Genomic DNA, 57671 nt, shown 5'->3' with positions numbered 1-57671 from the left:
AATAATAGCGTGGCTGTTAGATTGCATTTAGAACAGGATGCCAGAGTTCCAATGCTCAGCTTCAATAGAATATGCAAAGAGCTGAGTTTGAGCTAATTGCAAAATGCGGCGTTATATTTTCGGAGGAACCGTGAGTAAATTTAGCCTATTTCTTTTCATTCTTACCGCTGCATTCTCTCTTCCCGTCTATTCATGCTCTTGTTTGGAGAATACCGTCGAAGAATATATAAAAAATTGTCCAAGTATTTATACCGCTAGGCTTAAAAGTGCTTTCTACAAAGAAGAAACTGACTTAGAATTTGAACAGGTTGTTGGGAAATTAGGAAAGCCGATGACTTTTTATCAGGGAGAAACACAAAAATTAAACACTTTAGTTGCTCCGATCACTGGCGCATCTTTTGATATGAGCTTGGTTGTCGGGAAAGTTTACTTGGTCTGTGATCAAGGTGCGCCAAAACAGAGACTTTCTTGTTGTAGTTTTACCAGTCAAGCAAGATGGGGTGATGCGCGAAAATTTATACAATCTCAAGAAAATATAACAAACTAATTATTAAGGACACAAAATAGCAGGCTTATGCTCCTTCGTCGCCAACTTTAGCGTGTTATATCTCAGGAAACATCATGAGTTATTTTAAAGGAATATTTTGTTTCTATTGCGGGTTGTTTGTGTGGGGAGTTATCTCTGCTTTTTACTATCGTCTTCCTGTACCTCTTGTTGGCTATATTGGCCCGTTTGGTGAGTACCCATCATCTCTTACAAGCAGTATCGAATCTGTAGCAATGGTACTTGCTTTCTATTCAATTATGGGTGGTTTTATACCTTGTGTTGGTTTGTCGGCTCTTTGTGTTTACTGGCTTAAAAAGTTAAATTGGCTCACTAATGCACGGCTATTTTTTGTAAGTTTTACGACAAGCATTTTGCCTGTTTTGTTACTTGCTAATCTAGATCGTTTTATTGGGCCGTGGTAAAAAGATATAATAATGCGCTATTGTCGTTCCCTTTGGTCGCTGGGACTCTTACACCGTTCCGCTTAGCGTTATCAGCGTCTTCTTCTGGCACAAAGCACGCATTCGTCCTCACTCATTTTTATCCAAAAACGCGCTAAAATGCCGTCTCCTTCTCGCTAGCAACTGCTTGTATGATAATGGTCTAAACCTATTCGTTTCTGCTTTAAGATACGTTTTGACCCAGCACGCAACTAAACTGTGAACATCACTACATAGCCACACAATTGCCAAGCGTGTTGTTATTGCTCAAGATTCTTACCCGGTTAAAAAGCATACAATAAAAATAACAATGCCATGATTTGCTCTCAACCTGTTACTGACACTGCCTTTTGCCTATGGGCTTATCAAGCTGGCCGGTTACAACATTATCAAACCCGTGCTCTTCGCGGCTATCGTTGTGGCATTTTTGGTCCATCGTAGCGACATGAGCGCGCTCGCTACACTTGATAGACCCAACCAGTTGCATATGATTTTGGGGATGATTGGCTCGTTATTCATATTGCCACTTGCCTTCGTGCTTATGCGCCGCGTACGAAGCTCAGCAGCGTAAAGCGAGCAGCCCTAATAGGTGCGGTTATTTAGCGCAGCAAGCTCGCGACTAAGGCTCCCCTACAAACAACTCAGGGTTTGTGGAAACCTGCTCAAACCAAGCACGCAGACTATCAATCGCGGCGCGCGTTTTAGCCGCAACAGTGTCACGATGCGGGGTCACCGCATAGACACTGTAATGAGGCAGCTGCCATTGGGGGCATATGCGCTGTAATCGACCACAAGCGAGCAGATGTCGCACCTCAGGCTCCGGTAATAACCCGTAACCAATGCCATCTAAAGTGAGCTGAATGGCGGCCTGCATATTGTTCACTAATAATCGAGGTTGGCCCAGTGTAAAGGTGTCACCACTGTGCTGATGGGTCAGCTTTTGACCTATGCGCTGTGCCCCGGTGTGGCCAATAAAGGTTTGCGCCGCGAGCGCATCCGGGTCTTGAGGGTTAAGTTCAGCCAATGGGTGAGTACGGCTAACGCAAGGGATCAACTGCCAATCGGCCAAGTGCCTGGCTATTAACCCCGAGTCCGTTAAAGGGCCAATACAAATGGCTAAATCAACCCCGCCAGCAATAATATCAAAGGGCTCATCGGTCAAGGTAAGCTGAATTTCAATTTTCGGAAACTGCTCGGTCAACTGCTTTATAGGCTGACTTAACAAGCCACCACCAAAGCCAATTGGGGCGACAATTTTCAACTGCCCCGAAGGGGTATGCTGAAGCTGTTCGAGTTGCCTCTGCGCCTGCTCTGCCGTAGCGAGTAGCTTTACCGACGAGGCGTAGTAAATCTCACCGGCCTCAGTCAGAGTGAGCTTGCGCGTATTACGGTTAAATAAACTCAGGCCAATGTCTTGTTCAAGTTTAGTGATTTGTTGACTGACCGCTGAAGCGGTCATATGTAATTGCTGAGCCGCCTGGCTCATACTGCCGGTTTCCACCGTTTTCGCAAACACCTTGAGGGCGCGCGTTAGCTTGGTGTTCATACTTTTAAGAATTCCTTAAACAACCTTTAAGAAAAAGCGCGTTGCTCGCAGAGGTGCAACAGCATACCATCAAATAAGAATTAATATCATTTACCTTAATTATACCACGGAGGTTCCCCAATGTTCACGGTGCAACGTCGTATCGCCCCGTTATCCCTCGCTATCACCGCTGCGCTCGCTACCTTAAGCACCAGCATTCATGCTAACCAAGCACCTGATAACGACATGGAAAAAATCGTGGTAACCGCCTCGGGTTACGAGCAGCTTATTAAAAATGCCCCCGCCTCTATAAGCGTAATCGATCGCGAGGAGCTCTCGCAACGCTTTTACCGCGACTTAACCGATGCGATGACCGACGTCCCTGGGGTGGTTGTCACCGGTGGCGGCGACCGTGAAGACATCAGCCTCCGGGGTATGGGCAGCCAATACACCCTGATTCTTGTTGATGGCAAACGCCAAAGCTCAAGGGAAACTCGCCCGAATAGCGATGGCCCAGGGGTTGAAGGCGCCTGGACACCACCACTGGCCGCCATAGAGCGTATCGAAGTGGTGCGCGGGCCCATGTCATCTCTGTATGGCTCCGATGCCATCGGTGGGGTGATCAACATTATTACTCGCAAAACCCCCAAGCAATGGTACGGTGAACTGCGCTTGGATACCACCATGCAAGAAAGCAGTGAATCGGGTGATATTCACCAAGCCAACTTCTTTGCCGCTGGCGCACTGATCCCTGAAAAGCTCGGGCTGCAAGTGTATGGCCAATTCAGCAACCGCGATGAAGACGATATTTACAGCGGCTTTCGCGGTAAAGAAGCGGAGAATTACCAAGCTAAGTTATCGTTCACACCCAGTGATGCCCACAGTTTTTTACTCGACATTGCCAGTGCATCGCAAACTCTGGATGCCACCTTGGGCAAAACCGTAGAACCACTAGCACCAGGGGAAAATTGCGGCCGTCGTGGCTGCCCAGAGTCCACCGTAACCGAGTACGATAATCAAACCATTTCACTCTCACACACCGGTTATTGGGATTTTGGCCAGTCATTTAGCTATGCGCAATACGATAAGTACGACAACAAGTCACGGGATATGATTGTTGAAAACATTGATGTGCAAAGTTTGTGGACCTTGCCTATTAATGAGCGCAACAAAATGAGTGCCGGCGTGGCCTACCAACGTGAAGATTTAGAAGATAACACCAGCAACCGTATTAGTGAGCTCACGCAAATTGATAACGATATGTACTCGGTATTTGCAGAAGATGAGTTCCAAGCCACCGAGAAGCTGGCCTTGACTGCTGGGCTGCGCTACGACAAAGACCAACAATTCGGTGGCCATACCAGCCCAAGGTTGTATGCGGTGTATAACGCCAATGACACCCTGACCGTTAAAGGCGGTATTTCCAGTGGTTTCAGAGCACCGAACCTACGACAAACAACCGCTGCTTGGGGCCAGGTTAGCCGGGGCGGCAACATCTATGGTAACCCTGATTTAAGCCCTGAAACTTCGCTCAACTATGAAATGGGGATTTACCTCGATACCGAGCAAGGCTTAAGTGCATCGACCACGGTTTTTTATAACGAGTTTGACGATAAAATCTCTCGCGTAGCTTGCCCGTTAACAAAGTGCACCGACGGGCCCAATGAGTTTGGCTCACTGCCAACAACCTATACCAATGTTGATGAGGCGACCACTCAAGGGGTAGAAGTCTCACTAGACTATCAGCTCGCCAGCGCGGTAAAGATGGCGCTTAACTACACCTACACCGACTCGGAACAAAAAACCGGTGAATACGCCGGCAGTCCGTTGAATCAATTACCGGAGCACCTGGCACAAGCGTCGCTCAACTGGCAAGCCAGTGATGCCTTAGGCACTTGGTTGCGCGTGCATTATCGCGGTGAGGAAAGCCAACCGACAACCGGCCCTTCACAGTCGAGCCTCATTGCGCCGTCTTACACTACTGCTGATTTAGGCGCCAACTACCAAGTCATGGATTCTGTACGTTTAGGTTTTGGGGTGTACAACCTCTTTGATAAGGAAATTCGTGAAGATGAATATGGCTACATCGAAGACGGACGTCGCTACTGGGCGTCGCTAGCCTGGAGTTTCTAAATGGCCAAACGTAGTAAGCTTTGGGATCTCAAAGCTTGGCATTGGATCAGTTCAGCAGTGTGCCTTATTGGCATGCTGCTTTTTGCTGTCACAGGGATCACCCTAAACCATGCCGCAAGCATTGAGTCCCGCGCACAAGTGCAGCAGATTGAAGCGCAAGTGCCCGATGCCATCCTCAATCAATTGAAAGCCGCCGCCAACAACGAGCAGCTACCAAAGAGTTTTCAGCGTTGGTATCAAGGTCAAACCGAACAGTCTATTGCCAGTTATAAACAGCTTGAGTGGAGTGACTTTGAGCTTTATGTGGCCATGCCCAAAGCCGGGGGTGACCGCTGGTTTACCGTGACCTTAGATACCGGCGAATTTTATCAAGAAGCTACCGACCGTGGTTGGATAGCCTATCTAAATGACTTACATAAGGGCCGGAATACCGGTATGTGGTGGAGTATGTTTATTGATCTTTTCTCTGTGGCCTGCATCGTTTTTTCGATCACCGGGCTGTTATTACTAAAACGTTATGCCAAAGGCCGCAAATCAACGTGGCCACTGGTACTGGCGGGATTAGGTATACCCGCTTTGGTGCTCGTGCTACCTGCCCACGCGGCGTCAGCGAACAAGCTGCAAGTCGAAATTCCCCGCTTAAGCGTGGCCGAATATCACCCCCCTTATGTGGCCGTGTGGTTAGCCAATAGCAAGCGCAAAGCGGTGCTTGATTTAGCCATCTGGTATGACACCAAGCTCGCTGACCGTGAGGGTGAGAAGTGGTTAAAAGATTTGCGTTTATGGTGGCGTCGCAGTGGTCGCAGCTTGTCGCTCCCTGTCGATGGCGTCACCGGCGCGACGCGCCGCCCTGGCGTGGCCACCCTTGATTTAAGCCCTTTCGCAGCGCAATTGGCCGCTCTCCCTGATGGTGAGTACACCCTCAATGTTGAAGCGGCGAGGGAATTAGGCGGGCGCGAGCTGATCCGCATTCCCCTGACATTACCGATAACCCAATCACAACACCATACCGAGCAAGGCCAGCATGAGCTCGGCACAATTACACTAACTATGGAGCCTAACACATGAAGCTAGCAACAATTATCAGCGCGGCGCTATGCACCGCCCTTGCAACCACAGCCGTTATTAGCCAATCAGCACACGCCCACCGAGTGTGGCTTAAACCAAGTACCACAGTGGTCTCAGGTGATGATGAATGGATCACCTTTGACGCCGCAATCGCCAACGGCATTTTTAATCCCGACCATTATGCCTATCCGCTTGAGCGACTGACTGCAATTGGCCCCGATGGCCAAGCTGTGGATTTAGAAAATAGCGCCAAGCTTCGCTATCGCAGTGTGTTTGATCTGCACCTACAGCAGCAAGGAACCTACCGCGTATTTAACGCCAGCCGCTCCATTGTCGCCCGCTGGGTGGATGCAGAGGGCGAACGTCAATATTGGCCTGGCCGTGGAAAGACCGGCACTTTAGCGCAGTTCAAACAGCAAGTACCCAGCGATGCCAAAGAGTTGCAAGTGAGCGATGTTGCTCGTCGCATGGAAACCTTCGTCACCCTTGGAGCTCCTAATGACACGGCAATTACCCCAAGCGGCCAAGGGCTCGAGCTTAATGCCCTAACCCACCCGAACGATTTATACGTTGATGAAAGTGCTCCTATGCAGCTACTGATCGATGGCCAGCCTGCAGTTGGGGCAAAGGTAACCTTAGTTCGTCAAGGCGAGCGGTATCGTGATAGCAACATCGCCACACAGTTAACCGCCGATGATAATGGTCAAATTGAGCTGCAATTTACGCAGCCAGGAATGTACTGGTTTGAAGCCGAGTATGAAGACCAGCAAGCCAAAGCTCCGGCGCAAACTCGCCGTGGCAGTTATGTGGCCGTGTTCGAGGTATTGCCGCTGTAACTGGCACATCAACAAAGTGTCAAAGGGGTTTACAGTAAAGCTGTAGCCCCTTTTTTTAAATTGAAATATAAGCCCAACGGGGGGCACTCGGAGCGCTTTGATAATCTCTTCTTACTCGCACTATCGCAACATTGATGACAGCAGCGCAACCTCCATCAAACTCCCATAAATGCGCGCTGCTTAACAGTCATCAAATTGCCTTTTTATTGCTAACTACATCACCCTTCTAAGGGTTCACACCCAGGTTGAGTCCTCCGACATAGCCTTGGCAAATAACCTCGAATATTTACTTAGCGTGCTAACTATTGTAATATACTTAGCCTGCTAACTAAATGAGAGCGCTGCACCATGGCTGATATTCCTTTTCATGAAACCCTCGATTTAAGCTTATGTGGCAAGCTTGGCCGCGTTCACCGTATCTGCCGACAAGCGGTGTCAGTCGCCGTTGAGCCACTAGGGTTCACACAACCGGGTTGGACGGCAATGATGCATATGCACCATCTTGGCGAAGGCTGTACGCAGCACCAACTGGCCACTAGCTTAGATATAGAAATGCCAAGCCTCACCCGCACCCTGAAACAACTGGAGCACGCACAGGTGATTGAGCGCCGTGTCGATGAGCACGATAAGCGCTGTCGGCGCCTATATTTCACAGCGCAAGGTGAACAGCAATTATCGGCGCTCAAAGCGCGGATCAGCGAGGTCAAAACTCACTTATACCGAGGGTTGAGCGATGAGCAGCTTAATATGATGGCGCTTGGCCTAGTGGCCTTAGAAGACAATGCCAATCAATTTATGGAGGACCAAGAGTGAGCCAGCAACCGACTCCCGATCAGCAGTTCGCACGCTACGTTAAAATCGCCATCATGCTGTTTATCCTGTGCTTTGGCTATTTTATTGTTGCTGATTTATACATGCCAATGACACCACAGGCGCGCGTTTACCACCCAGTGACGCAAATCACCCCGCAGGTTAATGGCAAAATTGTTACTGTGGCGGTTCGCAATAATCAACATGTGCGCCAAGGCGAGGTACTCATGCGTATCGACCCTCGCCCATACCAACTTGCTGTAAAACGAGCCGAACTGGCCTTGGCACAAGTGCAACAGCAAAACCAACAGCTCGATGCTGACATCAAGGCTTTGCGCGCCGACTTATCGGCGGCTCAAGCCAAGTTACATGAGCAGCAAAGCCTACATCAACGCAGCCGTACCCTACTTGATAAACAGGCTATTTCGCAGCAGCGCAGTGATGAGATCAGTGCCGCACTGGCCAGTGCCCAGGCACAGGTCAGTACCGTAAAAGCCAAGCTGCAAGCACTGATAATAAAGCGCGGCGCGCACGGTGAGGACAATATCGCTTGGCAACAGGCCCGTAATCAGCTGCAGCAGGCACAGCTGAATCTCAGTTATACCGAAGTGGTGGCGCCTCATGATGGCATTATTAGCAATCTACAAGTGACCACAGGTACCTATGCCAAAGCAGGAATGGCGATGACGGGGCTGGTGACTGAGCAACTAGACTTGGCCGCTGATTTTCGTGAAAAATCGCTGTATCACGTGCGTATCGGCAACCGCGCCTTAGTCAGCTTCGATGCTCTACCCGGGCAAGTGTTTGCAGCCCATGTCAGCGAGCTTGCCGCAGGCTCAAGCGCCGGGCAGCTCAGCGCCAATGGGACCCTGGCTGAGGTCGAAACCTCTAACCGCTGGGTCCGTGATGCCCAACGTCAACGCGTGCATTTGCAACTCGATGATGAGTTTACCTCAACCCACCTTGCCAGTGGCGCGAGAGCCACCGTGCAAATCGTGCCCGATGACCCAGTGGAGCAACTGCTAGCCAACGCACAAATTCAGGCCGTGAGCCTAATGCACTATATCTATTAACCAAGGAGCTGTGCCATGAGCCTAACCGCCAACGACATTCGCCAAATGCTCCGCATCGCCACCGGCGCAACGCTCGGGTTTAGCTTGAGTAAGCTGTTTGATTGGCCCAATGGTATTTTCTTTACTGTCTACCCTATGCTGTTGCTGGGTTTAGTACCGATCATAAATGCGCATATTGTCCGCCAGTTTATCGCCAGTGCATTGTTTTGTGGCTTCGCGGTATTGGTGCTGCAAGGCTTATTTGGTTTTCATCCAATCCTGATGTCGATACTGGCTTTTGCCATGTTTGCATTGTTATTTTATCAAATGAGTCGCGGTGCCCACTTCCTATTCGGCGCCATGAGTGTGGTTGGGCTATCTATTCAATTACATTTCGCCAGTTACAGCGCCACCGGCTTGGGCTTATACCCATTGATCTTTAGTAACTTTTTGGCAGTAACTGTGAGCCTAGTCAGTGCCTATATTATGCATTGGCTATTTCCTGATGTGAGCACGCGCACGCCCATCTCGCGCGCCGCTAAAGATGCAGCCAGTGTCCGCCATGAGGTGCTGTTATGTGCCACCGTCGCCACCCTCTCTTTTATGGTCTTTCAGATACTGGATTTACAAGATTCGGTATCGGCCCAAGCCGCCTCTATTTTGATTCTCTTTCCACTGTGTTGGAAAGCGGCATCAATGGCGGGTTGGCAACGCGCTATCGGCACGTTAATCGGTTGCAACTTGGCGTTGGCAGCGCAATTACTCTTGTTTACCTACAGCCAGATTCTGGTGTTTCCAATATTGGTGTTGTGGATCCTCACCTTTGTCTTTAGTCGCTACCATGTATTAGGAGGCGGTATGCCGGGGGTTGGATTTGGCGTTATCACCACCTTTGGCATTTTATTCGGACAATCACTCGCGCCAAACCAAGACTTAGTATATAGCGCATTGTACCGCTTCAGCTCTGTGTGTGTGGCGATCACCGCCAGTTTATGTCTAGTGTATGTTATCCACCATATTTTGAATCGCTTTGCGGCCACGCGCCATCATACCTTTACCTAACAATTCTGAGGCTTTACCCGAGTTGGGGTTGAAAACCAAGTTGTTATAACATAACATCAATATTGTTCCCTTGAACAGTGAACTTCCCCCTGTGCTGCACAAACAGGCGAAGCTGACCCGGGCCATGTATCTTTCTGGGATATCTATCAGTGGGTCTTGGTTTGTGGTTGCTGCCGCTCCCGCAAATTAAGTGATACATCGGCTTATTCTTCGTAGCAGCACAGGGCTTTTCCTTACTCGCCAATCCCGTTACCATGAATACCTCTAGTAAGCAGAAGGATGGGCCATGCATAGCGCATTTAGCAAATTAGGAAAAACAGGATGGTGGATGTGGGTGCTCGCCTTGTTAGCCATCACCCTATTGGTCGCTGGCTTTGTTCGCGATGATTACCGCCTATGGGGAGCTGCGGGTTTAATTAATGTTCCCCTGCTGTGGCATCGCTATCGTTATGGTATGAGCGAACAGCTCGTTAATCCTTTCGAGCACATCAAGGTCGAAGAAGAGCTACTCAGTGTTGGCGAAGCCTTGTTCCCGGTGCATGAGATCCGTAAAGTCGTTATCGACACGTGTGATGACAAAGGCCTATTCCAATTGCCCTACAACGGCGGGGGTCAAGTCAGCCTTGTATTTGATAGCCACTACGTGGACGACTTAAAAACCTACATCAAGCGCACCATCCCTGATGCGCAGATTATTACCTAATGATAATTAGCCGCTCATTGACGCGGCTATTTGAGTTGTGCGGCTAAATCCCGAGTCAGTTCGGCTGCGCTTATGGCGTGGCAGCCACTGCGATCGGTGCCACTCCATAGCGGCGTAAAATCATCTTTGCCCAAGGTTTGCGCCTTAGCACGTAGTGGTGCTAGCTTGGCACTGGCGTAGGGGAAAGCAGGGACTTGGTCGCTTATAAAGCCTTGCTCTTGCATAAAAGAGGTGGTGATCCCCCGCGCCGGGCGGCCAGAGTATAAGTTGGTTATTGCCGTTTGCCGGTGCTCTGCGCGCAGCGCTTGACGATGCACAGCACTGGTAGTGGCCTCATCACACAACAGGTAACTGGTGCCTACCTGTACAGCAATGACTCCCATGCTCAAATAATGTGCCACGTGCTCAGCCTGAGTAATGCCGCCCGCAGCTATCACTGGCACGTTAATGTCTTTGGCAGCCAGGATTTGCTGACACAATTGCGCCGTTGTCCCCTGCTCAGCAAGCGTTGATGAGAACATCGCACGATGGCCTCCCGCTTCAATACCTTGAGCAATAATCACATCACACCCATGCTGGGCGAGCCAGCGCGCCTCGGCTAATGTGTTCGCTGAGGATAACACCACAGCACCGGTTGCTTTTACACGTTGTAATTGTTTTTCTTCAGGCAAGCCAAAATGAAAGCTTACGACTTCCGGGCGCAGCTGCTCCAGCACAGCAACATGCTGCGCAGAAAACGGTTGCCTGAGCACCCCTAGGTCATCGTTTGGGTGACATTCAAGTGCCTGATAATAAGGTGCTAACAATTGCTGCCAGCGGCTTTGCTCAGCCTGATTTAAGCTCGGCATAGAATGGCAGAAAAAGTTAAGATTAATTGGGGCACGCTGGGTGTGTTGGCGAAATTCACTGACTTGCGCCATGATTTGCTCTGCACTGAGCATGGCACAAGGAAGGGAGCCTAAACCACCGCCATGAGCAACGGCTATGGCGAGCTTTTCATCTTGTACTCCCGCCATAGGCGCCTGAATAATTGGGTATGCTAGGTTAAGTGTGCTGAGCAAATCCATTGTGCCTCCGTGGCTCATTGTAAGGTGGCTGCAATTACTTTCACCACATTACTTGGTGCGATGCCAATTAGCCACCCTAATCAAGGCATTTTCTCGCCTTTAAAGTTTGGGTATTTTGCGCAATTGCTTAGTACGCCCGCGCTGCACTTTTTTGTCCACACGTTTACGCTGAGCGCTGCGTGTAGGTTTGGTGGGGCGGCGCTTTTTCTCAACCTTGGTGGCGGCCAAAATAAGCTCTTTTAAACGTTTCAGTGCTTCTTCCCGATTGAGCTCTTGAGTGCGATGACTTTGTGCCTTGATCACCACAACCCCATCTTTAGTGATACGGCTATCGCGATAGGCCAGTAGCCGCTGTTTATAAAAGTCGGGTAATTTCGAGCGGTTAATATCAAAGCGCAAATGGATCGCCGTTGCCACCTTGTTGACGTTCTGACCACCGGCCCCTTGCGAGCGGATGGCAGACAGCTCCACTTCCCATTCGTCTATGGTCACCGTATTAGATATCTGCAACATCTATTCATCTTGCCTTAACGACTTTGAACTATCATTGATGACATTGAGTTTATCACTGAGCGCGCCAAGGCCCAACTCAGTGAATTTAGACAATAACGACACCACCTACACAATACCTGCATGGAGAGAACAATGAAGAATTTATTGATGGCGCTTACACTGGCCGCGACCACGGCCTTTACCAGCGCTCAGGCTCTGGCGCTAGAGCTCACGGAAAAAGACGTCGAAAACTTTATTAAGGCAGCACCCGCTGTGACCAATTGGGCAGATAAGCAAGGGCAGCAGTTTGATAGTGCCGCCCTACTCGGCGCCCAAGGTAGCGAGCAAAACAACAAGTCAATGAGTGATAGCGCCATTGCGATGTTGAAAAATACCGATAGCTACCAACAGTTTGCAGATGTGATCAGCCGCTATGGCTTTACCCCTGAGCAACTGATCAGTGTCGGCAGTGAAGTGACTGCCGCGTATTTAGCCAATGTTAAAGGCGATTTATCTGCCGAAGATAAGGCCCGTGTTGATGAGGTTATGGGCGGCCTACAAAGCCTCTCTGGTAGTAGCAACAAGACCAACTCTTTGCTCGGTGCCATGGGCAGTGCAAATCAAGCGAGTGAGGATGTCAGCGACACTAATATTGCTTTGGTAGAAGAATACATGCCGCAGCTGAAAAAGCTATTCTCGGTCCTAGGGCAATAATACCAGTCATAGGCCACTATTAAGGCATAAAAAGCCCACTCTACGGTGGGCTTTGCTCTAGCGTTGCTTATGTCTCAGCAGACTTACCAACAGCGCTGGCAACACGGTTAAGCTGACCAATGTTGATACCGCAATCCCGCACAGCACGATCATCCCCACACCACGATACAACTCCGACCCCTCGCCGGGAATAAACACCAGCGGAGCTAAGCCACACAAAGTCGTCATGGTCGACATAACAATAGGTTTTAAGCGCGTTTGCAGCGCGTTAGTAACCGCTTCAAGCACCGACTGTGCGCCAGACTCTATGTTGCGTCGGCTTTGGTCAACAATAAGAATAGGGTTATTCACCACCGTGCCAAGGAGAATTAAAAAGCCCAGCATAGTGATCATATCGAAAGGCTGATGAAAGCCCGCCAATAGCCCTCCGAGACCGTTGATCATCACCAAGCCCAACAGCCCACCGGCCATACCTAAAGGGACGGTGGCCATAATAAACAGTGGATAACCCCAGTGTTTGAAAATAGCGACCAACAACAAATAACACAGCGCCAGCGCGACGATAAAGTTACTGCTTAGTGCAGCTCGGGTCTTGTCGAGCTGATCGGCTGCGCCACCGATACTCACATTTACTCCCGGTAATAAGTCGCCTTGCTGCTTTAACTGCACCAACAGTTGTTCACGCACCCGTTGCTGCGCTGTTTCCAAGGCCACATCGCGAGGCGGTATAATATACACGGTGACCGTGCGCCGCCCATCAACACGGCGTAAACTGTCACTGTCCGCTTTTTCCTCTAAATCCGCCAAGGCATTCAATGGCAGTATCCCTTGTGGCGTCACTACCGGTGATTGGGCTAATTGTGCCAAACTTTGGCGATTGCCAGCCTCGGAGAAAAGAAACACATCGACCTTATCATCATCAAGGATCAATTCATCAACATAGGCACCGTCACTCAGTGCAGCCACGGTATAACCGAGTTCCTCGGCGCTTACACCCACCTCAGCGAGGCGCTGCCAGCGTGGTTTGATTTCAATAAGCGGTTGGTCCAGGGTCAGCGATGACGGCTCGGAGTCAACTTGGGGGTTGTCAAACACCTCACTGGCAAGGCGATACACGGCATCGGCAGCGCGATACAACGCCGTTTGCTCGGGGCCGCTAATATCAATAGCCACAGCGCGGGTGCCACCGTCATTGCTGGATATGATTGAGCCCCGGGAGGAAAAAGCGCGCATTCCTGGGTAGCTTTTGAATTTATCAGTGATGGCCGCCATCATGGCCTCAATATGTTGCGGATCTTTAGGTTCACTTAAAAACCAAATACTGCCTACCCCCACCGACATGGAGTAATACTTTAGCGGCGGCATAGCCGTTTCCCCGGCGTTGTAAGCAGTACCATCGTCATTAAGATGGCGATTAAAGTAGGGCAGCAGCTCATCGCTAATTTTCTGCATATGACTGAGGTTGTAACCCGGCGGTGCAATCATCATGGAAAAAGCCTTGGGCTCTTCCCCTTCGGGTAAATACTCCGCTTTGGGCATTAGCAGCCAAGCTCCGCCAAGCAGCGCGAATACGCCTATGACGATACACAGTCGGCGCTGAGTAGGATGCGCGAGCATAGTCACTATGGCCCGTGGCAGTGCCATGGGTTTGGCCAGATTCTCACCGCGTTGCGCACTGTGCTGCGTAAACCTTGCACATGCAGCGGGAACAACCATCAGCGCCACAAGCATTGACGCTATAATCGCTGCAGAAATTGCGATGGCCACGTCAGAATATAACTGTCCTGCTTCTTGGCGGATAAATAAAATCGGCGCAAACACTAACACCGTAGTCAAGGTTGAAGCCACCACCGCCGGCCACACTTCTTGCACTCCGGCTATTGCCGCGTTGATCTTATCGAGGCCACGCCGACGAGCTTGTTCAATATTCTCCAGCACAACAATGGTATTATCCACGGTCATACCTATGGCAAATGCTACCCCGGCAAGAGAAATAACGTTGATGGTGCGCTCAAACAGCAACAACCCTAAGAATGCGGCGATGGTACATATCGGGATGCCTAGCACACCAATTAAGGTCGAGCGTGGGCTTTTCAAGAACCAAAACATCACCAATGTTGCCAGCAATGCTCCGAGCGCCAAGTTCGTCCATACATTCTCTACTGAGCCTTTAACATAGCGCACATCGTCACTGAGCAAGGTTAATTGCAAACCATTGTTGGCCAACATATCTTGGTTGATGCGCTCAACGACCTGCATCATTTGCTCTTTAATAGCCATGACATTAGAGCCACTTTCACGACGTACCGAAAGCATCAGAGCGCGCTCGCCATCGTTATAATCAATATCACGTAGCTCATAATGATCGAGCTTAATAGTGGCCACATCCTTAAGGCGAATCGTGGTGTTATCACGCTGAGCTATCACCAGCTCCGCTAACGCCTGGGCCGATTCAAAGCGCCCAACCATGCGTAGCAAATAACGTCGCTTACCACCGTCGATATCGCCCGCCGAGGCGTCGCGATTGCGGCTGCGAATAGCATCACGCACCGCCACCAGGCTGATGTTACGACTCGCAAGCTGCTGTTGGTCGATGAGTATTTGTACTTGATACAAGGCCCCACCACGTACATTTACCTGGGAAACACCACTGACTCGCTCCATTTCTGGGCGCACAAAGTCTTCGGCATAATCACGCAACATATCAACATCTATATTGAGCGGGTTGCCAGGCTGTGGTTTGAGGGTAAAAAACATAAACGCATTAGCTGAAAACGAACTACTGTACAATACCGGTTGGTCGACGTTTTCTGGATAATTAGGCACCTGAGATAGCGCGTTACTGACGTTGATCAGCGCCTCGTTGACGTCCACACCAAAGGGGAATTCCAGTTCAATTTCTGCCTCACCGGTATTGGCATAACTGGACATTCTTTTTAAGTTTGCCAACGATCGTAAATAGCGTTCTTGCTCAATAAGAATTTCTTTTTCTACATCTTGTGGCGTTGCTCCAGGCCAGTTGGTAACCACAGTAATGGTGCGCACTTCAAGATCAGGGATCATCTGCACGGGTATTTTAAAAGCCGCGACCACGCCCAAAATCACGCAGATGAGCACGGCAACGGCGACCAAAGTCGCATGCTTTACTGACGCCGCTAACATTATTGCTCCCTCGCTTGAACAACAGTGACCGCTTGCCCTTGGCGTAATAATTCATTGCCTTGGGTAACTACTTTCATGCCTGGTTCAAGGCCACTAAGCACTTCAATATGGCCGTTAATCCGCTCGCCAATGCGCACAAAACGCCGCTGTGCTTTATCGGCGCTGATAACAAACACACTGTAGCCGCCATCTGGATGGCGCAGTAAGGCATCAGTAGGCACCACAACACTTTGCTCATCGGTTTTGTTTAGCACAATCTCTGCGCTTGCCGATAACCCCACTTGCAGCCCTGCTTGGGGTGGTACGGCTAAGCGCAATAAAAAGCTGCGACTGGCGCTGTCTATCACTGGTACTTTGGCAATAACCTTAGCTGTAAACCCCCTTGACGCTTTCCCTGGCACTTCAAAACGAACTTGCTTAGCAAGATCGATAGCGCCAAAATGCTCCTGAGGCATATGCAAATCCAGCCATAGTTGTTCGCTACTAACGAGCTCAAACACCGCTTGACCACGGGTCACCCACTCCCCAACATCAACAAAACGCTCAGCTACCACACCGGAAAAGGGGGCGTGCAGTTGCTGACGCGCCAGCAATTCTTTGTGGTAGCGTTCGTTGGCCTGTGCTTCTGTCAACGAAGCCTTGGCGCTTTGCAATGCGGCTTGCCTATCGGCCAGCTCCGTAGCTGCCATCAAAGCTTGTTGCGATAACGATTGGGCCTCGTTAAAGCGGCGCTGGGCGTCATCAACAGCAATACGAGCGCGTTGCTTGGCGCCCGTTAATGCCTGTAACTGCGCCTGCACCAATGCCGCATCCAAAGATAGCAGGCGTGCGCCTTTTGCAACCTCATCACCAGCCTGGGCATGGATTTGCGTAACCACCCCGTCACTTAGGCTCGACAGTTGCGCATGACGCGCCGCACGCAAGGTCCCTGTCAACGCCAGGGTACGCTCGATAGATTGCGTATTGACCTCTTTAACAACCACGTTCACTGCCGTTTGCGCAGATAGGCAGCCGCTTATTAGTAGCAAACAGATGCACCATGCTCTGATCATCTTCATTCCTTTTACTCACACTTTTACTGGCTTTACGTAACGCTCAGCTAAAAGCTTTGCTAATAATGACGAAAAGGCAAATATAGCGACCTTTTCTTGAGCGCTAGAGGTTATCACAAATAAAAATCATTTCTATTTATTGCGGTAGGCGCTTACACGAACAACTCAATAGCGGCGAAGGTATTGATAGTTGGCTCATACCTGTGCAGGCGTCATAATGGGGGAATTCGTTTCTAAGTTGTATTGATGTGTATGAGTTATTTGCTCGCAACCACCCTGCTTTGGGCATTTTCATTTAGCCTCATTGGCGTCTATTTAGCCGGGCAAGTAGACCCCTGGTTCTCGGTGTTAACCCGTATCGCGCTGGCGACCCTGGTGCTACTACCGTTTTTGAAGATTAGCCAGTTAAGCCTGTCGTTAACCTGGCGCCTGATGGCCATTGGTGGCGTTCAACTGGGGCTGATGTATGGCTTTTACTATCACTCTTTTTTATACCTCAGCGTCCCCGAGGTGCTGCTATTTACGGTGATGACTCCCCTGTATGTTACCCTGCTCAATGACGCACTAAATCGCCACTTTAATCTTGGCTTTTTCTGCGCTGCGTTATTGGCCATTATTGGTGCGGTAGCTATTCGTTACGACGGTATCAACCAAGGCTTTATGACTGGCTTTGCTATCGTCCAAGCCGCAAACCTGTGCTTTGCCAGTGGTCAAGTGTTGTATAAACGACTGATGCTCAAGCATCAGCACCTTTCTCAACATCATGTATTCGCTTGCTTTTTTATGGGTGCATTGGTGGTCGCGTTAAGCTGTTTCGCTCTTTTTGCCAATACCGCCAATCTCCCAAGTACACCCACGCAATGGGGCGTATTGATTTATTTAGGGCTTATTGCCTCCGGACTGGGCTACTTCGCGTGGAATAAGGGTGCAACCCAGGTCAATGTTGGCACTTTGGCGGTGATGAATAACCTCCTTATTCCTGCGGGGATCCTCGTTAACGTGCTCATTTGGAACCGCGATGCCGATGTGCTGCGCTTGAGTATTGGCGGCGCTATCATCATGGCCGCACTGGTGGTTAACGAGAAGTACCTGAGCCGAGGTAAATAACAATAACAGCAAGAGGGGTTACGCCCTCTTCATCGCCCGGCGATAACTGTACATTTTGACCGCCCAGCCCTGTAATTGCGCTAATAGTACGATGATCACAACGCCAATGAGCACTGGCGAAATTAAGTATTCCCACCCCTGTGGCGTGAGCATAATTAACACCGGGTTGGCCCCCGCCGGCGGGTGAGTGGTCTTTGTGAAAAGCATCGCACTCACCGCAAACCCCGTCGCTAAGGCTAAAGTGATAGGTGACACACCCACATACTGGCTAAACGCTATACCTATCGCCGCAGTGATCAGGTGCCCAAAAATAACATTTTTCGGTTGTGCCAGCGCACTTGCAGGGACACCAAAAACCAGCACTGTGGTGGCTCCAAAAGGGGCCATCAACCACATCCACTCACCTCCCATACTATCTAAATAGGCGAGCAAGCCAATGGCCAGCGCAGCACCAATGCCAGCAAGAACCTGGGCTATCGGATTATTCATCATTACTTCCTTCTTGTTAAAGTAGACCAATCTGTCTCCTTTAACAAAATAGACAAGTCGGTCTACTTATGTCAAGCTGTTTCTGAGGTGACTTATGCAAGATAAAAAACAACATTTAATCGACACCGCACTGAGGCTGTTTTACCACCACGGTATTCATGCCGTGGGGATCAATCACATACTCAGCGAGTCCGGGGTGGCAAAGAAAACCTTGTACCATCACTTTGCCAGTAAAGAGGCGCTCATTTTAGCGACCTTAGCGCAGCGTCATCGCTGCTTTATGGCTTGGTTACGTCATCAGGTGCAAGACAAACGAGGGCAGCAGGGAGTGAGTGCGCTATTTACCGCTTTGGGGTGTTGGTTTTCGGGTAAAGAAGAGGCCCTGGGCCCGTTTCGCGGGTGTTTTTTTATCAACACTCACGGCGAGTTTGACGCCAGCCATAGCGATATTCTCAGTGCTTGCCGAGCACACAAAAAGGAAGTTGAAACAGCGATTGCTGCGATGTTGAGCTCAGCCGAGCAACCTCTCGCACCAGCCATTGCTATGCTGATGGAGGGGGCGATTGTAAAAGCGACGCTCGGACAGCCACAAGCAGCCGCTGAGCACGCACTGCAGAGTGCCCTGATCCTGCTCGATAGAGGCCAATAGCATAATTAACACTATCACTTTTAATATCAAGTGATATACTTTGTAGTAATCATTTGGTGGAGAAAATCATGAATGCAATTGCATCCTTTAAGCCACAAAAGCACCCGGATGGGTTTTGGCAGCAGCTTGGCATGCCAGCGCGTGGCGAGCGTTTATATCAAGCGTTAGAACAAGGATTGTCATTTGATATCTATGACCGCTTAGCCAAACTATCGGGGGTAGATAAAAGTACCATTGCCCAATCAGCCGTTATTGCCCCCGCAACCCTAAGGCGCAGAGCAAAATCGGGGCTTTTTAATAAGCAAGAAAGCGACCGCTTATACCGTTTTGCCGAAGTGTATAAGGCGGCGCTCGATCTGTTCGAAGGCGATGGTGATGCCACCCGCACATGGTTAACCACAGCGAATCGCGGCCTAGGGCAAAAGCGGCCGTTGGATATGCTGGCAACTATGGCTGAGTCAGAAGCGGTGATTAACCTTATCGGGCGCATGGAACACGGTGTATTTGCGTGATAAGTGGCTACCGTATTGTTAAGAAAAAGTGGGCGGACAAGGCCTTTGATGGCGAAGGGGCGCGGTTATTTGGCGGGCGCTGGAATAGTCCCGGACAACGCTGTGTTTACCTCGCCGCCAGCGAGTCACTGGCGATTCTAGAGATTCTGGTACACCTTAATCACAGTGCCATTCTCAGCGACTACAGACTATTTAAAATTAACTTTGCACGCCGTGATGTGCTCACCCTTGACGAGCAAGATTGGCCTGAAAACTGGCAAGAGAGTCCGGCCCCGGAAGAAACGGCTTTGATTGGCGATCAGTGGTTGCAAACGCAAGCCAGCTTGGCATTGAGCGTGCCCTCGACCATAGTCCCTCGAGAGTATAATTATTTACTTAACCCAAGCCACCCTGCTTTTGTTAAAGCAGAGCCCAATATTGAAGCCCTGCCCTTTCGCTTTGACCCGAGACTGCTCGCTCGGGGCTAGTAATACTCACTTCCACATACTACGCAGCACGTCATCTTGGCGGTAGTAATGATGGTATAGCGCCGCTGCGATATGCATTATCACCAGTCCTATAAACACCCCTGCGGCCCAGCCATGCAACTCTCGAAACAAGGAAAACAGTTCTATATCCACCGTTAACGCCGCCGGCAAGCGCACTACATCGAATACACTCACAGGGCGCGCTGCAAAATACTGCATCAATAGCCCAGATAGCGGCATTAACACCATTAGCGTATACAACAGCCAATGAGACGCCTTAGCCGCGCGGCGTTGCCAATAAGGTAAATCACTGGGTAAAGCCGGTATTGTACTGCGCCAGCGGACTAACAAGCGCACCAACACCAGTAGCGCAGCCGCTATGCCAAAACTTTTATGCAGCCACAGCAGCTCATACTGCCATGGCTCAAGCGAGCGCACCATGACTAAACCCGCTGCTAACATGGCAATGATTAATAACGCCATCGCCCAATGTAATAAACGCATAGAAAGAGTAAATCGTGCCCCGTTAGTCATTGCTTAGCTCCTTTGCTTGACCGCGCAATTGCTCCGCAGCCCGGCGGCGGTACGACTCCGCATAAGCGGCCGAGCGCGCCCGAAGAATGGCATCTGCGGTGGGCGAGATACCCGATGGCAACACCAAAGGGTCAAAGTTGATGCTGTGACACGCCCCGTCCTGCTGCGCTTGCCACTGAGTGATCACTATTTTCCCAGCGTTAATACGCGGACGCTCTGCTGGCCACCGAATAGCCGGATTACGCTCGTCGTCTTGGGCGCTAGCCAAGGTAAATAACCAGTCAAATACCACAGGTTGTTTTGCTAACCGCGCCTTAAGCTCTTGATGTAACGCGTTAGGCCCACTCAGCCCATCATCGGTGACTGACACCGTCGGCTTCATATGCCAACGCACAGGCTGGCGCTGCTCGTTGTCATCGACTAAATAAAACGCATTGATGCTGTGATAGGTCTCAGCTGCGAAGCTGCCACTGGGTTGGTAGCTATCTTTCCACGCCAAGAAATCAGCACTTTCGGGGTGCTCGGCGAAAAAGGTTTGAATAGCCTTGGGGCCCGATTTAATGGCCACAAGCTGCTGATAAAAATCTTGGGGATTGCTCACCGCCATCACCGGCGGAGTATTCATGGCAATGCGCCACTGCTCGCTAGCGCTGGTCGCGAAGCTCAACGCCAAACTGCGCACTGGCGCCTTTAAATCCGGTGCGGTCGGGTTATTGCCGGCAAGCGAAAAGCGACCCACAAACGGTGTCACCGAAGTGGCAAATATCTGGGCCGAAGAATATTGCGCAAGCGCGCCATTATTACGGAACTCGCCTTGCACACAGATCCCTTTAGCATGGGCTCGGCGAAAGCCCGGATGAACTGAATCCCCTTGTTGCAAATCCACAAACTGCTGTGCCGATACTTTATCACCGGCATGCAACAATGGCGCGAACAGCAACGCCGCCCATAAATAACCTAACCTCATAATTTGCTTTCCCCTTGTTACCGACATATCTTGAATTAAAGATAATATGTATGAAATGCCGTTTTGGTTCACTAAAGATGCAAAATTTAGATAATATACAAGCGCTGTGGGCTCGGGAGATGCCACAATTAGATACTTCTACCATGGCATTAATTGGTCGTTTGCAAATCGCCCACAAGCATATGACCTTAGCAATGAGCAAAACATTTCGCCGCTACGGGCTTTCCGAAGCAGGCTTTGATGTGCTTGCGACGTTAAGGCGCTCGGGCCCGCCTTATCGGCTCACGCCCAATCAACTGTTAACACAAATGCTAGTGACCTCAGGCAGTATGACCAGCCGCCTAAACCAGCTGAAAAAACAGCAGCTGATCACTAGATCGCAAGATCAACAGGATAAGCGGATATGTTGGGTTCAGCTTACAGAGCAAGGTTTAGCACTTAGTAAAGAAGTGATCCAGGCTCATGTAGAAACCCAGCAAGCACTGTTAGCTGGGCTCAGCCGTGAACAGCATCAGCAGCTGCTATCGGGTTTACAAGCCTATTTACAGCAAGCGGGCTTAGAGTAAATCGGCCACTCGCTGTTGCAGATGCGGCAGTACTTCTTGTTCGAACCACGGATTACGCTTGAACCAGCGGTTATTACGAGGGCTTGGATGAGGTAAAACTAAGGTGTGTGGCCAATAACTATGCCAGTCTTGCACCGCAGCGGTGAGCGTTTTATAACGTTTGGGTAGATGATAAGCCATTGCATACTGACCAAGGACGAGGGTCAACTGCCGCTTAGGTAAGGCAGCTAACACCTGCTCTCGCCATGTTACAGCGCACTCCTCTCGCGGGGCTAAATCTCCGTGCTGAGCGGTGCCAGGATAGCAAAACCCCATCGGCGCGATAGCGAATAAGCGCGGGTTATAAAATTGCTGCTCATTGACTCCTAACCATTGCCTGAGGCGATCGCCACTGGCGTCGGCAAACGGTTTGCCAGCCTGGTGAGCTCGCACTCCGGGTGCTTGACCAGCAATTAGAATAGGTGCCTCACTATCAAGTTGAATAATAGGCTTAGGCGCCAAAGGCAAATGCTCGGCACATAAAGTGCAAGCACGAATCTTATCTGCTAGTTGCATCTTCACTTAGGTATATTGTTTTTGCTTAGCCTAAGGGCTAGCCACATATTGTGGCAACCCCCTTTACACTTTACCGAGTCATTCACTAGCAAAGTAGTTAGGTAGCATGTAGCGCAGTGAAAAAAACCAGCTTGGTCGGCACTCATCGCTTAGCCTGTGCTCCACAGACTCATTGAATATTTCTGCAATAACGTGAATATGACTCCCCTTTTGGCAAACATATTTTTGCACTGCCTGACGCTGATCGCTTGATAGAACTTGAGTACCCACTCCATCTTGCCACAGTAATTCCAGGTCGGTGTGCTGCGCTAACCGCTCAAGTAAATAAGCATATTGTCGCGGTGAACTATGCCCCGCATAGAAGCTTGAGATATACACTGGCTTAGCAGGAGCAAGAGTGGCTAATTGATCATTCAAAGCGCTGAGGTAATCGATTAACAATTGCTGTTTTGCATGGCTTTGCCAGTTAAGGTCATCGATTTCATCACTGATATACCAACCAGCAAATGCTGGCAGTTTAGTAAACGCTTGCCAGCGTCGGGCAACGTCGAGATGACGGTTATACAAGCCGCGCAGATAAAAGTGTAGTGCTCGAGGTTGCTGTTGAATGCGTTGGTAGTAGCTATTTTCATGATACAGCCCAACGACTATTTTTAATCCTTGAGCATTGGCTTGATGAAAAAGTTGCTGTAGTCGAGAGCGGCCTTCTGCATCAATGAACTGGCTATGCTCATGCTGGCTCCATTGCAGGGCAATGGTATCAATTTGACGCTCTCGTAACTGCAGCATTATTTCTTGCCATTGGCCCTTTGTTAGCTCGCTGTCGCTATTTAATGGCTGATAAATAACCACATTCGCTTGCACAGCTATGCTGCATAGCAGCAACGCTATCATTGCTGTATATCGCCCTACCATGACCACTCCAGATTCAAACTTGCCACATTATCGCCCTCTCGTTCACCGTTGAGAACATGCTGTATTAATAGTTTTAGCGAGGCCTGGCGGCGATATGCGGTTATATCATCACCTCCTGACCACCAATGCACCCCAACACCTGCACCTACGCGGGTATCTTGACGCTCACTCGAGCGCGTCCATTGACCGCTCACATGAGGTTGCCAAGTCAGCGCTTGCTGATTTTGAGTATGCAATTTAAAGTGATAACCACCTTGGTATTGTGCGAACTGCGCATCACGTCCAGACTTAAGCCAATGTGCGGCTTCCAAATACAAACTTTGTTGCAGCCACCCTTGTGCGTCAGTTTGCCAATCCCGCGTATTGCCACCTAGACTGAATAAGTCCGTAGCGGCTTTAAGCAAGATATCGACATCGTTGTTGCGCAGCTGCCACTGCGGCTCGATAGCAAACTGGAGGTCGAGCGAAGCCAATGGCTGCCAGCTGTATCCTAAAGCGAGTGTGCTGTCATGTTGTTGGCTATCTTTTTGTACAAAAGCCCGTGCGTACCACTGATGAGTATCCTGCGCACGCCAGTGGTGCTGTAAATATTTGCTGTAACGCAGTTCTATAAACCCGCCGTATCTCAAGCTTTGTGAGGTAGCGCCTATATCAATAGGCCTCAACTGCTCACCAAATTGTGCTTGCAGTAACCAACGTGATTGCGCCAATAAATCTCGCCGTAAGCGCTTGAGTTGTTGTTTAGGTTCCTGTGCAAGCTCCATGGTGTCCATGTTAGTCGCCGCGATAGTGGCATGATGCAGGGCATTATCTAACTCATTAGTAACAACATAACTATAGGCAAGCTGCTGGTGCATAGGATAAAGGTCGGGTTGATTGGCCAGGTAATGCTGCATTAGCGGAGCCGCTTTTGCAGCGCGACCTACGTCAATATACAAGTACGCAAGCTCTGCTTGGGTGTGTAGCGCCAACGTCTCGGTAGGTTGGCGTTCGATATCGCTGAGCAGTGTGAACGTTTGCTGCGTTTTACCTTGGCGCCAGTATAGGCGAGCCAGAGCTATTTGCTCAGAAACATCGGGGTGGTTTTCAAGCAGCCACACTAAGCTCTTCTCTTGCGTATGTAGATCGTTAACATACCGGGCAAGCTGCAGTTGTAATTGATAAAAGCTGATTGTTTTAGGCTCATGCAAACGCACTAAGCGATGCAACCATGTCATCGCTTGCGTGTATTCGTTGACTTTCAACGCACTAGCAATAGCATTAAAAAAGTGCGGCTGTTCTGTCAGCTGCGAGTCAAGCTCTAGCCAGTACTCATACGCCCGCACATGCAAGCCAAGCACTTCACTCAAGTGAGCAAGTTGAACCCGGCTTTCAGTGCTGCTTGGGTTTGTTGCTAAGGCCGCTTGGAACAACGCATACGCTCGCTCTTTATCGCGCTCAATAAAGCAATATCCTAATTGCTGTAAAGCTTGCTCTTTCGCAGGCTCAACCAACCATTGTGCAGCTAACTGACACTCACCAATAGCTGAGGCGAAGCTCATTAACGTCTGTCGCTGAGCTGGTGATGCTTGTCTTGATTGCACTAAAGCAAGCGCATCACTGAGCGTATCCGGCTGAGTTTTCTTGAGGCTTTGTAAGTAACGATAGGTCAGCTCAGCATCTTGATCTTGTTGTTGTGAAAAAGGCCAAAAGGGCGCCAATATATGTGTAACTAGCTCATACTGCTGACGCTGTATCGCCATATGCGATGCCTGCTTAGCATAGCTCAAGCGCTGAGGATAAAGGTGCGCTAATAACAGCCACTGCTGGTAGGCTTTTTCTTCATTACCGACCTTTTCATAACCTATGGCAAGTTGCCGCTGCTGCGCCTCACTCAGACTCTGCTGCGCCTCAAATATTGCCAGCCACTGACTGTGGTCTTCCATTGCTTGCGCCACTTGTACCGCTCTTGAGCGCCAAAACTCATCATTTTCGGCGTGTTGCAATGAGTAATCATACAGGCGTTGACGCCATTGCTGAGAGTAAGTCGAGGCATAAGCCATGAGCACAAGTAACTGCTGCTCTTGTTCTATATTTAACTCGGCTTCACTTAACGCCGCCATGGTTCGCGATAAAACCTCTGGTTGCTGAGCTTGCATGGCAATATCAGCTCTTTGCAATAGACGCGAGATAGCCCTTGGTAGCGCGTCATTAAGCGTCAAAGCAAGTGACCAATCTTTGTTGTATATCGCCGCTTGCAACCATTGGCGACGCTCCTGCTCACTCAATGCAACGTGTTGCTGATAGAGGCTAAACTGCTCACTAGCCACCTTGAAATGTTGCGCTCCTAAAAGCGCTTGTATCAAGTGTTTACGCACACTGGCTTGCTGCTCTGGGTGAGTTATATCATTAATACAACTGGCAACTGCGTCATACTTTTTTTCGTTTAGCAGTGCAAAACAATAGGCTGGGCGAACTTCTTCGAGCCCGTAACGAGTGATCACTCGATGGATGAACTGCGCGCGAGCTCGTTCGCTTATCATTTGTGCACTTAACGCAGCTAGTTCGGTGCGCTGGGTGATACTAAAGCGCTCATCTGCCAAAAGCTGATCAGTGTACACAATAAACAACTCAGCTTGATGCTTAAGCCCAAGTTGTTGAAAGTGTAACAATACTTCACGCCATTTCCGCTGCCGCATAAGCACTTGTAGGTACTGGTTTATAAGCTTAGATAACTGAGGCCAATGTTGCTGCTGAGCCGCAACAAATAACAATCGCTCCACTACATAGGGGTTATTCGGCGTTACAGCTAATGCCTTATTCAACTCTTCATTAGCGAGCTCATAACGACCCTCATCAATATAGCGGTACGCCATATCGATATAAGGATAAAGTAAGAACTGAGTATGCTCAGGGTATCCTTTACCAGCCTCAAAACTAGGTGCTGATAACGCTGTCATTGAGGTCAATAGAAAAAGCCACAGAAGTTTCATAACGACACCTCTGATGAACTCGCTGGCTTGTCACTTACCAAAGGTCTGCGCATAATGCGCTGCGCTAGTTCAAGGGTTTGCTCATCAATGACACCTTTGGCAATAAGATAATCACCTACCCCTGAGTCGCTATTCTCTTGGCCGATCATCACTTGGTTAGCAACGGAAGGGCTGAGCATAGCCACTTCGCTAATTGCTTCAAACTCACTGTAATGGGCATTTACAAAATGCGGCCAATCCGCACGACGAGCACGACGCTGAAGATTCGCATAGCTGTAGGCCGAGTCATCACTAAAATGCATTTTGAGCGCCACAGTGACCTGTCCCGGCTGGGCAATATAATACCTAACTTTATAACCGACTTTCCGGCTTATAGCCCCTAAGGCCACCGGCGACAAGTGCTGTTCACTCGCAATATGTAGTACACCTTTGTCCAAGAACAATCCAATAATGGCGTAGCGCACAGCGACCGCTTTATGAATACCGAGCTCACTTTGCTCTGGCGTAGACAGGGGCGGGCAAGAGCGATATTCAACGCCCGCCTGCTCGGCTATCGCTTGCGCTAATTGCTCACCGCTGAGCACGCCTTGCTGCATTAAATAACGCCCAAGTTTTACTCTGCCCTGCCCTTGCGTGAGCGCATTGTGCAGTTGCTCTTTGTTAATAGCCCCTGCTGAGAGCAGTATTTCACCCAGAGGTCGATAGCTTGCCCGTGCTTCCCCTAATGAGGGAAAGTCATGGCTGGTTTTGTCCCAAGCTACGCGTTTAACATCACCCATTTCGAGAATTTGTCTGACAGCACGAATATTGGCAAAGAAGTTAATAATATTGCCCCACACCATACGTGGGATCGAAAGGACCCCTTGAATACACCCGTAATAGCGCGTAACAAATACAAAGCGTTGTAGCATGCGATTAGCTAGCAGCACGGCATTAGCCCACAACACCGCACTTAGCCAGGGCTCATCACCATAAATTGAGAGAAAGTTATAAGCACTGTCGGAGAGTTGTTGGTAACCCCAAATACAGGCGAGCTGAAATAACACCAGTAGCGCGACAAAGCCAATGAAGTTAGTGAGACCGCCGCGACGGTCCCGCCAAAGAAAGTAATTTAATTTCCAATCTCGCGTCCATGCATGGGATTTCATACCCTGAAATACGATACCAATGATCCATCGCGATTTTTGCCGCACGGCTGTGGTGAACGTATTCGGGAAGTACTCCCGTACACAAACTACGCTGCTATAACTTGCAGATTTCAGGCTCCCCTTATTGATCTGCTGCTTGTGCGTGTCGGTCAGCACAGGAAAATGAATGAAGACTTCTGACATACCGTGTTGCTTGAGGCGAAAGCCAATGTCGTAATCTTCAGTTAAACTTTGCACATCGAAGGCGATACCATCGCCTTGCTCGATAAGCAATTGAATTGCCCGGCGACTAAAACAAGTGCCAACGCCGGCACTTGGGACTTGCCCAACCAAGGCTTCTCGCACGGGCACGTCTTTGCCATGAATTTCTGCAAATTCATCTAGGTAGCTGCCACTGGTAAACTCATACCACTGTCGCTCGAATGGAAATACTGGCAGTTGAATGAGATCTTTACGCTCAACGAGGTAGTTGAATAAACGCATTTCCATGGCACTAAGTACATCCTCTGCGTCATGAAGAATAAACCCTTGGAAGGCAAATTTTGCTTGCGATTCGAAGGTAAATATAGAGGCAATGATATTATTGAGGCAATCCGCCTTACTCGTTGGCCCAGGGCGCGCGCACACCACTTTGTGGACATTAGGAAATCGCGCGCATACGGCGTCAACATCAGCTTGAGTCTTGTCGTCGTTAGGGTAAGTACCGACAAATATATGATAGTTCTCGTAATCTAATGTCGATGCCGCCAGCTCCGCCATCGGTCCTACAACTCCGTGTTCTTGCCATGCAGGTACCATAATTGCGAGCGGTTGCTCAGCTTTCTCTTTCAACTTTGAATAGTGCAGCTTGGGGTGTTTGCGATAGATGACCAATCGCCGGTAGCATTTCCGACCCCAGTACACGAGATCAATAAACAGATCGTCTAAACCAAAAATAAGCAGTAAAACGCTTAACGCATATACCACATATTTGAGTACAAAGAGGTAACTCGCGAACCAATACAACACATCCACAACAACAGCACTTCCTAGAACAACACAAAACTAGTAAAAAAGAGTGAGCGATCTTATAGCAAAAAAGCATAAATAGGAACGCAAAAAAGGCCATTGAAATGACGTGTAATATTATGAATTATAAGGGTTTTAATAAAAAACATCGTGTTAACCGCGAGCCAACAATTAACTAACGGTTCATTTTCAATTCATTTAAGCAAATACGAATCACTATCTTTTAGTTTTATAATCTATATAATGGCTCGTTTTTGGTACAACAGCCCGCAGACTATGGATTTTCAGTTATCACCCTGGCTCATCAAGTTACGTATCGCCAGCTCTCATTATCGCGCCCTTGTGGTTTATCGCTTTATTGCCGCCATTGTTGGAGGCTATTTATTAACTGCCTTAAGCACAGCTGTTTTAGGGGTCGCCCTGCCATTACAACCTAGTGACGCGGTATTACTGGCTGTAAGCTTATCGATATTGATATATGCCTGTATCTTCATCTATGCCTTTAGTGTGCGTTCTGTCGCTAAGGTATGGATCACTATTTTACTAACTAGTGCAGCGCTCACCGCTCTGCTGGCGTTCATGGAGGAATGGCTATGAAGGACACCTTCTTTCGTTCAATGACATGGCTACACACCTGGGTAGGTTTATTGGTCTGTTGGTTACTCTTTCTCATATTTATTGCTGGCACGCTTGCGTTTTTCCGTTGGGAACTCAACTTTTGGGCTAAACCTGAGATACATCATTTTGAACAGCCCCAGCAGCGTGTTGCCGCGCAGCAAGCTCAAATAATCCAAGGATTTGCATACTTACAGCAACAGGCACCTAAGTCCGAACGCTGGAATATTTCCTTGGCTGATGAGCGTAAAGACTGGCTTACCTACTCTTACCAAGAACCACGAGAACCCGGTAAACGTGCGCCTTGGCAAGATTACTATGTCAATCCTAAAACGCTAGAGGGGGTCGATACAGTCAGAGAATCCAAAGGTGGGCATTTCTTTTATCGCCTGCACTTTGATTTGCATTACCTCGACGTCAGAACAGCACGTTGGCTGGTCTGTTTTGCCAGCTTGTTTATGCTTATTGCGCTAATAACTGGGGTGGTCATTCATAAACGGATCTTTAAGGATTTATTTAGCTTGCGCACCAATAAAGGCGTACGCAGCTGGCTTGATAGCCATAACTTATCGTCTGTGCTAGCGCTGCCTTTTCATATCATGATCACCTATACAGGGCTTATTACCCTTATTTTTATGCTCTTCCCCTACCCAACGATGACCGCCTACGACGATGGTTTACGCGGCTTCTATGCCGATGTCTTTAACTTTCAACGCACCGAGCCTGCCAACGAGCCCACAGCCATGGTGGGTGTTAATACACTGCTGGATCAACTTTATACTAAGTGGCCGGATGCAGATATAAGGCAAGTACGTATTGACCACCCTAACGATCGCAGTGCATCGGTACGCTTTACTATTGATAGCGGCAAGGCCATTGTCGACAGGCCGCCAAGCATCACGTTTAACGCCATGACGGGCGAGGTGATAGACATTAATGAAGTAGATAGAAGCGTCAGTGAAGCCATCTACGATGGCATGATAGCCTTGCATGCGGCGCGCATGGCACAGCCCGTGTTGCGCTGGCTTTACGTATTATGCGGTTTAGCAGGGTGTATCATGATAGCGAGCGGCGCAATCATGTGGGCAAAACGCTTACACCAACGCAATAAAAAGCAGCGCCCCGCGATAGGTCTTCGCACGGTAGATAGCCTTAACCTGGGTACCTTTATGGGCTTGCCTTTAGCAACCTTGGCATTTTTTTATGCCAATCGGTTATTGCCAATGCATGTGAGTGAGCGCGCCGACAAAGAGATACTCGCTTTCTTTCTTACCTGGGCAGCGGTGCAAGCATGGGCGGTATTCAAGCCTTATAGTTGGCGATTATTAAATGCCATCATTGCTGGCGCCTGTATCGGTCTTGTTGCCATTAACAGCATGACCACGCAGGGCAGTTTGCTGCACTTTATTGATAGCCAGCAATGGACTTTGTTGGGCTTCGATTTAGTTTGTTTATTTGCAGCAACCTGCTTCGCCTACGCGGCCTATCGTGGTAACCGCAAGCAGCGCACTTGGTTGGGCTCGTTAGAGGAGTTAAGCGTATGATAGAATTGCTTTGCTTTATACTGTGTATCATCGCTTTTAGTTGCTTTGCGCATGCCAAAGCGACCCATTACCGAGATATATATGGTGTGCGCCCCAATGCTCGGTTAGTTAGTAAAATTTTGATCTGTGCTTGGATCAGTATTTTACTAAGCATGACCATAGCGATTGCCGCGCTGGGTAGTTATGGGGTACTACTGTTCTGCGGGTTTATGGCGGTCAGTGTATTGGCCATCACACTGTGTCTTAGCTTCAGCCCGAAATGGCTCAAAGCACTGACCTTTTGCTGCACGGCTTCACTACTAGCAGTGCTTACAACTATTCTGATTGCCAGTCAATAAACCGAATTTTTACTAAGTTTCTAGATCAGTATTTTACTAATAAGTAGGTAAAATACTGATCTGTAAACCCCCTTTACATTTTATACCTGAATTATCAGTTAGCAGCGAACTTATCGCAGGTATATTACTGCTGCACCTCAATCAGCTTCTCTACCGCAAACCCCGCTGTTCTAAGTTGCTCTTTAAAGTCTTCTAAACGCTGCTCATCAACTTCTTTTTCACGCGCGAGTAACCATGCATAGTCAGTGTTATAACCACTTACATAAGCATATTGATAGTTTTCTTGGTCTAATCCAAACACAACATATGAGGAATAAAAGGGGCCGAAGAAAGAGACTTTAAGATGGCCAGTATTCGGATCGCCAACAAACTTGGCTTTACCTTCAGCTTGGGACCATTGTTGCTCTTCTGCGTTAAAGCCGCGATTAATGACCTTGACGCTGCCATCATCATTCTGGCTGTACGTCGCAGTGACGCGACTTAAGCCTTCTTCAAAAGGGTGGGGCATACGGGCTATTTCATACCATGTGCCCATGTAACGCTCTAAATTAAAAGGGCTAACTGGGGACACTTTGTCAGGTACAGAAGTACAAGCAGATAATACAACCGTTAGTAAAATTATGATCTGTGCGCGCATAGCATGAGCTCCAAGTAAATATAGTCTTTAATCGGGTATAACCGAACAATACAGTAATGACCTCTGTACGAGATAAAGCTTATAACCGCTTAAAAATCATAGCAATAATTTACTATCTTGCTTAAGATCAGTTTTTTACTAAGTGCTTCAAGCGATAGGTAGTATTAGGTGACAATAAAAGCGATAGGCCTAGGGCAAAGCGATGCGGCAATCAGAGTGTATGTAAAAAACCGCCCAAACCTGATTCAGTTTCAAACTTTAAGCGATACCTTGCCATTGCAAGCAGGGCAGATAGAACAAATAAACGCAGAGGCAGGGAACGGTTGGCGAAAAGTATTTAATGTCTATGCAAAGTGGCTATATCAACTGGCTCCTAGTTGTTTGGCCTTAAAAAGTGTAGACACATGGCAACAATTTAGAGATCAAACACTACTGCAAAACCACTCACAAACGGCGTTGCTCTTTAGCAAGCCTGACGTAACCGACCCTGACGCAGCGCTACATATTATTGCCGGAAAAACTCATGCTAAAGAGCTCGCAGCAAATGAACAACTTGGTATAAATCTGATCTGGCTTAACGATGAGTTCGCTATATCGCCCACACAACGTATTATCGTGTGCCCCTATTTTGATTACCGACAACTCAATAACGCCAAAATCGATATTCTTTGTGAGCTCATCCACACCCATATCAAGTTATAGGATGGTCCTTAGGCGACACCACGAAAGTATAAAAATTGACTACACTGTAAGAAGTTACCATGTAGGCGAGATACCAAGTGAAGATATTAGTCGTTGATGATATGCCGTTAATGCGCCATGTACTTATTAATATGCTGCGTAAACTGGACTACGACGATATCGTAGAGGCCACCGATGGTGAGCAGGCACTGTCGTTATTGGAAAAAACCCAGTTTGACCTAGTACTGACCGACCTCAACATGCCAAAGGTCAATGGCAAAGACTTATTTCTTACTATTCGCAAACACGATGACTGGGGTTATATTCCAGTCATCGTAGTGACCTGCGAAGATAAGAAAGAGGTAGTGACTGATATGATTAGCGCTAAGGTTGATGGTTTCATCATTAAGCCGTTTTGTTTAAACACGCTGAAAAAACAGCTTGAGCGCCTTAAAAAGTTACATCACACTACGACTGACAACGTATTGCATAACCAGTAAAGCCTAGCGCTTTAAAGTAGCAGCGGGCGATACCATAACCACACTGTTCAAGTAGTTCAGCCAAACGCATACGATCCAGTGGGTAGAACTCATGCTCTAGATTGTGGCGCATACGCTCGACACCCGCATCACTTAACCCTAATTGTTGGCAAACAATGAACTGCGCATCACGTTCAAACTGAGTTTCAGGCTTCATTAAATCAGCGAGCCACAACCATGCTTGGGGGGCTAATTGCTGGCGTATCGACTTTAATAACGCTGCTTTATCACCATTGTCTGCCAAGAAATGTAAAACCAATAGGCATAATGCACCGTCAAATTGTTGCTGTAATTGGCCAACATCACCACAATGGCATGTTACCCGCGCGCTTATTCCCGCTTCATCAAAGCGCTGCTCAGCTATTGCCAGCATATCAGCGGAAATATCCTGAGCCACAAAGTGCATATTGGGGTTTGCTTTGGCAAGCGCCACCACTTCTTTGCCTGTGCCCGCACCCACGACTAAAATGGACGCCGACGAGCTTAACTGAGCTTGGCATTGTGCTTGTGTGAGCTGATGCAACAACTCATAACCTGGCACTAGACGGCTAATACGCTCGTCGTAATTAGTCGCTTCTTCACCTTGAAAACTAGGCATAATACCTCCTTGATTTAATATCGACTACAGCGATGACTGTGTTCATTAGCATAGCGCAAGCACATGAACTAAGAATGATTATTCACATTCCACCACAGAGTAACCGCCGGGACGTTTGCGTACCTTCACCTGCGTTGCGACACGTTCAGTAAGTTGCGGTATGTGCGATATCACCCCGACTTTGCGGCCCTGCGCTTGCAGGTTATCAAGTGCATCCATAGCAATGCTCAATGTTTCACTGTCCAATGTGCCAAACCCCTCATCAATAAACAAGGACTCAATTTTGACCTTATTGGACGATAGCGACGCCAACCCTAAGGCGAGAGCTAATGACACTAAAAAAGATTCACCACCGGAGAGGGTATTCACGCTGCGTTGCTCATCAGCCATATCGTGATCAATGATAGCTATATCGAGCGTGCCCGTAATACGAGTGAGACGGTAGCGCTTCGACAAGGCGTGTAAATGTTGGTTAGCGTAGCCAAGCAATATAGCCAAAGTTTGGCTTTGCACTAAGTTTCGCAATCGCTTCCCTTGGGCATCGCCTAGTGCACTGTTTAAGGTAGTCCAAGTAGCAAGTTGCTGTTGTAGATCTTTCAACTGCTCTCCTTGCTCGGCTAAGCGTTCGACGTTTTGCCGATGATTTTCTAGTCGTGCACCGAGTAAGGTTAAGGCTTGCTGACTATCATCGAACTGCTCATCCAATTGCCGCTTTTGCGCTTCAAGCTCTGTTAAACTTTTGTCTGGACGGCTTTTTACTAACTGTTGTGAGCGACTCTCACTGTGTTCTAGCTGAGCCTGAAAGCGCACTTTCGTTTGCTCTAATGTTGCGTGCTCAGTGAGTACTGCTTGTACTTGTTGCTTGTCTTGAGTTAGTAAATTTTTGATCTGCTCAATTGTTAAGGCCTCATCAAAGGCTCTGTAGTCCTGGTACCAGACATCAAAGGCTTTTTTTAACTCTTCAATGTCTTGTTGTAACTGGGAACAATTTTTTACTAAGTGCTGGTATTCACTTTGCTCCTGCTCATACCGGCGCTGCTGTTGCTGACACGCTGCTTGCTGCGTGTCCAGTGTCTGCTGAGCCTTTTCGATAGACTCTTCCAGCTCCTCTAGTTGCGCTTTGGGATCTTGCCCATGAGCTATAAGAGTAATGCGCTCAGTTAGTAAATGAGTGATCTCTTGCTCTTGCATTTGCAGTTGCTCGCCCAGCTTTTGCTGCTGAGATTGCAGTGACTCTAGCTTAGTAAAAATCTGATCTCGCTGCTGATTAAGCTGCGTAGTCTGTTGTTCGGCCCGGGCGTACTCATTTTGCAGCTGCTCAAATTGCTGTTTTTGCTCAACCAATTGCTGCCAAAGTTTCGCAAGCTGATGCAGACTATCTTGCCACCATGGCGCTTCACTGAAGTGCTCTCGTAGCTCTGCGATGCTCTGTTGGCATTGCTGCTGCTCAGTTTCAAGTTCGTAAGCAAGACGCTGCGTTTGTAGCTGCAGTTGCTGACGTCTCTGTTCACTGCTTTGTAATTGCCCCTGCAATTCGCCGCTGTTGTGTTGCTGAACCTTTAACTCAGATCGTAATTTTACTAACTGTTGCTCTAACTGTTCCAACTGCTGGTATTGCTGTTGGATATCCGCGATAGGCTTAGTAAAGTCATGATCGCTAAGCTCATCAAGGGGTTTACCTTGAATAAAGGGCTCTAGCTGCTGCGCGAATTGTTGTAGCTGCGACTTCAGCTGTTGCTCAGTAGCGCTGACATTATCAATTTGTTGCTGTGCTAACTGTATCTCGGTTTGCAAAGCATGCCGCTTAGTATAATGCTGATCCAGATTCTTTTGAGCCGTTGCGTAAGCCTGTTCAAAGTCCGCTAATAACGCAGCAAAAACATGATTATTGTCATCATTTTCAGCAAAAGGATGATGTTCAGAACCACACACCATACAAGGCTCACCACTTTTAAGCTGAGTACGTAAATGCGTGATCTGCTCGCTTGCACGCAGTTTAACCTGCTCATAAGCCTGGCGTGCATGCGACAATTGCTGCTCTAAAACTGAGTGATGTTGCGAAGCCTCATGCAGCTGTTGTTGCTTTTGTTTAAGCTCTGCATGAAGAGATTGCTGTTGATGACGCACAGTTACAAGCTTATGGTTACTACTATGCCATTGTTGAAAACGCTCTAAGGCCTGTTGCCATGTGCCTAACTGACGCTGAAGTTCACTTGCAGACAACGCTTCAGGCTGCGGCTGTAAACTTACTATTTGCTGCTCGAGTGCTTGTATCGACTGCAGGAATGTGGTGTTTTCTTCATTGAGTGTGGCAAGGCTTTGATCAAGCTTTGAAAGCTCGTTATTAGATGCCTGTAACTGCTCGTTTTTTTCTTTATATGTAGCATCATAACTATTAATACGCTGCCAAAGATGATGGTAATGAGACCAATTTTTTACTAACTCAGCGAGCCAAGGTTGTGATTCTAATTGCGTCGTGTATTTATCAAGGCGTCTATTACTTTCATCCACTTGTGCAGCGAGGTTTTGGCTTTGCTGCGTCAATTGCAGCTGCTGTGCGCTCGTCTGTTCGAACTCAGAGCGTTTTGCCGCGAGCACCTCCTTCTTTTGTGCAATTTTTACATCCAGTGCCACGGCGGCATTGAGTTTTTCTTTGCGCTGCGCATATTGCTGTTGCGCATGGCGCAGCTGTTGTTGTGCTAATTTTTGCTGCTGTTCGCCGTGTTGCCATACACTTTTAGCATCACTGCGTGTTAGCTCTTCTTGGCGAGTTTGCTGTTGCGCCAAACGCTGTTGCAATCGTGCTGTGGAAGTAAGGTTATCTTCAATTTGCCAACATTGCTTAACTCGCTGAGCCTCTCTCACCCTGGGTTCTAATCGCTCTAGGCTGTTACTCGTAGTTTGTATACGCTGTTGAAGGTCAGCGATTTCATGTTGTAATTGTTGCTCGGCTGCGAACCATTGGAGGTGTTTAGCAACCTGTTCTCGTCGTTTTTGGCATTGTTGCTGCTGCTCGATATACTGATGTTGCTGCTCGTTAAGCTCCTGTAATTGTTGCTCATCAAGAATATCAACCGCATCCATAGAAGCCTTAAATGCCTCGACGTCATTAAGCTTGGCTTTGTAACCAGAATACACGCGTTGACCTACAACAGAGTACTTTTGTGTACCACTTAAACGCTCAAGCAATACTGCACGCTCATCGCCTTGCGCACGTAAAAAAGCAGAAAACTCATTTTGTGCTAGCATCACCGCACGCGTGAACTGCTCGAAGTTAAGCCCAACTAACCGCTCAATGGTTTTTTTTGTCTCGAGCTTACCATCACTCACCAACTGCTCTTGCGGCATAAGGTACAGTGCATGAGTGGGTGCTTGTAATTTACCGTTTGGTTTTTTACGTGCTCGGGTCACTTGCCAGAGGGCGCGGTAATGGGCGCCATCGATGGCCACAAAATCAACTTTGACCCATCCTATACCGGTACCACGACGCAATAGATGACGCGGATCATTGAGGCGTACATTGTCACCATTAAAGTCTACTTTTTGTGTGCTTTCATTGCTCAACCGGGCAGTTTTATCATATAAGCCTAAACACAGCGCATCCAATATAGTGCTTTTTCCAGCCCCTGTGTCACCGGTTATGGCAAACAAGCCAGCATCACGCAGGGGAGGGCGGCTGAAATCGATGTCTGCGTCTAATAATGATGCTAAATTATGAATTTGCAGGCGATTAATCTTCATTATTCCCCTCCTGCTCAACATCCTGTACTAACTGCGCAAACAAGTCTTTAACCTCGTTGGTAATATCGTGATCTTCAAGCTCATCATGCTCATTGACGGCTTCACTCAATAAGTGCGCAGCGTCTAGGCGCTCTACTTGCGATAAGTCTTGTAGTTCAAGTTCATCGTTTTTACTCTCCCGTTGCGAGCGCACCCGTTCCACGCCACAAAAAAGTAAATCTTTGCCTTGAAGTGCATGCTCGATTTGCTCGCGAAAGTCGGTGGCAAGCTCTTTACTCGAGAGGCGAACGCGAATGTACCCTTGCTCATCATCAGGGCCGGGTAACTGCCGAACCTGCTCACATACTTGAGCTAGCGGCAGGAGAGTCGCCTCGGGAACAAGGTGTAATTGCCGATACCGAGGAATGTAAAGGGGGTTGACACTTTGCAAGGCATTATCTTGTACCTCTAACAGCAAAACTTGGTGATGATATTGACGTTCCGAAAACGACATCGCGAAGGGCGTGCCACTGTAACGAATGTATTCTTTAGCGTTAACACTTTGCGCTTTATGCAAGTGGCCGAGGGCAACATAACAGGCTTGGGACGGAAAAACATCAGCGCCGATGGCATCTTCACCGCCAATGACTAAAGCGCGCTCCGAGTCTTCGCTGACAGTGGCACCCCGAGCATGTAGATGGCCCATGGCGATAACATTGGAGTCGTCCTCAAGCTGACATTGCTCAAGCATAAGTTGGTAGGCCTCTTTGACCGCCTGAGCATAACTCATTTGTGCATCAGGGATATCACTGGCACGCAGATAGGGCAGGGCAAGAATCGCACAGTGCTGATCACCACAGGTAATGTTAATGACACTCAACTCGGGGCGCTGAAAATCAAAGCGACCGACTACATGAGTGTCAAACTGTGCCAGTAATGGCTGTGCTGTGGTGATGCGTTTCGCACTATCATGATTACCGGCAATAATCACTATATGTAGGGTAGGGCAGGCTGCTTTAGCCGCTTTAACAAACTCATAAAGCTGATTCTCCGCTTGTGTTGGCGGAGTGGCAGTGTGATAGATATCGCCGCTAATCAACAGTACGTCAACAGCTTGGCGATTTAATTCACCAATAAGCCAGGTTAGAAAGGCGTGATGTTCTTGCACTCGAGTATGCTCATAAAAAAGCTGACCCAAGTGCCAATCTGAGGTGTGGAGTAAGCGCATCAGTACATTAAATTATTTGCTATTGCGCCCACTATAGCATGGAACAGCACGCGTTTAAGCGCGCTGGTGTCAGTGTGTTACTTGCCACCAAGTGACAATAATAACCGGTATTACTATCGCTAATGCGGTTAAAGGCAAACGCATATTTCGCTGGTATTTCGCTTTTAAACGACGAATTGCGGTGTTTTCATCACATGCTGCCACTTTATCAATGTAAAAATACCCATTGTCTAAATATTGTTTACAATGCTGCTCATTTGCAGGAATGGCTATTAACTCGTCTTTCTTTTTGAGGACATAAAAATCCATAGCACCACCAATTTTATACCTTGCTATGTGAGCGAATTGAGTGAACTTCCTATCGCTTACTTTATGTTTCAGCCCAGTCAAAGCACGACTTGTTAGGCTGATAATCCTTGTTTTTATTGTTCACGAATTAAAAAAGTGGGGGATTCTAAAATTAATTAAAATGCAATTGCAACCTTTAATGGGAAAATCCCACGAAAAAAACTGGAAACCCCCTTTACAGATAATAACTACAGCATTTTTTATACCACTTTTAGCATTAGATTGGTCGCGCTTGTATGCACTTCATCGCGTCTCAGTTGCAGCATTTGGCTACTTTTGCAACAGTGTCACAAATAGCAAAAAACACTGTGTTTATGATGAATAAAAATAATAAAACCTTAGTTCTGCTTGGGGCGCTCACTTTGATTAGCCAAGGGGTGATGGCCAATGTAATGCAAACCAAGGGGAATTTCGAAGATAAGTTTCGTCAACTAGACGAGTCCCTGCCTACTGCAAATAGCTACCGAAGTGCCGCTGGCGCCCCGGGGGAAAATTATTGGCAGCAGCAAGTGGATTACGATATAGACGTCACCCTAGATGAAAAAGCACGACGTTTGAGTGCCAGTCAGCGTATCGAGTACACCAATAACTCTCCGCACACCCTGCGTTACTTGTGGCTCCAGCTAGATCAAAATATATATAAGGCAGACTCAATTGCTGAGCGCAGTAAAACCTTCAAGTCTGGGCTTGAGGCTCAGCCTGTAGGTAAACCCACTAAGCTGAGCTTATCGGCCCTGCGACGCATGCAATTTCTCGCTGACAATGAGCCGGGATTCGTGCTCAGCAATATCAAAGATGAGGACGGGGATGATCTCAAAGCCACTGTTGTCGACACCCTTATGCGCGTCGATTTAAACCAGCCTCTGAGACCTGGACAAAGTACCGAATTGAGCATGGACTTTGCGTTTAATATTGTTGAAGAAGACGCCGTGGGCGCTCGCAATGGCTATGAACACTTTGAAAAAGACGGCAATGACATCTTTTTGTTAGCGCAGTGGTTTCCGCGTTTGGCGGCTTACACCGATTATGAAGCATGGACCAATAAAGCATTTTTAGGGCGTGGCGAATTCACCTTAGAATTTGGCGATTATGATGTTGAAATCACCGTGCCGGCAGATCATATTGTCTCCGCGACTGGTACCCTGGATAACCCAGGCTCGGTCCTTAACCGCACCCAGCGCCAACGCTTAGAACAGGCAAAAAATGCTGAGCGTCCGGTCTTTATCGTGACCGAAGAAGAGGCCTTAGAGAACGAAAAATCAGCCACACAAGAGACCAAGACTTGGCGTTTTAAGGCCGATAATGTACGCGACTTTGCGTGGGCATCATCACGAAAATTTATGTGGGATGCGAAAGGCTATCATCAAGGTGGCGACGAACAACCGCTGGTGATGGCGATGTCGTTTTATCCAAAAGAGGGCGGCGACCTATGGAAAAAATACTCCACCGAAGCGGTGATCCATACCATGGAGGTATACTCTCGCTATTCATTTGATTATCCCTATCCGGTCGCCCAATCAGTAAATGGTCCTGTGGGCGGCATGGAGTACCCGATGATCACCTTCAACGGGCCACGCACGGAGTTGCGAGATGACGGCTCTCGCACTTACTCCCAAGCAGAGAAACGTTTTCTCATTGGTGTTGTTATACACGAAGTTGGGCACATCTATTTCCCCATGATCGTTAACTCAGATGAGCGTCAATGGACTTGGATGGATGAGGGATTAAACAGTTTCCTTGATGGAGTTGCTGGACGCGAGTGGGATCCAGATATTCCTTGGGGAGTAGAGCCTCGCGATATTGTCGAGTACATGAAATCTGAACATCAAGTGCCGATTATGACACAATCAGACAGTGTGCTGCGCCTTGGGCCCAATGCCTACACTAAGCCAGCAGCGGCGCTAAATATTCTCCGCGAGGTAATTTTAGGGCGCGAGTTATTTGACTTTGCCTTTAAAGAATATGCCAACCGCTGGAAATACAAACGACCCACTCCCGCTGACTTTTTCCGCACCATGGAAGAAGCCTCAGGTGTCGACCTAGACTGGTTTTGGCGAGGCTGGTTCTATAGCACCGATCACGTCGATATCGCTTTAGATAAGGTATACAAGCTGCGTTTGGACACCATGAATCCAGATATCGACTTTAACCGCATGCGTGAGATTGAGAAAAATAAGCCGACGTCATTGTTTGTTGAGCGCAACAAGCGTGAGGGCCGTGATTTGTGGATAGATAAGAACCCCGATGTACGCGACTTTTACGACAGTAACGATCGCTTCACCGTGACCAACAAAGAGCGTAATGACTATCAAAAGATGCTCAGCAAGCTAGATCCCTGGGAACGTCGCACCTTAGACAGAGCAGTAGCCGAGGACAACAACTATTACGTGATGCAATTTAGCAACGTGGGCGGCCTGGTTATGCCCATTTTACTCGAGCTTAGCTACACCGATGGCACCACAGAGCAACGTTACATTCCAGCCGAAATCTGGCGCCGGAATGCCAAACAGGTGGAAAAGCTGATAGTGACCGATAAGGGTAAAGAAATTGCCAGTATAGCCGTCGACCCGGGCTGGGAAACCGCAGATGTAGATGTGTCTAATAACTATTACCCACGACGTATCATGGAATCGCGTATCGAGACCTACAAGCGTAAGAAGAGTAAAGCTAAGGTCAGTCGCGACATCATGCACGATATTAAAACCGAGCTCAAAGAGGCTAACGAAGAGGAACAACAGCCATAATGCGTATTATCGTGCTTTTATCGGTGCTGCTATTTAGCAGCGCCAGCTTGACTCACCAATTAAAAAACTCGGTGACCACCGTGCTGTTCAATCAACGCACTGAACATATTGAGCTGATGCATCGATTTTATCTTCATGACACAGAGCATGCCGTCGAAGACCTATTTGGCAATCAAGCTGATATGTTAAAGCATGCAGATGACCAACAAAAATTTGCCGACTATGTAGCCGAACAAGTGGCGATAACCGACCCCAACGATCAGCCTTTGCAGTTGAGCAATGTTGGCTTTGAAGTGGATGGTAAGTTTTTTTGGGTGTACCAAGAGGCAGCGATGCCAAAGCAGCCTCTAAAGGGCCTGAAAATGACACACGGGGCACTCCATGAACTGTGGCCTGCGCAAATTAATATGGTCAATATAGAGGGCAAAGGCAAAGTGCGAACTTTGTACTTTGAACGCCAGAACCAGTGGCATAGCGTCACCTTCTAAGCGCTTCCCCCAACCAGCGTGCACATCAGGGAAGATGTCGATGTGCGCGTTTTTTCCTGCTATGGTTGCGCTTATAGCGGTGCAAGGTCGTATCATTGCAACCATATAGTTTACAGGAAACACAATGCCAGGCAGCAAGCCTCACTCTCTTAATGGCGTCATTTTTGACATGGATGGCACACTATTCAGTTCTATACTGAATTTTGCTCGCATCCGTGAACAGCTCAACTGCCACGCTGATATCGATATTTTAGACTTTGTTAGTACCTTGGATAGCGAAGGGCGGCAACGAGCAGAGCAAGTGATACTCGACCACGAACTTGCCGATGCGCAGCAATCTCAACTATTACCAGAGGTTAAGGCAGCAGTGCAAAGGCTACACCAGGCCAACATTCCGATGGCCATCGTCACCCGTAACTGTCAGCAAGCAACGGCCATCAAAGTAAAACGCAACCCTTTGCCAATTGAGCTGATTTTGACCCGTGATGATGCTCCCGCAAAACCTGACCCCAGTGCACTGCTTCACATTGCCGAACGATGGCAAATAGCGCCAACTGAGCTGGTGTACGTAGGTGATTATAAATACGATATTGAAGCGGCGCGCAACGCCAATATGCGCGCTTGCTTATACGCGCCCCAAGCGCTTCCTGATTATGCACATCAGGCTGATCATATCATTCGCTGTTTCAGTGAGTTGCCTTCCCTCTTTCCAAGTTATGTTAAATAATCTTATTTAAAAAGTTTGACCAACAAAGCAGCACTTTTATGTAAACATGGCACTAGCCCAATGTGCTGCGAGTTGTTAAAATCCAGTGAGGAAATAAATTCAAACTTGAGAGATTGAAAATGGGCAGAGCGTTTGAAGTTCGTAAAAACGCCATGGCGAAAACAGCCGCGGCAAAAACAAAAGTAAACTCAAAATACGGTAAAGAGATCTACGTCGTTGCAAAAAATGGCGGTGCTGACCCAGATGCAAACCTTTCTCTACGCCGTTTGATTGATAAAGCTAAAAAAGATCAAGTACCCGCTCACGTAATTGATAAGGCGATAGAAAAAGCAGCCGGTGGTGCGGGTGAAGATTACTCTGCGGCACGTTATGAAGGGTACGGTCCAGGTAACTGCATGGTTATTGTAGACTGCCTTACTGATAACCCTAATCGAACCATTAAAGACGTACGCTTACCGTTTACCAAAACCGACTCCAAGATCGGCAACCCAGGTTGCGTTGCGCACATGTTTGATCACCTCGCCATTTTGGGTTTCGAAGGTGATGATGACGAAGAAGTGTTAGAAGCGCTAATGATGGCTGATGTTGACGTCACAGATGTCGAAGTAGAAGACGGCAAAGTATCTGTATTTGCCCCGCATACCGAGTACTTCAAAGCGAAAACAGCACTTACAGAAGCATTTGCAGACATTAACTTTGATGTTGACGAAATTACCTTTGTGCCACAAACACACATTGAAATCACCGATGAAGATGATATCGCCAATTTTGAGAAGTTTATGAACATGTTGGAAGATTGTGATGACGTACAAAATGTCTATCACAACGCCATTGTTAATAACTAATAGCGTTAATAAAAAAGCCGGCTAATATGCCGGCTTTTTTATTGCTGTAAAGGGCCTTTACATCGACGCTTGGCGTTCTTTGAACAGTCGGCGGTAATGATGCAAAAGCGGCTCGGTATAGCCATTGGGCTGTGATCTACCTTTGAAAACCAAATCTGTCGCAGCTTGAAACGCTAAGCTATCAAGTAAACTTTGTTCACTATCAGCCATATTTTTATACTGGCTATCGCCTGCGTTTTGCTCATCAACCACCTTTGCCATACGCTTCATGGTCTTCAGGACTTGCTCTTCGGTGCAAATACCATGGTGTAGCCAATTGGCAATATGTTGACTCGATATCCGTAATGTCGCGCGATCTTCCATTAAGCCGACATTATTGATATCGGGCACTTTTGAACAACCAACGCCTTGCTCTACCCAACGCACAACATACCCCAAAATGCCTTGCACATTATTATCGAGTTCGAGCTGAATATCTTCGGCGCTGAGTTGTTGCTGATTATCAATCGGCGGTGTGAGTAAGTCTCTAAAGGACTGCTGGCTTTGTGCTGATAATGTTTTTTGCTGCGCGAATACATCAACATCATGATAATGAAGGGCATGTAAGGTTGCGGCAGTCGGGGAGGGCACCCAGGCGGTGTTGGCACCCGATTTCACATGGCCGATTTTCTGCTCCATCATTAACGCCAGTTTATCTGGCATTGGCCACATGCCTTTACCTATTTGTGCTTTACCACTTAAGCCACATTCTAGGCCAATACTGACATTGCGTTTCTCGTAGGCATCTATCCAAGGCTGAGCTTTAATTGCCGATTTTGGCAATGCCGCACCGGCCTCCATGGCAGTATGGATCTCATCGCCGGTTCTGTCCAAAAAGCCGGTATTAATAAAGACCACGCGCTGTTTCGCTTGCGCAATACAGGCTTTCAAATTCACCGAAGTACGCCGCTCTTCATCCATAATCCCCATTTTCAAGGTATTGTTAGGAAGACCTAATAAAGCCTCCACTTCACTAAATAACTGCGCGGTGAAGGCCACTTCCTCGGGGCCGTGCATTTTAGGCTTAACGATATAAATACTCTGAGTGCGCGAGTTAGCTAACTCGGAGCGGCTGTGATATTCGGGAAGCGCGCACAAACTAGTAAAGACCGCATCCAATATGCCTTCAAATACCTCGTTACCATCGCTGTCTAGTATGGCGGGTGTTGTCATCAGGTGACCGACATTGCGAACAAACATCAAGCTTCGGCCATGAAGGGTCAGCGACGAGCCATCTAACTTAGTAAAATGTTGATCCCTATTAAGGCGCCGTGTTTGAGTTTGCCCACCTTTGGAAAATTCGCAGCTCAAGTTTCCCATCATCAGCCCAAACCAGTTACGATAAACTTGTGTTTTATCCTCGCCATCAACGGCAGCGACAGAGTCTTCACAGTCCATGATGGTGGTTAGAGCAGACTCGAGTACGATGTCTTTAATGCCAGCTTTGTCGTCGCGGCCGATGCGGTTGTGTGGGTCGATGGCGATAATAAAGTGCAGGCCATGATGACAAAATAGCAACGCAGTCGGGCGCTCAGGTTGACCCTGATAGCCAATCAACTGCGAGGGCTCAGCGAGGGTTACTTGCTGAGAGTCACCCAAAATAACCACAAGCTCGCCATTGTTTATCGCATATTCGGTACTTTCAATGTGTGAGCCGCTTTTAAGCGGTAACGCTTTATCTAGGAACTGTCGCGCATAGGCCATGACCTTAAAACCGCGCACAGGGTTGTATTGGCTACCTTGCTCTGCGCCTTCTTCCTCACTGATCACATCGCTGCCATACAGTGCATCATACAAGGAGCCCCAGCGGGCGTTGGCGGCATTTAGGGCAAAGCGTGCATTACTCACTGGCACCACAAGCTGCGGTCCAGCCATGCGCGCGATTTCATCGTCTACACCCTCGGTTTCTACGCTAACCTGCTGTGGTTGCTCGAGCAAATAACCGATGTCTTTTAGAAACTGGGTATATTCATCATGGTTATCTTTAGTATTTTTCTGATAATAACCGTCAATGTGCTTCTGCAAACTATCCCGCTTCGCCAGTAATGCCTTATTGATGGGAGTAAGGCGCTGAATGATATCGGCCAAACCCGCGAACAGGCGTTCAGTATCGAGTTCAGTGTGCGGCAGGACTTGCTCAGTTATGAATTGATAAAGCTGAGCATCAATAGCCAAGCCGCTGTGAGAGATGCGCTGGGTCATGTGCGTTTCCTTTAAACGAAGAAGTTAGTCATTTCACTGTAACTGAAAAAGCGCTGATGTGAACCCAAACCCCATTCATTAAAAATATAGCCACAATAATAACTATAAATTTAATAAATCAACCCAATTCGTCCTAGGGTAAAAATACAACGCACCGAGCACTCTCACATTGGCTTTGGGGCAATTAAACAGTTACCCGTTCAAAGGATACCTATAATGACAAACTACAACGCACACATCGACACGTTAAGCAGCCTTCGTCAGAGCAACCTACCGCAGTGGCAAGGGATTAATTCGGAATATGCAGCGCGTATGCAGCTTCAAAACCGTTTCAAAACCGGTCTCGATATCGCCAAATACACCGCTAAGGTGATGCGCGAGGACATGGCCGCTTACGACGGGGATTCAAGCCAGTACACGCAATCCTTAGGTTGTTGGCATGGGTTTACCGCGCAACAGATGATGATGGCCATTAAACGTCATCAAAAAACCACTAAGCGCAGCTATGTCTATCTTAGTGGCTGGATGGTGGCAGCATTGCGCTCTGAGTTTGGTCCATTACCGGATCAAAGTATGCACGAAAAAACGGCGGTGCCTATGCTTATTGAAGAGATCTATACCTTCTTAAAACAGGCCGACGCCCGTGAACTTGATCATCTATACAAGGCACTGGACGAGGCCAAGGCCCAAGGTGGCGATGTTGCAGCTATTACCGCACAAATCGACAACTTTGAGACCCATGTGGTGCCCATTATTGCCGATATTGATGCCGGCTTTGGTAACGAGGAAGCCACCTACCTATTAGCGAAGAAAATGATAGAGGCCGGTGCCTGTGCAATTCAAATTGAAAATCAGGTATCCGATGCTAAACAGTGCGGTCACCAGGCCGGTAAGGTAACGGTGCCCCACGAGGACTTCTTGGCCAAAATCAATGCGGTTCGATATGCCTTTTTAGAGCTGGGTGTTGATGATGGCATCATCGTTGCGCGCACCGACTCATTAGGTGCGAGCTTGACCCAGAAAATTCCAGTAAGCAAGGAAGCCGGAGATCTTGCTAGCCAATACTTGAGCTTCTTAGATACCCAACCTATTTCTGGGGGGGATGATCTGTTAGAAGGTGAAACAGCCATTAAGCTCAACGGTCAGCTATGTAAACCGGTGCGCTTAGATAATGGCTTATATCAGTTCCGCGCCGGTACGGAAAAAGACCGCGTAGTACTAGACTGTGTTACAAGCTTACAACATGGTGCCGATTTGCTATGGATTGAAACCGAGAAGCCGAATGTAGAGCAAATTGCGGAGCTGGTAAACCGCGTTCGCGAGCAAGTTCCTAACGCTAAATTGGTGTATAACAATTCGCCTTCATTTAACTGGACGTTGAAGTTCCGTGAGCAGGTGTATAGCCAATGGCAACAAGATGGCCGCGATCTAAGTGCTTATCCAGACCCAAGCCAAGATCCTAAAGTGCTTATGGATGCGAGCCTCGATGGCTCAGAACTAGCCAAAGAAGCGGATCATTATGTGCAAAACTTCCAGCGTGACGGGGCACGTGAGGCGGGTATTTTCCATCATTTGATCACTTTACCCACCTACCACACAGCAGCGCTCAGCACCGATATTCTTGCTGAAGGGTATTTTGGCGACTTAGGTATGCTTGCCTACGTGCGCGATGTGCAACGTCAGGAGATCCGTCGAGAGCAAGCCTCAGTGAAGCACCAAGACCTAGCGGGTTCAAATATTGGTGATACCCACAAGGAATACTTCTGCGGCGAAAACGCACTCAAAGCAGGCGGCGAAGCCAATACCATGAACCAGTTCTAAACCAAAAGGTGTGTTGCCAGTGAAAGGGCCGTTATCGGCCCTTTTTTTGGATCAGCATTTTACTTAGTGCAAACAAGGCGATGTTCATCTCCCCAAGGGGAGCTTTATTAAAGAGGTTACTGGGCCTTTACAGCGGTATAAACCACTTTTTTACCAACTGTATTGAGCTTTATTTTTATCACAGACCACATTTTTACTAACTAAACGACAGGGACAAATCACTTTTTTACTAACTCGAGGTATAAAAAAACCGCCTAAAAGGCGGTGCAAAACTGAGTTAACAGGCCTGTTCTTATGCTTGTTGGCGACGCAGTGGCACGACTTGAGCCCCTTCATCTACGACTTCATCCTTTGGGTCTTTTTGCTCCTCAACCAATGACTTCAAACGATCACGCACGCGCTGAGCATCACTTTGTTGCTGTGACGCTGCTTGATTTAATCGCTCACGGACAGCGTTAATACGCTCTTGTTGAGGGTCTTTAGGCACCATAGCCTCTACCGACACACCTTCTTGCGCCATCATCGCAGCTAAATCTGCAGAGGGCAGATTTAAAGCTTTAGCAGCAATCGTAAATGTCTCTTTGCAAGCAACCTGCTCAGCCAAGCTAAGCTTGGCTAAGGTGGCTTTGAGTTTGTGATAGTCTAAAAAGAGTTGTCCGAGGTGACTCTGAATCACGGATTCACTCGCATCGGTATGCGGTTTTTTAACACCCGCTATCGCGTCTTTGAGTAACCCTTCTTCGCGCATACGGTTAAGAAGCGCATCGGAAGGTAGCTTTAAGTCGGTAAAAACCTGATCTAAATTGCGTTGTACACGCATGGCTTCAACCATACTTAAGCGGGCAAAGGCGCCGGTAAGATTATAGTGATCCGTTAATATGGCAAACATATCCCCTCCTAAATCAGCAACTAAAGTAGCAGCTATCGATGACAGAATAATTACAACACCCACACCTCAACGCGACGATTACGTTCACGACCTTCTTTGCTTTGGTTGTTGGCAACAGGCAAAACCTCACCAAACCCTTGGGTGTCAAAGACCGCCACACCGCGAGCGGTGAGCTCCTGCTCTACAGAACGAGCACGCTGCAAAGATAATGTTTTATTGCGCCCTGCATCCCCGGAGTTATCAGAGAACCCCATTAGTATTACGCGCTTTTGGGCATGACTTTCAAGGTAATCGAGCAAACGCTGGAGATCGCGCTTACCTTTGTTATCCAACTGACCGCTTCCATGCTCAAAACGAAACGTCAGTGATAATCGCTGACCTTGTTTAGCATACTGCTTATATACCGTGGGCGCTTCAGTCATTGGCTGCACTTGCTCAACATGAATATTCTGCGAAATAAGACCCGTATCGGAGACTATCTCTTGCCCGGCATAAGAAATGGCATACTGAGCAAAGTTCTTGATAAACATCGATGCCGTGGTCGGTGTATACACGTAAAGTCGACGTGCTAGCGCATAATCTTCAGTACCGATAGTAAAGCGAGTAGGGTAGATGGGCGCCGTTTGAGCTCCCTCAGAGACCGCTATTGCTTTATTGTGAAGGATGTAGTTCAGCCCTATAAAGCCGATGCCGTACTCATCTTGTGAAACCTTTTGAGATAACACTGAGCTTGACTCAAAGCGCTGGGCAAGCGGGCTTAACTGCGCCTGATGCTTTTTAAGTACTAAGTTTTTAAAGGTGTCCCAGGTGCCAGACTTGGCGTCTCGAGCATATAGATTAATGGCCTCAGAAGGGCCTCCAAGCTCACGCCAGTTGCTTATTTTACCGGAGAAAACCGCAGCTAATTGCTGCGTTGATAGGTGGCTGACAGGGTTATTTTGGTTAACGATAACGGCTAATCCATCAAGGCCAATAATGTGCTCATTGCCTATTTGGCTGAAATCACCAAAACGCGCTTTAAGCTTATCGACTTCTTTGCTTTTAACTTTGCGTGAAGCCATTGCTAAATCTGCTTTGCCGGCTTCAATGTCTGCGAAACCAGTGCTTGAGCCATGCGCATGCAACTCGATGTAATATGGCTTGCTATCGAGCTGATAGTGCAGCTCTCTTTCGACGCTGACTTCGCCTTGACGCCAATTAAACTGCTTTGCCCCGAGCTCCTTAAGGTAGCCCTCGAGTAAGGCTGGAGCAAGCTTTTCACCAATGGTGTTGGAACCGTGAATACGAAATGCTAGTTGCGCTGGCTGTTGCTCTTTCTCTTGAACCCTGCCATTGTTGGTAGGCTGTTGAGCTGTGTTGACTTGTGTTGGTGCCGCTGGCTTCGAGGCCATGGCGATGTCAGGCTCTTGGTTGACGTAAAAGGTATACCCTGTGGCGACGAGCGCAAGGACGACAGCTACCCCAGCAAAAATAAGTGACAGCGGCGTAGAGGTTTTATCTTTGCTGATTTGTTCACCTGTGCCAGTACTGGGTGATGCCCCTTGCTGCTGTTGCATATCTTGCATAGCGGCTATGACGGCACTTAACTCACTATCTCCCAATAGGCTTAATTCATTGAGTACCAGCTTCCGATAACTCTCATCAGCGATAAATTTTTCCGAAGCTATTTCGATCCCATACTTATTTTGCGCTAAGCTTTGTAATTGCTGTAGGCGTTCGATAAAGCCCTGAGAATGATGCGATGTCATAAAAACCCTAAGTCATTATTTTTTGCGCATAGCTTAGGGTTCTAAGATGACAGTTTCATGAATTGTAAAGGGGGTTTACGAACGCTGTGTGTCACCGTTATCACTTACTTCAGCCATATAGGGACGTGTTATGATGAAGATATCTGGATACTTATTTATCGCCAGCGCAATCGCTTTTGCTGGCGCCGCATTCATTGGCAATATTCTCTCTTTGTTTGCAGTATCTGCAGCCTTTATCGCTTTAGGAATTACACAAATCAGAAAAGCGCCACACTGACTCCTGTCTTTATTGAGCTTGTTGTAGCTCAAGCTCTGCCTTTTCACGTAGCTCGGCAGGTAATTCTTTTTGAACAGCAACGCCTAACTCTTTGAATTCATTGGCTTGTTTTATAAGATTCCCCTTTCCGCTATAGAGTTGAGAAAAGGCTTTATCATAAGTTTCTTTGGCTTTGTCGAGCTGTTTACCTACACCGTCCATTGATACTAAAAAGCTGTTGAGTTTCGCGTAAAACCGCTCTGCACGTTTGGCCAGTTCTTGCGTATGCTTGGATTGATCTTCAAAACGCCAAAGCTGTTTAACAATGTTCAAGCTGGTAAGTAGGGTTGTCGGTGTCGCAACCAAGATGTTGCGTTCAATGGCGCGTTGATACAAATCAGGTTGATACTTCAGAGCTTCAACATAGGCACTTTCGATGGGCACAAACATAATCACCACTTCCGGGGAGTTCAGTTGCTCCAAACGATGATAATCTTTACTTGCAAGCTCGTTGATACGCTCGTTCATCGCTTGCACATGCTCAGCCAAGGCTTGGTGAGCTTCAATATCGCTATGAGCGTTAACGTATCGGGTATACGCATTTAGAGACGTTTTGGCATCGACGATAATATGGCGTTGTTGTGGCAAATAGACCACCACATCGGGACGGAAGCGACCTTCTGGAGTATCAAAGCTCGCTTCGCGCCGATAATCCTCATTGAGGCGCAGTCCAGCGCTGTCTAAGACGTTTTCTAGCATTAACTCACCCCAGTTACCCTGGGTTTTCTTTTGCCCTTGCAAGGCCGTAGAGAGACGCTCAGCTTGTTCGGTAATAGATTGATTGAGTTTTTGTAGATGTACTAACTCGGCTTTAAGTGCTGCTCGTTGTTGCAGCTCTTGCGAGTGGATATGCTCCATTTTATCTCTGAAACCTTTTAACTCGCCTTGTACTGGTTTTAATATCTGCTCCATGCTCTGCTGATTAAGGCTTTTAAACTGCTGTGATTTATCCTCAAAGACTTGTTGCGCGAGCGCGCTAAATTCTTGCTTTAGTTGGTCTTTAGAATCCTTGACTAACTGCAGTTGCTGCTCAAAGTGCGTTTCTTTTTGCTCTAGCGTCGCTTTCAATGACTCATAACGGCCATGAACAAGGGTTAACTTTTGCTGCAGTTGCTGGGCCTCCTGACGCTCTCGTTCTAAACGATTATCTCGTTCGCCAAGCTGCTGCTGATGATATTGCTGTTGCGCTAAAAGCTGTTGCTCTGTGTGCTCATTGCGCTTTTTATAGTGTGATACCCTGACCCCTAGGAACAAGCAAAGAGGAATAACAAAGGCGAGGGAACCTAGGCTCAATAATGCTGTAGTGGAAAGTGACGCGAACATACCTTTCTCGCAAAAATAATGCTGTTGGCTTGATAATAGCAAATCCCAGACAAAAAAAAGCCAGCTAAATCAAAGCTGGCCAATTCATAATAATCAGGGAAATCAACATAGGGTGCTTGTCTAACAAGCATAATAATAGAGTCTGGCGACAGCCAAAAGTTCAAAAGAAATTATGCTTTTTCTTCATTTTGTAAGTTAAGCATCTCAAGCAGTTGATTATCATCAATTTTTTTATCTACCAACAAACTCGTATTTAAGAACTCATCAACCAAGTGACGCTTTTTATCTGCCAAAGACATCACTTGTTGTTCCACGGAATCGGCGATAATTAACTTATACACAAAGACGGAGCGATCTTGGCCCATGCGATAAGCGCGGTCCGTTGCTTGATGCTCTACAGCGGGGTTCCACCAAGGGTCGAAATGGATCACTGTATCGGCGCGGGTTAAATTTAAGCCACTGCCGCCTGCTTTAAGGCTGACTAAAAACACGCGTTTATGCCCTTGTTGAAATTCGTCCACCTGGTGCTGGCGGTCACGAGTTTGACCGGTGAGCATCGCGTAATCAACATCTAAGTCGGTCAACTGCTTGGCAATTAAACGCAACATTGAGGTAAATTGACTAAAGATAATGACATGATGATCCTGAGCGAGCATATGTGGTAAATGCGTGGCTAACCACTGTAGCTTCGCACTGCTGGCTTCGTGCGCGTCATCAACTAACTGCGGATGGCAACAAATTTGACGAAGTTTCAAAAGTGCATCAAGGAACTGTAACTTACTTTTCCCCACCCCCTGGTGCGCCACTAAATGGGCGAGTTTATCGTGTAAAGCGCGATGATAATTGTGATAAACCTGAGCTTGTGCGGGTAACATATCGAGCTGTTTTACCAGCTCAGTTTTGCTAGGTAGTTCGCAGAGTACATCTGCTTTCGCTCGGCGCAGCAAATAAGGTCTTATAGCCTCTTGCAGCGCTACTAGCCCATCAGTGGCTTCGAGAAAGTTACTTTTGAACTGAGCGTCGCTGCCTAACAGCCCGGGCAAAGCGAAGTCAAATACCGATTTGAGCTCTTGCAAATTGTTTTCAAAGGGTGTGCCGCTGAGTGCGATTCGTGTTTGGGCCTGTAACTGCTTGGCCTTGATGCTTAACTGTGACTGCGCGTTTTTTATCGCCTGCGCTTCGTCTAACACCGCAGTGTTAAATTGCACACCGTGATAAAACGCAAAGTCACGTTTAAATAGCGTATAGGTTGTGACAATAACATTCTTACAATTTAGCTGCTGTAATTGTGCGGTACGGTTGTGTCCGATAACCACATCGACATCCATATGCGGACAGAAGCGTTGAATTTCGTTGTACCAATTCGCGACTAAGCTCGTTGGGCACAAGACTAAGTGGGGCTTTTGGGTATTTTCTAAGGTGCTCAGGAAGGCGATAACCTGCAATGTTTTACCTAGCCCCATATCATCCGCTAATACCCCACCTAAACCTTGTGCAGCGAGCAATTGTAGCCAATTAACGCCTGAGTGTTGGTACTCTCGCAAAGTAACACTGTGATGTAACTGCGGCTTTTTCAGCGACTTCAAGGTGGCCGGAGCGAGCAACTTTTGCAACTGAGTATCCACTTGCAACTCAAATGATTGTTCTTGTTGTAGTTGCTGATAAAGACTGCGAGGAAGCGTACAGTGCGGCTGATGTTTGCCACGAGCAAAGCGGGCAAGATACTGCCTTATACATTCAGCAGTGGCAGCAGTAATAGTAAAGTAACGTTCCTCTACTGCAATAAAATAATGCTGTGTGGTATAGGCTGGCACCGACTGCATTTGCGCTAAGGTCAATGGATAGTCCTTAGCGCGATGTTTAATAACAAACTGCACTTCTAAGCGATGGCCGTGCAACGCATTTACCTGGGCGATAATGCGCGCTGAGGTGGTGTTCTTCACATCAGCTTTGGGGAGGCCTGTCACTGTACCGCCCAGCGCCTGCACTTGGCTATTCAATTCAAACAGCCACTGCTGTTGATGTAAGCGCGAACGCGGAATGAATATATACTCGTCTTGTAAAGGGGCTTTACATGGTTGCAATCCTAAATTTTGCAGTGCGGTTGCCGCTGGCGTTTTCTCCTTTGCCACTAGGCGGACTTTATAGGGCACCTGGGCAGTTAAAAATTGCAGATTAAAGTAAGGAGTTAACTTTTTTTTTGATTCACCAAAGTTCTCAGGTGAAGCGTTTTCATTAGTCGTTTAGCCAGCTCGTCCACTTCACTGGCTTCGGCCTGAGGAAAGCGTGCTAACGCCTGTATTTGCTCTGCACTAAGATGAGTTTGCAAAGCATGAACCTGGTGTTCCGCAGTATTAACGTAATAAGGTGGGGAGGTCGGTAATACCCGCTCGGCGTTAAAATTAGGATGATTTGCGCGCAGCTGAGCAATATCATTCTTAACCTGCCATTGATAACTAAGCGCTATAGGCTTACCCAATTGTAACGGCTGACGCTCCTTTTCAAAAAACAGCTGAGCGTTACTCAGTAGCTGCAAAAGTGCTCTTTCACCCCACTGGGAGTGAAGGGTTAACTTGCCAGGCTGGTTTTGTGAGCGGATCCAAGAAAACAGCCGAAAGTCTTGCTCACATACCCCTTTAGGTGTCACTTGGGCGTGGCTTTGTTGTTCGGTTAACGCTCGCCCTTGGGTGTATTCATTATCTTCATTTAGTGCCGCGATTTTAGCCGTCAAAGTTAATTGCTGATGATGCGGATGTAGTTCAAAGGCAATTCCGTGATTTTGCACATCAGACGCAGAGCCATCACTTTTTATCTCATTAAACCAGTCTTCGATACGGTATTGATGAGCATAATCACCTTGGCTTTGTAACTTCAACTGCAGTAACGCCGAGGCCACGTGCTTACAACGGACTTTAGCATCACAGCTGCAGTGCGCTTCAACATCAACGACTTGGGCTGTGACATTGAGACGAATCTGCTGATCGTAGGTGGTTCCATCGTCGTCCATCACTTGGGCATCGATTTGCGTGTAGTCATCGTTTGCCTTTACCCACAATACTTGCTCATCTCGCAACATTTGCTGAGCACGACTGTACACACCTTTGGTGAATAATCGTTTTAATGCCAATTCGGAAAGTGGAAATGAAAACTGCTGTTGCTCACTCACTTCAGCAAAAACAGCCAATAAATCCTCTTTGGTTAACGACGACGCCATGGACCTACTCTGGAACTCAAATATGCCAGTATATCGCCTTTAAAGGGAAGGAAAAAGTATGAACTAGTGAGGAACCTGAAAAATAGGTACAAAGGTTTAAAAAGTAAGCCCCGATTGGAGCTTACTTATACAGAATGAGGGCTAATTAAAGCTCTCTAGCATTTTCGCCAACTGTGCAAAGCGTTTATCTGTTAGCACTTTATTATCGATTTTTATGGTTACATCACCACTCTTAGTATGCTTTTGTACACGAACAAAATCATTCCCTAAATCAATATCTTGCGTACGTTTTCCAGCCTGCTCAACATCGCACAAATACTTAGTAACGGCTAATGCCGCCTTATCGTCACTGTCAAAATACTGGTCGCTAAAATGGCTACTGCATTGTTTAACACGCTCATTAAAGCTTTCTGCATCTTTATCTTTGGCTTGAATCAGTTTTTTAGCGACTTCGCGACCGACGTAGTTGGCAGTAGGGTAGAGCGCCAAAACATCGTGAGGAAGACACTCATACGCTTTTATGGCATCAGCGATAGCGGTGTGTGACACTCCCTCGAGGGCCGCGATTTCGCGATAAGAACCTTTTTTACCTTGCTGCTGTAACTCATCACGGGTGTATACATATGCTTGCCCCAACTCCCACAAACTTGGCGCAATATACTGATCTGATGAAACCGCGAGTATTTTGGCGTCCTCATCGTTGAAATCTGCAGAGCTTAATACCAAATAGTCAGCTTTTGCGAGAATACAGGCTTTACGGCGGCGAGAACCCGCCAGCACAAATAAACCGTCATCATGCTCCCAAGCCAAAGCCGGATGCTGGTTGCGTCCATCTTCTGCAATTGCGGGTAAAATGTCAGCCACAGACTTCTCTGTCAGCAGGGCCTGAACTCGGCGGTTTTTACCATAAACTTTGGTACGCTGCTCTATTTCAGCGTGGGGGATCACCTCACACGTTAAGCGAATTGTGCGCTGCGGATCGCTCGGTGCTGGCATGCTAATAACATCGCCAGCTTGTGCTTGTTCTAAAAGTTGATCAAGGCTGCTATTTTCTACCGCTGTTGCGAACGGATCTATTCGAGTATCATTTTTACGTTTTTTTGCCATGACAGTGCCTTACTTAGTCGCCTCTAACTGAGACTGAGTGGACGGCCAATTAGAGCGTATTAACATCTCTAATTCATCGACCACATCTTTAATGTTTTCTTGCGCTTTTACTAGCGATTCTCTACTTGCCAAGCTATCTGATGTTTTCTGATCAAATATGGTATTGAACGATGATGAACTAGCAGTAATGGCGCTGCTGTGGTTAATGGGGTAGCTCATCACCTGACGACCAAAGGCCGAGCGGACATCCTTAACAATATCTCGCTGCGAATGGTTCCCCTTGACGTAATTGGTCACCAAAAACTGCATGAAGTCCCAGCCATCGTGACCGAGCGCCGCGACAGTGTGATAAATCTCACCTAAGCGCTTGAGATACTTATTATTTGCGTCAAAGTCTACAGCCTCAGGATGGACCGGGATAAGCATGGAGGTTGAGGCCATTAACGCGTTGTAAAACATAAAGTTAAGTGATGGAGCGGTATCAATTAGGATGATATCAAACTGATCTTTTACCGGCTCAATAACCTTTTCAAGCAATTTATGGTAATGCCGCGTTTGGTCGTAGTTGGCACTTTCGCGCAAAATAGTGGCTATTTCATGCTCAAAATAGAAGTCGTCCATACCTGATGGCAGGACACGAATATTAGGGATGTGTGTTGGTAGAAACGCATCGCTGACGATTTGTTCCCAGGTTTCATTTTCTTCTAAATCGATACAATCGCGCATAAGATCGCCAACGGTAATGGGATCTGGCTCACTAGGAGGAAAGAAGCTAGAAGAGGAGCCCTGAGGGTCAAGATCGATGATACCTATTCGATATCGTTTAATGTTGGTGGTGGCCAATGCAGCAGCTATATTCACCATGCTTGTGGTTTTGCCACATCCTCCTTTTAAGGAGTTGATAACAATGACTTGCAGTTTGTCGTCTTTATCACGGTGGTCGGCATCAATGCCCATGACTTCGGCCATGGCGTAAATGTTTGACAACGTATAAGCATAGTGACCATTTGCACCTCGACGTATTTCAATATGATCAAAATCGCCCTGATCATGACGTCGCTTTAAGGTTCGGTTATTACAGCCTAACAAATCGGCGGCCGCTTTTTGGGTGTATGTTCGCAGCTCTTTTTCTTCTGACTTAAGGTGAGCGCGATAATGTTGTATTCGCCCTTCTAATGACTTTTCAGCTACATCGGCGGTGGCTTTCAATAACTGATATGTTTTTAGCGCACTTTGTTTGATTGTCATACTAGCTTCCCTAAATTTGAGGCTTTAGTATAATGTCCACTACTTTACCTGTAAACATATATTTTAGACGACATTCTATTTTTTGATTGAAATTAAATCAAAGAAATTTTTTAAGAATAAATACCTTAAGGTAATAAGTAGGGTAAATAGGTTTAAATAT

52 protein-coding genes (1 of these 52 running past the window's edge) are annotated in these 57671 nt (G+C 47.8%); 27 read left to right on the top strand and 25 right to left on the bottom strand.

Translation table 11 applies throughout. The annotated features are described in order from the left end of the window. The 3 genes from PRUTH_RS15635 to PRUTH_RS15625 form a co-directional block, all read left to right on the top strand. Nucleotides 1–96, top strand: the 3' end of a protein-coding gene (locus tag PRUTH_RS15635; protein WP_170268981.1) for a DEAD/DEAH box helicase. The gene continues 2844 nt to the left of window position 1, outside the view; only the last 96 of its 2940 coding nucleotides appear in the window; its start codon lies off the left edge, out of view; it ends in the stop codon at nt 94–96. 34 nt (nt 97–130) lie between these two features. Beyond that, nucleotides 131–547 (top strand): hypothetical protein, encoded by a 417-nt coding sequence (locus PRUTH_RS15630; RefSeq protein ID WP_151173797.1) that lies wholly within the window; start codon nt 131–133, stop codon nt 545–547. 74 nt (nt 548–621) lie between these two features. Next, nucleotides 622–969, top strand: coding sequence for a hypothetical protein (locus PRUTH_RS15625; protein WP_151173796.1), 348 nt, complete (start codon nt 622–624; stop codon nt 967–969). 637 nt (nt 970–1606) lie between these two features. Here the strand turns inward: PRUTH_RS15625 and PRUTH_RS15620 are convergent. Then, nucleotides 1607–2533 (bottom strand): LysR family transcriptional regulator, encoded by a 927-nt coding sequence (locus PRUTH_RS15620; RefSeq protein ID WP_022945249.1) that lies wholly within the window; start codon nt 2531–2533, stop codon nt 1607–1609. A 120-nt stretch (nt 2534–2653) separates the two neighbouring features. Here PRUTH_RS15620 and PRUTH_RS15615 point away from each other — a divergent pair, with 120 nt between their 5' ends. From PRUTH_RS15615 to PRUTH_RS15585, 7 genes are all read left to right on the top strand, one after another. Next, complete coding sequence (locus tag PRUTH_RS15615) at nt 2654–4645, top strand: ligand-gated channel protein (protein WP_151173795.1); 1992 nt, start codon at nt 2654–2656, stop codon at nt 4643–4645. Further along, complete coding sequence (locus PRUTH_RS15610) at nt 4646–5713, top strand: PepSY-associated TM helix domain-containing protein (protein WP_151173794.1); 1068 nt, start codon at nt 4646–4648, stop codon at nt 5711–5713. Beyond that, nucleotides 5710–6549 carry a DUF4198 domain-containing protein gene (locus PRUTH_RS15605; RefSeq protein ID WP_151173793.1) on the top strand — a complete coding sequence of 280 codons (840 nt, stop codon included), beginning with the start codon at nt 5710–5712 and terminating at the stop codon, nt 6547–6549. The genes PRUTH_RS15610 and PRUTH_RS15605 overlap by 4 nt, the downstream gene beginning before the upstream one ends. Nucleotides 6550–6897: 348 nt before the next feature. Beyond that, on the top strand, nt 6898–7362 hold the full coding sequence (locus PRUTH_RS15600; RefSeq protein ID WP_130146287.1) for a MarR family transcriptional regulator: 465 nt from the start codon (nt 6898–6900) through the stop codon (nt 7360–7362). A gap of 53 nt (nt 7363–7415) precedes the next feature. Further along, nucleotides 7416–8432, top strand: a complete 1017-nt coding sequence (locus tag PRUTH_RS15595) for an HlyD family secretion protein (RefSeq protein ID WP_151174259.1) — start codon at nt 7416–7418, stop codon at nt 8430–8432. Nucleotides 8433–8447: 15 nt separating this feature from the next. Beyond that, nucleotides 8448–9473: a DUF2955 domain-containing protein gene (locus PRUTH_RS15590; protein WP_151173792.1), complete on the top strand. Its 1026-nt coding sequence runs from the start codon at nt 8448–8450 to the stop codon at nt 9471–9473. A 286-nt stretch (nt 9474–9759) separates the two neighbouring features. Next, complete coding sequence (locus PRUTH_RS15585) at nt 9760–10176, top strand: hypothetical protein (RefSeq protein WP_151173791.1); 417 nt, start codon at nt 9760–9762, stop codon at nt 10174–10176. 26 nt (nt 10177–10202) lie between these two features. Here the strand turns inward: PRUTH_RS15585 and PRUTH_RS15580 are convergent, their stop codons facing one another. Beyond that, entirely contained in the window at nt 10203–11243 is a 1041-nt protein-coding gene (locus PRUTH_RS15580) for an NAD(P)H-dependent flavin oxidoreductase (RefSeq protein ID WP_151173790.1), read from the bottom strand. Nucleotides 11244–11342: 99 nt separating this feature from the next. Continuing rightward, on the bottom strand, nt 11343–11756 hold the full coding sequence (gene arfB / locus PRUTH_RS15575) for an alternative ribosome rescue aminoacyl-tRNA hydrolase ArfB (RefSeq protein ID WP_022943501.1): 414 nt from the start codon (nt 11754–11756) through the stop codon (nt 11343–11345). A gap of 132 nt (nt 11757–11888) precedes the next feature. Here arfB and PRUTH_RS15570 point away from each other — a divergent pair, with 132 nt between their 5' ends. Continuing rightward, nucleotides 11889–12449 carry a short-chain dehydrogenase gene (locus PRUTH_RS15570; RefSeq protein ID WP_151173789.1) on the top strand — a complete coding sequence of 187 codons (561 nt, stop codon included), beginning with the start codon at nt 11889–11891 and terminating at the stop codon, nt 12447–12449. A 57-nt stretch (nt 12450–12506) separates the two neighbouring features. Here the strand turns inward: PRUTH_RS15570 and PRUTH_RS15565 are convergent, their stop codons facing one another. Beyond that, nucleotides 12507–15611 carry an efflux RND transporter permease subunit gene (locus tag PRUTH_RS15565; protein WP_045980040.1) on the bottom strand — a complete coding sequence of 1035 codons (3105 nt, stop codon included), beginning with the start codon at nt 15609–15611 and terminating at the stop codon, nt 12507–12509. Next, the gene (locus tag PRUTH_RS15560) at nt 15611–16663 is read right to left on the bottom strand and encodes an efflux RND transporter periplasmic adaptor subunit (protein ID WP_238319683.1); all 1053 of its coding nucleotides are present in this window, start codon (nt 16661–16663) and stop codon (nt 15611–15613) included. The genes PRUTH_RS15565 and PRUTH_RS15560 overlap by 1 nt, the downstream gene beginning before the upstream one ends. Nucleotides 16664–16915: 252 nt before the next feature. Here PRUTH_RS15560 and PRUTH_RS15555 point away from each other — a divergent pair, with 252 nt between their 5' ends. Continuing rightward, a complete protein-coding gene (locus tag PRUTH_RS15555) occupies nt 16916–17770 on the top strand; it encodes a carboxylate/amino acid/amine transporter (protein ID WP_022943505.1) in 855 nt (284 codons plus the stop codon). Nucleotides 17771–17788: 18 nt separating this feature from the next. Here the strand turns inward: PRUTH_RS15555 and PRUTH_RS15550 are convergent, their stop codons facing one another. After that, entirely contained in the window at nt 17789–18259 is a 471-nt protein-coding gene (locus tag PRUTH_RS15550; RefSeq protein ID WP_151174257.1) for an HPP family protein, read from the bottom strand. A gap of 94 nt (nt 18260–18353) precedes the next feature. On the opposite strand from PRUTH_RS15550, the gene PRUTH_RS15545 reads away from it, so the two are divergent. The 3 genes from PRUTH_RS15545 (at nt 18354) to PRUTH_RS15535 (ending at nt 19887) form a co-directional block, all read left to right on the top strand. Continuing rightward, a complete protein-coding gene (locus PRUTH_RS15545) occupies nt 18354–18908 on the top strand; it encodes a TetR/AcrR family transcriptional regulator (protein ID WP_151173788.1) in 555 nt (184 codons plus the stop codon). 68 nt (nt 18909–18976) lie between these two features. After that, complete coding sequence (gene parS / locus PRUTH_RS15540) at nt 18977–19420, top strand: type II RES/Xre toxin-antitoxin system antitoxin (protein WP_022943508.1); 444 nt, start codon at nt 18977–18979, stop codon at nt 19418–19420. Continuing rightward, complete coding sequence (locus PRUTH_RS15535) at nt 19417–19887, top strand: RES family NAD+ phosphorylase (protein WP_045980036.1); 471 nt, start codon at nt 19417–19419, stop codon at nt 19885–19887. The genes parS and PRUTH_RS15535 overlap by 4 nt, the downstream gene beginning before the upstream one ends. A gap of 6 nt (nt 19888–19893) precedes the next feature. On the opposite strand, the gene PRUTH_RS15530 is transcribed toward PRUTH_RS15535, so the two are convergent. Further along, entirely contained in the window at nt 19894–20421 is a 528-nt protein-coding gene (locus PRUTH_RS15530) for a cytochrome b (RefSeq protein ID WP_151173787.1), read from the bottom strand. After that, a complete protein-coding gene (locus tag PRUTH_RS15525; RefSeq protein WP_151173786.1) occupies nt 20414–21388 on the bottom strand; it encodes a catalase family peroxidase in 975 nt (324 codons plus the stop codon). Before PRUTH_RS15525 ends, PRUTH_RS15530 begins: the two co-directional genes overlap by 8 nt. A 77-nt stretch (nt 21389–21465) precedes the next feature. Here PRUTH_RS15525 and PRUTH_RS15520 point away from each other — a divergent pair, with 77 nt between their 5' ends. Continuing rightward, the gene (locus PRUTH_RS15520; protein ID WP_151173785.1) at nt 21466–21954 is read left to right on the top strand and encodes a MarR family winged helix-turn-helix transcriptional regulator; all 489 of its coding nucleotides are present in this window, start codon (nt 21466–21468) and stop codon (nt 21952–21954) included. Here the strand turns inward: PRUTH_RS15520 and PRUTH_RS15515 are convergent. The 4 genes from PRUTH_RS15515 to PRUTH_RS15500 all read right to left on the bottom strand — a co-directional run bounded on the left by PRUTH_RS15515 (nt 21946) and on the right by PRUTH_RS15500 (nt 28558). After that, a complete protein-coding gene (locus PRUTH_RS15515) occupies nt 21946–22509 on the bottom strand; it encodes a uracil-DNA glycosylase family protein (RefSeq protein ID WP_151173784.1) in 564 nt (187 codons plus the stop codon). The two genes, PRUTH_RS15520 and PRUTH_RS15515, sit on opposite strands and share 9 nt — an antisense overlap. Nucleotides 22510–22587: 78 nt before the next feature. After that, nucleotides 22588–23424, bottom strand: coding sequence for a DUF4434 domain-containing protein (locus PRUTH_RS15510; RefSeq protein ID WP_151173783.1), 837 nt, complete (start codon nt 23422–23424; stop codon nt 22588–22590). Then, a complete protein-coding gene (locus tag PRUTH_RS15505) occupies nt 23418–26396 on the bottom strand; it encodes an NfrA family protein (protein ID WP_151173782.1) in 2979 nt (992 codons plus the stop codon). The genes PRUTH_RS15510 and PRUTH_RS15505 overlap by 7 nt, the downstream gene beginning before the upstream one ends. After that, complete coding sequence (locus PRUTH_RS15500) at nt 26393–28558, bottom strand: glycosyl transferase family protein (protein ID WP_151173781.1); 2166 nt, start codon at nt 28556–28558, stop codon at nt 26393–26395. The genes PRUTH_RS15505 and PRUTH_RS15500 overlap by 4 nt, the downstream gene beginning before the upstream one ends. A gap of 270 nt (nt 28559–28828) precedes the next feature. On the opposite strand from PRUTH_RS15500, the gene PRUTH_RS15495 reads away from it, so the two are divergent. From PRUTH_RS15495 to PRUTH_RS15485, 3 genes are read left to right on the top strand one after another with little or no spacing between them, the layout of a single operon-like run. Continuing rightward, entirely contained in the window at nt 28829–29149 is a 321-nt protein-coding gene (locus tag PRUTH_RS15495) for a hypothetical protein (protein WP_022943517.1), read from the top strand. Then, a complete protein-coding gene (locus PRUTH_RS15490) occupies nt 29146–30711 on the top strand; it encodes a PepSY-associated TM helix domain-containing protein (protein ID WP_170268979.1) in 1566 nt (521 codons plus the stop codon). Before PRUTH_RS15495 ends, PRUTH_RS15490 begins: the two co-directional genes overlap by 4 nt. Next, nucleotides 30708–31049, top strand: a complete 342-nt coding sequence (locus PRUTH_RS15485) for a DUF3325 family protein (protein ID WP_022943519.1) — start codon at nt 30708–30710, stop codon at nt 31047–31049. Before PRUTH_RS15490 ends, PRUTH_RS15485 begins: the two co-directional genes overlap by 4 nt. A gap of 124 nt (nt 31050–31173) precedes the next feature. Here PRUTH_RS15485 and PRUTH_RS15480 read toward each other — a convergent pair whose 3' ends face one another. Continuing rightward, a complete protein-coding gene (locus PRUTH_RS15480; RefSeq protein ID WP_045980026.1) occupies nt 31174–31686 on the bottom strand; it encodes a lipocalin family protein in 513 nt (170 codons plus the stop codon). 168 nt (nt 31687–31854) lie between these two features. On the opposite strand from PRUTH_RS15480, the gene PRUTH_RS15475 reads away from it, so the two are divergent. Both PRUTH_RS15475 and PRUTH_RS15470 read left to right on the top strand, forming a co-directional pair. After that, on the top strand, nt 31855–32388 hold the full coding sequence (locus PRUTH_RS15475) for a DUF6942 family protein (protein ID WP_151173779.1): 534 nt from the start codon (nt 31855–31857) through the stop codon (nt 32386–32388). 77 nt (nt 32389–32465) lie between these two features. Continuing rightward, nucleotides 32466–32867, top strand: a complete 402-nt coding sequence (locus PRUTH_RS15470; RefSeq protein ID WP_022943522.1) for a response regulator — start codon at nt 32466–32468, stop codon at nt 32865–32867. Here the strand turns inward: PRUTH_RS15470 and PRUTH_RS15465 are convergent. The 4 genes from PRUTH_RS15465 to PRUTH_RS15450 form a co-directional block, all read right to left on the bottom strand. Further along, nucleotides 32836–33504, bottom strand: coding sequence for a class I SAM-dependent methyltransferase (locus PRUTH_RS15465; RefSeq protein WP_045980024.1), 669 nt, complete (start codon nt 33502–33504; stop codon nt 32836–32838). The genes PRUTH_RS15470 and PRUTH_RS15465 overlap by 32 nt on opposite strands. 78 nt (nt 33505–33582) lie before the next feature. Then, nucleotides 33583–37245 (bottom strand): AAA family ATPase, encoded by a 3663-nt coding sequence (locus PRUTH_RS15460; protein WP_170268978.1) that lies wholly within the window; start codon nt 37243–37245, stop codon nt 33583–33585. Continuing rightward, a complete protein-coding gene (locus tag PRUTH_RS15455; protein WP_151173777.1) occupies nt 37235–38452 on the bottom strand; it encodes an exonuclease SbcCD subunit D C-terminal domain-containing protein in 1218 nt (405 codons plus the stop codon). The genes PRUTH_RS15460 and PRUTH_RS15455 overlap by 11 nt, the downstream gene beginning before the upstream one ends. Before the next feature lie 69 nt (nt 38453–38521). Next, nucleotides 38522–38761 carry a hypothetical protein gene (locus PRUTH_RS15450; protein ID WP_022943526.1) on the bottom strand — a complete coding sequence of 80 codons (240 nt, stop codon included), beginning with the start codon at nt 38759–38761 and terminating at the stop codon, nt 38522–38524. A gap of 356 nt (nt 38762–39117) precedes the next feature. Between PRUTH_RS15450 and PRUTH_RS15445 the strand changes: the two genes are divergently transcribed. The 4 genes from PRUTH_RS15445 to PRUTH_RS15430 all read left to right on the top strand — a co-directional run bounded on the left by PRUTH_RS15445 (nt 39118) and on the right by PRUTH_RS15430 (nt 43604). After that, a complete protein-coding gene (locus tag PRUTH_RS15445; protein WP_151174255.1) occupies nt 39118–41544 on the top strand; it encodes a M1 family metallopeptidase in 2427 nt (808 codons plus the stop codon). Beyond that, a complete protein-coding gene (locus PRUTH_RS15440) occupies nt 41544–42032 on the top strand; it encodes a DUF6702 family protein (protein ID WP_151173776.1) in 489 nt (162 codons plus the stop codon). The genes PRUTH_RS15445 and PRUTH_RS15440 overlap by 1 nt, the downstream gene beginning before the upstream one ends. A gap of 124 nt (nt 42033–42156) precedes the next feature. Beyond that, the gene (locus PRUTH_RS15435) at nt 42157–42759 is read left to right on the top strand and encodes an HAD family hydrolase (RefSeq protein WP_151173775.1); all 603 of its coding nucleotides are present in this window, start codon (nt 42157–42159) and stop codon (nt 42757–42759) included. 119 nt (nt 42760–42878) lie between these two features. Next, nucleotides 42879–43604, top strand: a complete 726-nt coding sequence (locus PRUTH_RS15430; RefSeq protein ID WP_045980020.1) for a YebC/PmpR family DNA-binding transcriptional regulator — start codon at nt 42879–42881, stop codon at nt 43602–43604. A gap of 57 nt (nt 43605–43661) precedes the next feature. On the opposite strand, the gene PRUTH_RS15425 is transcribed toward PRUTH_RS15430, so the two are convergent. Then, nucleotides 43662–45845: a malate synthase G gene (locus PRUTH_RS15425; protein WP_151173774.1), complete on the bottom strand. Its 2184-nt coding sequence runs from the start codon at nt 45843–45845 to the stop codon at nt 43662–43664. Nucleotides 45846–46061: 216 nt separating this feature from the next. On the opposite strand from PRUTH_RS15425, the gene PRUTH_RS15420 reads away from it, so the two are divergent. Beyond that, nucleotides 46062–47666, top strand: a complete 1605-nt coding sequence (locus PRUTH_RS15420) for an isocitrate lyase (protein WP_053909453.1) — start codon at nt 46062–46064, stop codon at nt 47664–47666. Nucleotides 47667–47958: 292 nt separating this feature from the next. Here the strand turns inward: PRUTH_RS15420 and PRUTH_RS15415 are convergent, their stop codons facing one another. Beyond that, a complete protein-coding gene (locus tag PRUTH_RS15415; RefSeq protein ID WP_151173773.1) occupies nt 47959–48555 on the bottom strand; it encodes a hypothetical protein in 597 nt (198 codons plus the stop codon). Nucleotides 48556–48605: 50 nt separating this feature from the next. Further along, on the bottom strand, nt 48606–50303 hold the full coding sequence (locus tag PRUTH_RS15410; RefSeq protein ID WP_151173772.1) for a phosphate ABC transporter substrate-binding/OmpA family protein: 1698 nt from the start codon (nt 50301–50303) through the stop codon (nt 48606–48608). Between the two features lie 130 nt (nt 50304–50433). On the opposite strand from PRUTH_RS15410, the gene PRUTH_RS19165 reads away from it, so the two are divergent. Further along, nucleotides 50434–50580 (top strand): hypothetical protein, encoded by a 147-nt coding sequence (locus tag PRUTH_RS19165; protein WP_022943535.1) that lies wholly within the window; start codon nt 50434–50436, stop codon nt 50578–50580. Between the two features lie 9 nt (nt 50581–50589). On the opposite strand, the gene PRUTH_RS15405 is transcribed toward PRUTH_RS19165, so the two are convergent. The 5 genes from PRUTH_RS15405 to PRUTH_RS15385 all read right to left on the bottom strand — a co-directional run bounded on the left by PRUTH_RS15405 (nt 50590) and on the right by PRUTH_RS15385 (nt 57511). After that, nucleotides 50590–51942: a DNA recombination protein RmuC gene (locus PRUTH_RS15405; protein WP_151173771.1), complete on the bottom strand. Its 1353-nt coding sequence runs from the start codon at nt 51940–51942 to the stop codon at nt 50590–50592. Nucleotides 51943–52112: 170 nt separating this feature from the next. Further along, the gene (locus tag PRUTH_RS15400) at nt 52113–54074 is read right to left on the bottom strand and encodes a DEAD/DEAH box helicase (RefSeq protein WP_151173770.1); all 1962 of its coding nucleotides are present in this window, start codon (nt 54072–54074) and stop codon (nt 52113–52115) included. Nucleotides 54075–54130: 56 nt separating this feature from the next. After that, nucleotides 54131–55156 carry an SWIM zinc finger family protein gene (locus tag PRUTH_RS15395; RefSeq protein ID WP_151173769.1) on the bottom strand — a complete coding sequence of 342 codons (1026 nt, stop codon included), beginning with the start codon at nt 55154–55156 and terminating at the stop codon, nt 54131–54133. Between the two features lie 141 nt (nt 55157–55297). Further along, nucleotides 55298–56263, bottom strand: a complete 966-nt coding sequence (locus tag PRUTH_RS15390) for a transcriptional regulator (RefSeq protein WP_151173768.1) — start codon at nt 56261–56263, stop codon at nt 55298–55300. Nucleotides 56264–56272: 9 nt separating this feature from the next. Then, nucleotides 56273–57511 (bottom strand): AAA family ATPase, encoded by a 1239-nt coding sequence (locus PRUTH_RS15385; protein ID WP_022946896.1) that lies wholly within the window; start codon nt 57509–57511, stop codon nt 56273–56275. Between the last annotated feature and the right edge of the window lie 160 nt (nt 57512–57671).

The organism is Pseudoalteromonas ruthenica (assembly GCF_008808095.1).
GTDB lineage: Bacteria > Pseudomonadota > Gammaproteobacteria > Enterobacterales > Alteromonadaceae > Pseudoalteromonas > Pseudoalteromonas ruthenica.
Note: the sequence above shows the minus strand (reverse complement) of the source record. Positions and strands in the feature narration are given on the sequence as shown.

Excerpts from the sequence above, each read along its gene's own strand:
- PRUTH_RS15395 (WP_151173769.1), bottom strand. The coding sequence starts at position 55,156 with ATGGCGTCGTCGTTAACCAAAGAGGATTTATTGGCTGTTTTTGCTGAA.
- PRUTH_RS15570 (WP_151173789.1), top strand. The coding sequence starts at position 11,889 with ATGAAGAATTTATTGATGGCGCTTACACTGGCCGCGACCACGGCCTTT.
- PRUTH_RS15615 (WP_151173795.1), top strand. The coding sequence starts at position 2,654 with ATGTTCACGGTGCAACGTCGTATCGCCCCGTTATCCCTCGCTATCACC.
- PRUTH_RS15450 (WP_022943526.1), bottom strand. The coding sequence starts at position 38,761 with ATGGATTTTTATGTCCTCAAAAAGAAAGACGAGTTAATAGCCATTCCT.
- PRUTH_RS15520 (WP_151173785.1), top strand. The coding sequence starts at position 21,466 with ATGCAAAATTTAGATAATATACAAGCGCTGTGGGCTCGGGAGATGCCA.
- PRUTH_RS15445 (WP_151174255.1), top strand. The coding sequence starts at position 39,118 with ATGAATAAAAATAATAAAACCTTAGTTCTGCTTGGGGCGCTCACTTTG.
- PRUTH_RS15580 (WP_151173790.1), bottom strand. The coding sequence starts at position 11,243 with ATGGATTTGCTCAGCACACTTAACCTAGCATACCCAATTATTCAGGCG.
- PRUTH_RS15560 (WP_238319683.1), bottom strand. The coding sequence starts at position 16,663 with ATGATCAGAGCATGGTGCATCTGTTTGCTACTAATAAGCGGCTGCCTA.
- PRUTH_RS15505 (WP_151173782.1), bottom strand. The coding sequence starts at position 26,396 with ATGAAACTTCTGTGGCTTTTTCTATTGACCTCAATGACAGCGTTATCA.
- PRUTH_RS15390 (WP_151173768.1), bottom strand. The coding sequence starts at position 56,263 with ATGGCAAAAAAACGTAAAAATGATACTCGAATAGATCCGTTCGCAACA.
- PRUTH_RS15585 (WP_151173791.1), top strand. The coding sequence starts at position 9,760 with ATGCATAGCGCATTTAGCAAATTAGGAAAAACAGGATGGTGGATGTGG.
- PRUTH_RS15490 (WP_170268979.1), top strand. The coding sequence starts at position 29,146 with ATGAAGGACACCTTCTTTCGTTCAATGACATGGCTACACACCTGGGTA.
- PRUTH_RS15465 (WP_045980024.1), bottom strand. The coding sequence starts at position 33,504 with ATGCCTAGTTTTCAAGGTGAAGAAGCGACTAATTACGACGAGCGTATT.
- PRUTH_RS15420 (WP_053909453.1), top strand. The coding sequence starts at position 46,062 with ATGACAAACTACAACGCACACATCGACACGTTAAGCAGCCTTCGTCAG.
- PRUTH_RS15460 (WP_170268978.1), bottom strand. The coding sequence starts at position 37,245 with ATGAAGATTAATCGCCTGCAAATTCATAATTTAGCATCATTATTAGAC.
- PRUTH_RS15620 (WP_022945249.1), bottom strand. The coding sequence starts at position 2,533 with ATGAACACCAAGCTAACGCGCGCCCTCAAGGTGTTTGCGAAAACGGTG.
- PRUTH_RS15515 (WP_151173784.1), bottom strand. The coding sequence starts at position 22,509 with ATGCAACTAGCAGATAAGATTCGTGCTTGCACTTTATGTGCCGAGCAT.
- PRUTH_RS15495 (WP_022943517.1), top strand. The coding sequence starts at position 28,829 with ATGGATTTTCAGTTATCACCCTGGCTCATCAAGTTACGTATCGCCAGC.
- PRUTH_RS15600 (WP_130146287.1), top strand. The coding sequence starts at position 6,898 with ATGGCTGATATTCCTTTTCATGAAACCCTCGATTTAAGCTTATGTGGC.
- PRUTH_RS15605 (WP_151173793.1), top strand. The coding sequence starts at position 5,710 with ATGAAGCTAGCAACAATTATCAGCGCGGCGCTATGCACCGCCCTTGCA.
- PRUTH_RS15625 (WP_151173796.1), top strand. The coding sequence starts at position 622 with ATGAGTTATTTTAAAGGAATATTTTGTTTCTATTGCGGGTTGTTTGTG.
- PRUTH_RS15595 (WP_151174259.1), top strand. The coding sequence starts at position 7,416 with ATGCTGTTTATCCTGTGCTTTGGCTATTTTATTGTTGCTGATTTATAC.
- parS (WP_022943508.1), top strand. The coding sequence starts at position 18,977 with ATGAATGCAATTGCATCCTTTAAGCCACAAAAGCACCCGGATGGGTTT.
- PRUTH_RS15545 (WP_151173788.1), top strand. The coding sequence starts at position 18,354 with ATGCAAGATAAAAAACAACATTTAATCGACACCGCACTGAGGCTGTTT.
- PRUTH_RS15555 (WP_022943505.1), top strand. The coding sequence starts at position 16,916 with ATGAGTTATTTGCTCGCAACCACCCTGCTTTGGGCATTTTCATTTAGC.
- PRUTH_RS19165 (WP_022943535.1), top strand. The coding sequence starts at position 50,434 with ATGATGAAGATATCTGGATACTTATTTATCGCCAGCGCAATCGCTTTT.
- PRUTH_RS15415 (WP_151173773.1), bottom strand. The coding sequence starts at position 48,555 with ATGTTTGCCATATTAACGGATCACTATAATCTTACCGGCGCCTTTGCC.
- PRUTH_RS15565 (WP_045980040.1), bottom strand. The coding sequence starts at position 15,611 with ATGTTAGCGGCGTCAGTAAAGCATGCGACTTTGGTCGCCGTTGCCGTG.
- PRUTH_RS15530 (WP_151173787.1), bottom strand. The coding sequence starts at position 20,421 with ATGACTAACGGGGCACGATTTACTCTTTCTATGCGTTTATTACATTGG.
- PRUTH_RS15385 (WP_022946896.1), bottom strand. The coding sequence starts at position 57,511 with ATGACAATCAAACAAAGTGCGCTAAAAACATATCAGTTATTGAAAGCC.
- PRUTH_RS15440 (WP_151173776.1), top strand. The coding sequence starts at position 41,544 with ATGCGTATTATCGTGCTTTTATCGGTGCTGCTATTTAGCAGCGCCAGC.
- PRUTH_RS15480 (WP_045980026.1), bottom strand. The coding sequence starts at position 31,686 with ATGCGCGCACAGATCATAATTTTACTAACGGTTGTATTATCTGCTTGT.
- PRUTH_RS15550 (WP_151174257.1), bottom strand. The coding sequence starts at position 18,259 with ATGAATAATCCGATAGCCCAGGTTCTTGCTGGCATTGGTGCTGCGCTG.
- PRUTH_RS15455 (WP_151173777.1), bottom strand. The coding sequence starts at position 38,452 with ATGCGCTTACTCCACACCTCAGATTGGCACTTGGGTCAGCTTTTTTAT.
- PRUTH_RS15610 (WP_151173794.1), top strand. The coding sequence starts at position 4,646 with ATGGCCAAACGTAGTAAGCTTTGGGATCTCAAAGCTTGGCATTGGATC.
- PRUTH_RS15435 (WP_151173775.1), top strand. The coding sequence starts at position 42,157 with ATGCCAGGCAGCAAGCCTCACTCTCTTAATGGCGTCATTTTTGACATG.
- PRUTH_RS15405 (WP_151173771.1), bottom strand. The coding sequence starts at position 51,942 with ATGTTCGCGTCACTTTCCACTACAGCATTATTGAGCCTAGGTTCCCTC.
- PRUTH_RS15425 (WP_151173774.1), bottom strand. The coding sequence starts at position 45,845 with ATGACCCAGCGCATCTCTCACAGCGGCTTGGCTATTGATGCTCAGCTT.
- PRUTH_RS15510 (WP_151173783.1), bottom strand. The coding sequence starts at position 23,424 with ATGGTAGGGCGATATACAGCAATGATAGCGTTGCTGCTATGCAGCATA.
- PRUTH_RS15410 (WP_151173772.1), bottom strand. The coding sequence starts at position 50,303 with ATGACATCGCATCATTCTCAGGGCTTTATCGAACGCCTACAGCAATTA.
- PRUTH_RS15525 (WP_151173786.1), bottom strand. The coding sequence starts at position 21,388 with ATGAGGTTAGGTTATTTATGGGCGGCGTTGCTGTTCGCGCCATTGTTG.
- PRUTH_RS15430 (WP_045980020.1), top strand. The coding sequence starts at position 42,879 with ATGGGCAGAGCGTTTGAAGTTCGTAAAAACGCCATGGCGAAAACAGCC.
- PRUTH_RS15485 (WP_022943519.1), top strand. The coding sequence starts at position 30,708 with ATGATAGAATTGCTTTGCTTTATACTGTGTATCATCGCTTTTAGTTGC.
- arfB (WP_022943501.1), bottom strand. The coding sequence starts at position 11,756 with ATGTTGCAGATATCTAATACGGTGACCATAGACGAATGGGAAGTGGAG.
- PRUTH_RS15590 (WP_151173792.1), top strand. The coding sequence starts at position 8,448 with ATGAGCCTAACCGCCAACGACATTCGCCAAATGCTCCGCATCGCCACC.